We start from the raw sequence: 55,588 nt of genomic DNA on the forward strand, positions 1-55,588 counted from the left end.
CCCCCAGCGCTTTAGCGCCCCATCCCCCATGCTAAAATCACCCGCATTCCTTCCCTGCTGCGGGCCAAAAAAACATGGCAAGACCGGCGGCTTCGGCCGAACGCAACGAAGCTCAATCCGAAAGCCGGCGCAAGTACGATCCCGAGCAGACCAAGCGCAATATCCTCGAAGTGGCGACTGCCGAATTCTCGGCGATGGGTCTCGCCGGCGCGCGTGTAGACGCGATCGCCGAGCGCACCAATACCACCAAGCGCATGCTGTATTACTACTTCGGCAGCAAGGAAGGGCTGTACGAAGCGGTGCTCGACAAGGTCTACGGCGACATCCGCGCGCTCGAACTGGACCTGCACATCGACGAGCTGGGCCCCACGGAAGGCCTGCGGCGGCTCGTCGAATTCACCTTTGACTATCACGACCGCCACCGCGACTTCGTGCGCCTCGTGACCATCGAGAACATTCACGGCGCGAAGTACATCGAGCGCCTGAAGACTTTCCGCAGCCGAAACGCCAGCGCGATCCGCACGATCGAAGACCTGCTCGCGCGCGGCGTGGCGAGTGGCGCGTTCCGCGAAGACATCGATCCCATCGACCTGCACCTGCTCATCAGCTCGATGTGCTTTCACCGCGTGGGCAACCGCCACACGTTCGGCGCGGCGTTCGGGCGCGACCCCTCGCATCCGCGTCTGCGCACGCGCCATCGCGAGATGGTCGTCGACGCCACGCTGCGCTTCGTCAAGAAGTAAGACGGCCCAGTGCCCCGGCCGCCCCGGCCATTTCCCGCGCGCCTGCCGATGCGTGACGCATGCCGTGGCGCGCCCGCATCCCCGCACGGCGCCGCGCTATGCTGCCAAAACGCCCCGGCGAAGCCTGCAAATTCATCTCCAAAAGTCCGGCAAGCCCCGCCCTGCGTGGCTGTCAGCTAGCGTCGCTTGTCCCATAAAAGTACGCAAACGCATTACACTACGGCGGTCGAGGCCGCCGCGCGCGGCCTCCCCCTGCGCAGCCGCGCCCCGCCTCGCCGGCAGGGTCGGCGCGCCGGCCCACGCCACCGGAGAGTCTTTAGCGCAATGAGTACCGCCATGCCCCGTTCCGGCCAAGCCGGCCTGCCTCGACAGACTCAGGGTCGCTACACCCTCGGCACGCGTATCGTCCTCAGCTTTGGCTTGCTGTTCGTGCTGATGCTCGCAATGGCCGCGGTCTCGTGGAATCGCCTGCGCGCCATCGACAGCGAGGCGATGAGCCTCACGAGCGATTCGGTGCCGGGCCTGTTCTACGCGACCTCGCTGCGCGCGGCGGCCAACCAGACCTATGGACTCGTCGAGCGCGCGGCCTTCGTCGATGCCGACGCGGACAGCGTTGCCCGCGACCTGTCCAGCCTGCCCGCGGCCGTGGCGCAGGTGGAGGAGAACGCTCGGCACTACGAGCGCACGCTGTTTCGCAGCGACGACCGCGAGCGCTTCCAGCGCTTTCGCGACGCCTACGCGCGGTATCTGCCGATGGCGAAGGCGGTAGCGAGCCAGTTGCCCGCCTCGCGCCCGGCCGCGCAGGCCGCGTTCGCGCAGATCGGCCCGGCCTGGCAGGATGTGCTCGCCACGGCCAACGCGCTCGTCACCGAAAACCGTCAGCAGGCCGACGAGTCCGCGCAGACCATCCGCAGCTCGGTCACGGGCACGGAGATCACGCTCGCCACGGCGCTGGGCGTCGTGCTGCTCGCCGCGCTCGCCACGGGCTACGCGCTCTACCGCGCGATCACGGTGCCGATGGCGCGGCTCGTGGAGGTGCACGACTCCATGCGCACCGGCAACCTCTCGCAGCGCCTCGCGCTGAACCGCGGCGACGAATTCGGCGTGCTGGAGGACGGTTTCAACCGCATGAGCGACGAACTGGCCAGCCTCGTCGCCCAGGCGCAGAAGTCGTCCCTGCAGGTCACGACCTCGGTGGCCGAGGTGGCCGCGACGTCGAAGGAGCAGCAGGCCACCGCGAGCGAGACGGCGGCCACCACGACCGAGATCGGCGCGACCTCGCGCGAGATTTTCGCCACGGCGCGGGACCTCGTGCGCACCATGAGCGAGGTGGCGACGGTGGCCGAGCAGTCGGCCGGGCTCGCCAGCACGAGCCAGAGCGGCCTCACGCACATGGAAGACACGATGCGCAGCGTGATGGAAGCGGCGGGCTCGGTGAACGCCAAGCTCGCCATCCTCAACGAGAAGGCCGTGAGCATCAATCAGGTCGTGGCGACGATCACGAAGGTGGCCGACCAGACCAATCTGCTTTCGCTGAACGCGGCGATCGAAGCGGAGAAGGCGGGCGAGTACGGGCGCGGCTTCTCCGTGGTCGCGACCGAGATCCGCCGCCTCGCCGACCAGACGGCCGTGGCGACCTACGACATCGAACAGACCGTGAAAGAGATCCAGTCGGCGGTGTCGGCAGGCGTGATGGGCATGGACAAGTTCGCGGAAGAAGTGCGGCGCGGCATGCACGACGTGCAGGCCGTGGGTGCGCAGCTTTCGCAGATCATCGGTGCGGTGCAGACGCTCGCGCCGCGTTTCCAGGTTGTGAACGACGGCATGCAGGCGCAAGCCACGAGCGCCGAGCAGATCACCCAGGCGCTCACGCAGCTTTCCGAAGCCGCCCAGCAGACGGCGGAGTCGCTGCGCCAGTCGTCGCAGGCCATCGACAATCTCACGCTCGTCGCCAACGAACTGCGCACCGGCGTGTCGCGGTTCAGGATCGAGGCGTGACGCGGGAGCGGCGATGCTCTTCCTGGTGTTCGAACTGGACGGCGAGCGTTACGCGCTCGATGCCCGCGAGATCGCGCACGTGCTGCCGCTCGCGCCTGTGCGCGCGTTTCCGGGCACGCCCGCGTACATCGCCGGCGTGATCGACTACGAGGGCGCGCCCGTGCCCGTGGTCGATCTGCCGATGCTCGCGCTTGGGCGGCCCGCGCGCACGCTTATGTCCACGCGGCTCGTGCTCGTGTATGACGCTGGCGACGCCTCCGGCCCGGCTGCCGCTCATGCGCCGCCGCGCCGCCTCGCGCTGCTGCTCGAAAGCGCGACGCGCACGCAGTCGATTGCGCCCGAGCGCTTTGCCGAAGGCGGCATCGCCACGCCCGAGGCGCGCTGGCTTGGTCCCATCGCGCGCGACGAGCGGGGCTTCGTGCAGTGGGTGAAAGTCGCCCAACTGCTCGACGCGCGCGTGCGCGCGCTGCTCTTTCCCGATCCGCCCTCGTGGCAAGGCGCGCCATGAGACAGGCCGACCCGCACTTCGCCGCCTGGCTACTCGACGAAACCGGCATCGACGCCGAATCGCTGGGCGCCAACGCGCTCGCTCGCGCGGTGGGCGCGCGGGCTGCAGTGACCGTCGAGGTCCAGGCCGATCTGCATCCGGCCTTGACGCGCAAGGAGTGGATGAGCGGTGCCGCGCTGCCCGAATGGGCGCGCGAAGCGTACTGGCAGCGTCTCACGACCACGCCTGCCGAGCGCCAGGCGCTGATCGACGCGCTCGTGGTGCCGGAGACCTGGTTCTTTCGCGAGCGCGAGGCCTTCGCCGCGCTGGCGCGCCTTGGTGCGAAGCGGCTGGCCGCGCAGCCGGGCGAAGTGCTGCGCGTGCTGAGCGCGCCGTGCTCGACTGGCGAGGAGCCGTACTCGGCGGCCATGGCGCTGCTCGACGCGGGGCTGGCGCACGAGCAGTTCGCCATCGACGCGATCGACATCAGCGCCCAGTCCATTGTGGCGGCTGCGCGCGGCGTGTACGGCCGCAATGCGTTTCGCGGCGACGGCATCGGGTTTCGCGAGCGCTATTTCGAGGCGACGCCGGACGGATGGCGTATCGCCGCGACGGTGCGCCGCGCCGTGACCTTCGAACGCGCGAACCTGTTCGACTGGCTCGCACCGCACCCGGTGCGCTACGACTTCATTTTTTGCCGCAACGTGCTGATCTATTTCGACCGCGCCGCGCAGGACCGCGCAATCGACCTGCTACGTGCGCGCCTTACGGCGGGCGGCACGATCTTCGTCGGACCGGCGGAAACGGGGCTGATGATGCGGCATGAGATGGTGTCCGCCTATATTCCGCTCGCGTTCGGTTTTCGCACGCCGGAACCCGGCGCGACGGCGGATCATCATCCAGCGAGCCCGGCGGCCGCCGTGCCGCTCGCGCTTACGCCGCTACCGGTCATTGCCGCCACGGCAGCGGCGCCCGCATTCGGCAGCGCGCCGGTGTTCACGCCGCTGGACGCGCCCGTGGCCGCGGCAGCGCGCCGGCCCGCGCCGCCGCGGCTCGCGCTGCGACCCTTGCACGGTGCGCCGGCTCCGCGCGCGGCGGCCGTGGTGAACGCTCATGCGGCGGGCGGGGAGTCCACCGGTTCCACGCCCGAAGCCGCGCTCGCCGACGCGCGGCGCCTGGCCGACGCAGGCGCGCTCGACGAGGCCGAACGCCTTGCCGCGCAAGCGGCGCAGGCGTTGACGCATAACGCGGGCACCTGGTACCTGCTAGGCCTGATCGCGGATGCGCAGGGCCGCACAGCCGTTGCGCTCGCGCACTATCGCAAGGCCATCTATCTGGAGCCTTCGCACTATGAAGCGCTCACGCACCTGGCGGCGCTGCTCGAAGTGCAGGGCGATGCCGAAGGTGCACGCCGACTGATGCGCCGTGCTCAGCGCGCAGCGCAGGACGTCGCACAGCGCGGCGAACTGGACGCAGGAGGCCCGCATGCCTGAGCGTGAATTCGCGCAGGAGCACGCGCCGACGGCGCAGCCACCCGATCAGTGCTGGAAAACCATCGGCACGCTTGGCGACAACTCGTGCCCGCGCCTCGAAACGTGCGTGCGCTGCCTGAATTGCCCGGTTTTCGAAGAAGCGGCGGCGCGCATGCTCGACCGTCCCGCGCCGCTTGCGCCAGCCGCGCTTGCGCTCGAACGCGCGCCTGAGTCTGCGGGCACGCAGACGCGCCACGAAGGCTCGCTCGTGTTTCGCGTGGGCGGCGAGTGGCTCGCGCTCCCCGCTACCGCGCTGCGCCAGGTGGACGAGGCGCGCGCCATCCACACGCTGCCGCACCGGCGCAGCGCCGCCGTGCTGGGCGTCGTGAACGTGCGCGGCGTGCTCACACTCGCGGTGTCGCTGGCCGCGCTGCTGCGTATCGATGCCGCGGCGCCCGGTGCACCGTCGCGCGCCGCCACGCCGCGCCTGCTCGTAACGGAATGGGCGGGCGCGACGACGGCGTTTCCCGTCGATGCCGTGGAGGGTGTGGCGAGCTTCGGCGCCGACGCGCTCCTGCCTGCGCCCGCCACGCTCGCGCAATCGGCCGGCCGGCATGTGCGCGGCGTGACGCACTGGCGCGGGCGTTCGGTGGGCGTGCTCGATGCCGAGGTGCTATTCGATGCGCTTGCAAGGAGTCTGCGATGAGCGACGACGAACTGAGCCGCCGCTCGCTCCTCGACCTCTTCCATGAGGAGGCGGCGGCGCAAACGCGCACGCTTTCCGCCGGCCTGCTCGCGCTGGAGTCCGCGCCCGGGGATGCCTCCACGCTCGAAGCCTGCATGCGCGCGACGCACTCGCTCAAGGGTGCGGCGCGTATCGTCGGACTGCCGGAGGCGGTCGAGGTGGCGAGCGCGATGGAGGATAGCTTCGTGGCCGCGCAGCGCGGTGAGTTGCGCATCGACGCGGCGCGCATCGACGCACTGCTCGTCGGCATCGACTTGCTGATTGCGGCAGGCGATGCCGCGGCGCCGCCGCTTTCGCCCGAGGCGGTCGAGGCATTCGTCGCGCGCCTCGAGGGCGGGGCACAACCCGGCGCCGCCAGCGCCGCCGCGAGCGCACCTGAGACCGACGATCTCGCCGCGCTGGGGGCGTCACTGCGTCTGCCCGTGCCGGAGCGTGAGTCGGTGGCGTCCGGCGACGTCGAACCCGCGCCGTTGGCGCAACTCTCGCAACCCCGTTCGGCCGACGCCGAGCGCATGCTGCGCGTGCGCGCCGGCACGCTCGACCGCGTGCTCGGCTTCGCGGGCGAATCGCTCGTGGAGTCGCGCCGCATGCGGCCGTTCGCGGAGGGTCTCTTGCGCACGCGCCGCGCGCAGGGCGACGTGCTTGCGGCGCTGGGACAGTTCCAGGAACGCCACGGGGATGCGCTCGACGTCGACGCTCGCGCCGCGCTCGCAGCTATCCGCAATGCGATTGTGTCGCTGGATCGTCAGCTATCCGAACGATTCGACGACGTCGATCGCATCGATCGACGCGGCACGCAACTCGCGCAGCGCCTCTACGATGAGGCCCTGCAATGCCGCATGCGGCCGTTCGGCGATACGGCGCACACCTATCCGCGCGTGGTGCGCGACCTTGCGCGCTCGCTCGGCAAGCGCGTGCGCTTCGCGATTACCGGCGAGTCGACGCAAGTGGACCGCGACATCCTCGAAATGCTCGACGCGCCGCTCGGCCACCTGCTGCGCAATGCGCTAGACCACGGTATCGAGGACCCCGAAACAAGACGGCGGGCGGGCAAGCCCGAAGAGGCAAGCCTCACACTCGAAGCGCGCCATAGCGCCGGCAAACTGCTGATAGCCGTGGCCGATGACGGCGCGGGCATCGATCTGGACGCACTGCGCGGGAGTATCGTCGCTCGCTCGTTCGCGCAGCCCCAGGCCGTTGCCGCGATGTCCGACGCCGAGCTGTTCGACTTCCTGCTGCTGCCGGGCTTCTCGCTGCGCGATACCGTCACCGACGTGTCGGGCCGCGGTGTAGGCCTCGACGCCGTGCAGAACTTCGCGAAGGCCGTGCGCGGCACGGTGCGCATCGAGAGCGCGGCGGGGCAGGGCACGCGCTTCGTGCTGCAGTTGCCGCTCACGCTCTCGGTGGTGCGCAGCCTGATCGTCGAGGTCGCGGGCGAAGCCTATGCGTTTCCGCTCGCGCACGTGCGCCGCGCGCTCAGCGTGCCGCGCAGCGCGATCGAGATGCTCGAAGGTCAGCAGCACATTGCCTTCGAAGGGCGGCCCGTGGGACTCGTGACCGCGCGTCAGCTGCTCGGCGCGGGTGCCGAAGCCACGGCCACGGAAGACCTGAACGTTGTGCTGGTGGGCAGCGAGGCGGGTCTCTATGGCGTGGCCGTGGACCGCTTCGCGGGCGAGCGCACGCTTGCCGTGCAGCCGCTCGACGCGCGTCTGGGCAAGGTGCGCAACGTCTCGGCGGCGGCGCTGCTCGACGACGGCGAGGTCGCGCTGATCGTCGACGTGGAGGACATCGTGACGTCGGTTGGGCGTCTCGTGCGCGACGGGCAACTCGCGGGCGTGGCGCGCGGCGGTGCGCACAACGGGGCGCGCGCACGCAAGCGCGTTCTCGTTGTCGAGGACTCCTTGACGGTGCGGGAGCTGGAGCGCAAGCTGCTCGAAAAACGCGGCTACGACGTCACGGTGGCGGTGGACGGCATGGACGGCTGGAGCACCTTGCGCAACGGCCACTTCGACCTCGTCATTACCGACGTCGACATGCCGCGCATGGACGGCATCGAACTCGTCACGATGATCAAGGGCGACCCGATGCATCGCAACGTGCCGGTGATGATCGTCTCGTACAAGGATCGTGAAGACGACCGGCGGCGCGGCCTCGACGCAGGCGCCGACTACTATCTGACCAAGGGCAGCTTCCACGATGAAGCACTGCTCGACGCGGTGAACGACCTGATCGGAGAGGCGGCGGGATGAAAATCGGTATCGCCAACGACATGCCGCTAGCAGTCGAGGCGCTGCGTCAGGCCATCGCGACGCGGCCGGGCCATCGCGTGCTGTGGGTCGCCGCGAACGGCGAGGAAGCGGTGCAGTTCTGCGCGGCGCAGGTGCCCGACGTGATCCTCATGGATCTCGTGATGCCGAAGCTCGACGGCGTGGAGGCCACGCGGCAGATCATGGCGCGCTCGCCGTGCCCTATCCTGATCGTCACGAGCAGCGTGGGCGCGAACGCCTGGCGCGTGTACGAGGCGATGGGCGCGGGCGCGCTCGATGCCGTGGACACGCCCACGCTCGCCGGGCCCGATACGCGCCGCACCATGGACCTGCTGCTCGCGAAGATCGAGCAGATCGGGCGTGTTTCAGGCGCGCTCGATTTCGCCGCGCGCGCGCCGGCGTTCACGGCTTCGGGCATGCCGAATGCGCCGCTCCTCGCGATCGGCGCCTCGGCGGGCGGACCCAGCGCGCTCGCCACCGTGCTCGGTGCGCTGCCCGCCGGCTTCGGCGCGAGCATCGTGATCGTGCAGCACGTGGACCAGTCGTTCGCCGCGGGCATGGCCGCCTGGCTCGACGGCCAGACGCCGCTCACGGTGCGCATCGCGCTCGAAGGCGAGCCGCCCGAGCCCGGCTGCGTGCTGCTCGCCGCGACCAACGATCATCTGCGCATGACAGCGGGCGGCAAGCTGGCTTACACTCGCGAGCCGGCCGACACACCCTACCGTCCCTCCGTCGATACGTTCTTTCACAGCCTCGTCGAGCGCTGGATGGGCGAGGCGATCGGCGTGCTGCTCACGGGCATGGGGCGCGACGGCGCCATCGGCCTGAAGGCGATGCGCGCCAAAGGCTGGCACACCATCGCCCAGGACGAGGCGACGAGCGCCGTATACGGCATGCCCAAGGCGGCGGCGGCGCTCTCCGCCGCGCGCGCGATCCTGCCGCTTGGCGCCATTGCCCCCGAGCTAGTGAGCCGGGTGAAACCACCGCATCAACCTGCCGGCTAGACGCCAGCCATCACGAGACGCGACCGACATCATGACCGAGAAGTCCACTCTTCCAACCAGCGCAAACGTTGCCGACAGCACCGGGCCGGACGTCGGCCTCGACGCCGGTCTCGACCTCAGCGGCGCCGACGACGCTTCGCTCGCCGTCGCGCTGGATGCCGTGCGCAGCGCGCTGGAGCAACCGCTGCCCGCCGCCGACACGCCGATGATGGTGCTGCTGGTGGACGACCAGGCGATCGTGGCGGAGGCCGTGCGCCGGGCGCTCGCAAGCGAACGCGAGATCGACTTCCACTATTGCGCGCATCCCGACCAGGCCGTGCGCACCGCCGAGGAAGTGCGCCCGACCGTGATCCTGCAGGACCTCGTGATGCCGGGCACCGACGGCCTCACGCTCGTGCGCGCGTACCGCGCGAACGAGGCGACGCGCGACGTGCCGATCATCGTGCTCTCCACCAAGGAAGAACCCGCCATCAAGAGCGCGGCGTTCGCCTCGGGGGCCAACGATTACCTCGTCAAGCTGCCGGACAGCCTCGAGCTTATCGCGCGCGTCAAATATCATTCGCGATCCTACGTAAACATGCTTCAGCGCGACGAGGCATATCGCGCGCTGCGCCGCTCGCAGCAGGAACTGCTCCGCGCGAACCTCGAACTGCGCCGCCTCACGCATTCGGATGGCCTGACTGGCCTCTCGAACCGGCGCTATCTGGACGAGTTCCTGAGCGCCGAATGGAAACGGGCGGAGCGCGAGCGCACCGAAGTGTCGCTGCTGATGATCGACGTGGACTACTTCAAGCCCTATAACGACACCTACGGCCACGTGGCAGGCGACAACGTGTTGCGCTCGGTGGCGACGACGATCCGCCGCGAGATACGTCAGCCGCGCGACCTCGTGGCGCGTTTCGGCGGCGAAGAGTTCGCCGTGGTGCTGCCAGGCACGGGCAGCGCGGGCGCGCGGCTGCTCGCCGAGAAAATGCGCCGCGACGTGGCGGGGCTCGCGTTGCCGCACGTGGGCTCCGCCGTGAGTGAGCACCTCACGATCAGCATTGGCGTGGCGACGCTCACGCCCGCGCCGGGGCTCGCGGAAACGGCGCTGATCGAGGAAGCCGACGCCGCGCTTTACCGCGCGAAGCGCGACGGGCGTAATCGCGTGGCGTTTTTCACGCAGGTGTCAGGGCGGGCATAAAGGCGAAGCGCCTCAACCCGGCGTCCAGTCGTACATCAGGATTTTGGCGCGCGCGTCGTCCTCGACGAGCACCACGTAATCGCCGTTGTCGCGCTGCGCGGCGCTCATGCCCATATAGATGTCCACCCATCCGCTCGTGTTGCCCACGTCCGCACCGGGCGTCATCGAGCCGACGATCTGGCCGCTACGCGCGTCGTACACGTCGATCTTCTGCGTGTATAGCTCCGCGATGAATACATAGTTGCCGGCCACCGCGATCCCCACCGTCGTCACCTGGGGGCTGCTGCTCGTGCTCCAGGGCAACGACGCCTGCCACGTGAGCGTGGGCGAAGCGCTCGACCAGTTGTCATAACGCACGAGCACGGGTCCGGCTTCCTTCCAGTGCGACGCATCCCACGGAATGTTCGCGGTGAAGCCGGTGATGTACATCGTGTCGGTTTCGGCGACGTAGACGATCCGCGCGATGCGGTTGAACGGCGCAGGCATCGGGAACATCTTCGACGATGCATAGGTGTACTGGGGATTGCCGTGCGCGTCGAGCCCTTGCATCGGCATCTCGCGAATACCCGATAGAGGCGTGGCGAGCCACACGTTGCCGGGTGTGTCCACCCACCAGTAGCCGTCGCCGACAGTCGCGCCCGTCGAGGGGTTCGAGGTGATCTCGCTGGCGTCCACGTGGCCGTCGCCGTTCGCGTCGCGCCACATCCACTCGCCGTAGGTCGGTTGGCCGGCGGGCCAGTTGCCGGGCATCGGATTCTGGGCGAGCAGGCCAGAGGGAATCGCCACTTCGCCATCGGTCGCGGGCGAGAAGCGGTAGATGTTCAGGTAGTGCGCGTACTGGTCGAGCGTATAGAGGAACGGCTGGCCATTGAAGCGGCGCACCATGGGCGAGCCGCGCACGCCGCGCGTGGAGTGCAGCGCGGGATCGTCGGGATACGCGAAGCCGTTGAGCGTGAAGCCCGCATAGGTCCATTGCTTGCCGGGCGCCTGGCTGTAGTCGAGCGTGAAGCGCTTCGAGCCGGTGAAGACGTTCGCGGTGTTGGCGGGGTCGAAGGCGGCGGCATCGACGAAGGTCAGGCCATAGAGCCGCCAGCCCAGCGTGCGCGTGCCCAGCGCGTAACTTTCGAGCACCGCCCCCTGGCCGACGAGCGCGGTGCCGTACGGTCGCGGCCCCTGGCCGTTTTGCGCGACGTACAGGTTGCCCGCCTGGTCGTAGCCAATGCTGGTGATGCCGTTGAAGCGCCAGTCGCCGGGCGTGCCCTCCACGACGTGGAAGATGCCCTGGCGCGTGCCCAGTGTGCCCGCTGCCGTCATCTGGCCGCTGGACGTCCGTGCGTAGAGCAGAATCTGCTGCGAGGGGCCGTTGTCGGCAATCGAAAGCTGGCCAGAAGGCGCGAAGGCGAGGTCGGTGGGCACGGCGCCCGCGGGCAGAACGGGCGCATCGTTGAGCGCGGTGCCGTCCTTGCGGTAGTGACCGATGCTCGGGCCGTTCGCGTCCTGCATACCCTGGATCACCCAGAGCGTACCGTTAGTGGCCAGCGCAATGCGGCCCGGCGTGGGCACGGTGAAAGAGCGCAGTTGACGCATGGTTTGGGCGTCGTAGACCACAATACGGTTGTCCGCGGTATCGGAAACGTACAACTCGGCGTCGGTGGCGGCGAGGCCGCGCACGGCGCCGTCGCTGCCGCTCGGCGCGGCGAGCACACGCAGGAAGCTGTTTTTCGTCGCGTTCGCGCTGTTGCCAATGCCGCTCGCGACGGGCGCGCCCTGCGCCACGTTCGAGCGCAGCCGGCGCGTCACGCCGAACCACGTCTGGTTGGCGGGCGGATAGTCCGCGCCCACGAGCCCATTGCTCTGGTTGCCGATCGACATCGCGGCATACACATAGGTGCTGTTCGCCGCGATGGCGTCGCCGCCCGCATTGCCCCAGCCGTGCGTGTTGCCGGCCACGGCGAGCTTGTCGCCGCCGCGGTAGACGCCTATTTCGCTGCCGCTTTCGTCCCAGGGCGCGTTCGCGTAGACGGTGCCGTCGGGCGCGACGGCAATGGCCTCTACGTCTTGCTGCATCCACTTGCCGTCGCCGAAACCGAAGCTGTTGCCGATCCACGACGTGGTGTAGTTGAGCGTGCTTTGCGCAACGCAGGGTTGAATGGCGAGGCCTTGCAGCGCGAATGACAAGGCCATAAGGCGAGCAGCATTTTTCACTTGAATTCCCATCAATCACGAACCTGCCGCAGGGTGTGCGGCAGTTGGGCGTGATGCTCGCATGCGCATTTAAGGAAATAATTCAAATATTATTCAGTGCGGGTAATGTGGCGTTTTCTTATGCGGATGCGATGAATGGGCCGCCCGCATGGCGCAAAATCGCTCGATCCCCGCGCAAAACGGAAATTTCGCCGCCCGCAGGAATAATCCGCGCCTGCCGTGTGTTTGCCCCCGCATCGCCACCTATTCCGCATCGATCCACGACCATGAAGTTTCGCGGGCCGCTCGACGAGCCGCCGGTTTCCGAAGCCGATATCCAGGCCTATAGCGACGGTACGCTCGCCGGCGCGCGGGCGGCGCACGTGCGGCACTACCTCGCGGGCAAGCCCGGTGAATGGCATCGCATCCTGTTCTACCGGCGCCTGAACGCCCAGATCCGCGATGCATATCCGGCGCCGGCCGCGCAGACGGCGCAGTCGCGCACCGCCCCAGTTCGAAGCAGGCGGGTGTTGCGCTACGCTATCGCTATCGCGGCTGCCGTGGCGATGGCGGGCGCCGCATTGGCGTGGGTCGGTGTGACTGAACCGTCGCAGCAAGTGCTGAACAATGCCGCGGTCATGGCGCTGATGGAAGCCGAAAACGCGCAGCCAGAGGCGCTGGAAGCAGGCGCGGCGCGTGCGCCGTTCGATTTCGGCGCGGCGGGCCTGCGCTTTCTCGGCGGCGGCGAAGTGCGGGTTGGCCCGTTCGCGAGCGCGCTGCGCTATGTCTACGAGAACAGCCAGGGCGAGCGCGTGGTGCTGCTCGCGAGCCGCGCCTGGCTGGCCGGCGCGGCGCCCCAGTGGAGCGCACACCGCGCGGGTCCGCTGCGGCTCCTGATGTGGCGCGAGCGCGGCACGCGCTGGGTGCTCGCCGGCAACGCCCAGACGCGCGGCTTGATGCGCGCGGCGGACCTCGCGACGCTGGCCACGCCGCCGGCGCGGGAAGGCGAGGGATCGTGAACCCGCCCGACGATGCAAACCGCGCAATGACCCTTGCAGCAATCCAGGATGAATCATGGACATCCGTGACGAGCTGATAGAACACGTGCCGCGCCTGCGACGCTACGCGCGCGCGCTGATCAACAACCGTGAGCTTGCCGACGACCTCGTGCAGGACACGCTCGAGCGCGCAATCGCCCGCACGGAGTTGTTTCGTTCGGGCACCGACCTGCGCGCCTGGCTTTTCACGATCATGCACAACCTCTTCGTGAACCAGGTGCGCAAGTCGGCGGCACGCGGCGCGCACGTTTCCGTCGACGACGATAGCGTGCCCGAAACCGATTACGCGGTGCCCCCCACGCAGACGGGCGCGCTCGAAGTGCGCGATCTGGACTTTGCGTTGCAGCGCCTGCCGGTGGAGCAGCGCGAGGTGGTGCTTTTGGTAGGGCTGGAGGAAATGAGCTACGCCGATGTCGCATTGGCGCTCGACATACCGATCGGCACGGTCATGTCGCGTCTGTCGAGGGGACGTGAGCGCTTGCGGGCGCTCATGGCCGGTTCCGTCCCGCGTGCGAATCTGAAGGTGGTGCGATGAGCGAGCAACAAAATCCGGTCACGCAAGACGAGATCCACGCCTACGTGGACGGCACGCTTTCCGAGGCGCGCCGCGCCGATGTGGAGCGCGAGCTCGAGCGCAACCCCGAGCTTGCCGCGCGCGCGAGCGACTTCTTCGCGCTCAACAACCTGCTGCACGAGCGTTACGACCGCGTGCTCAACGAGCCGCTGCCCGCGCGCCTGCGCGTGGCCGCCTCTGAGCACGGGCCGCAAACGGTGGGAAGCGCGCGCCCGGCCGCGAACTGGCCGCGCTTCGCGGGCCTGGCGGCGGCGCTGGTGCTGGGCGTCGGAATCGGGTGGGGCATGCACTACGGCATGAGCGGCACGGGCGGCCCCGCAGGCGTGGCTGGCGGCGGCGAGCTGCGCGCGGTGAGCGTGGACAGCTCGATGCGCTTCGCGCAGCAGGCGGCGCTCGCGCATGTGGTCTACATGCCGACGGTGGCGCGGCCCGACACGATGAGCGACAGCCAGGAGCAGGACTTCGTGAAGTGGCTCGCCAACCGGCTCGGCACCAACGTGCGCGCGCCGATGCTCTCGAAGAGCGGCTTCGAGCTTTCGGGGGGGCGCTTGTTGCCCGCCGACGACGGCGGCGAAGTCGCACAATTCATGTATCACAACGCGCGAGGCGAGCGCGTGACACTGTGTATCTCGCATCGCAAGACGAGCGCCAACACCACCGCGTTCAAGCTTTATCAGGATGGGCCAGTGAATGTGTTCTATTGGGTGGACGGCGACTTCGGCTATGCGCTTTCGGGCGGCATCGACCGCAAAGCCTTGCTGCAGCTTGCGCATGATGTTTATGCGCAGTTGACGCCGCGGTGAGGGTTTGGGTTTTTTGGGGTTATCCTGGATTTTTGGCCTTTCCTTGCTTTCGCGTCGGTATGCAGGCAGACCGACGCGAAAACAAGGAAAGGCCAAAGCGCCAGGACCGCGCGCAGCGCCCATCACCTGATCTTCACAGCAACAAAGCTGCGCGCATTATTCCGCTGAATCAGCAGCGACATACTCTTAGTAGCCTTCGCTTCGAGCGCGATAGCTTCCTCCTGCGACTCGATCAGCGTGTCGTCGAGCGACAGCACGACGTCGCCGGCCCGTACGCCCGCGCTCGCGGCGGGTCCGGTGGAGGCTTCCACCATCAGACCAAGCGGCAGCCCGGTCGAGCGTTTTTCCTCGGCGCTCAGCTCGTGCGCAATCAGACCGAGGCGGTCGGCGGCATGGCGCGGGGCCTGCGTTCTCGCGGCGGTGGGCTGTGCGCTCGTGTCCGTCATCACCGTTTTGACGGCGTGCACGTCAGACGATGGCGCCTTGCTTGCCGCATCCCCGACGGCGGGCGCGACTGGCGCGTCGGTCCTTTCTGCCGCCTGTGCGGCTGTCGCCCCTGCGGCTCCCGCTGCTCCCGCTGCTCCTGTTGCCGCCGCAGGCGCATCCGCCGCCTTCGCCTCGAATGCCGTGTTCGAGAAGCCAGCCACCGCGGGCTGGCGGTTGCGGATCACCTTGAGCGAGGCCGGCGTGGCGGGCGGTACGGCAGCGAGCACGGCGGCGAGCGTCGCGGCCCGGTCGACGGGTTTGCTGCCCACCTGCACGATCACGTCGCCGGTCCGGATGCCCGCTTTGCCGATAGGCGAGGCGGGATCGACCGCGTCGACGAGCGCGCCGCCCGCGTGCGGCAAGCCGAGCGCCGCCGCGAGCCCGGGGCTCACGTCTTCGACTTGCATGCCGAAGGTGCGGATCGTGCCGCCATTGCCCGCGTTTGCCGCGTTCGCCGCATTGGCGCTGCCGGCGGGCGCCGCCTTGCGCTCCTGCAACTGGGCGCGAAACTGGTTGGCGGCGTCGATCGGAATCGCGAAGGTCAGGCCTCCGTAGCGGCCGCCGTCCGCGTAAATCTGCACGTCAATGCCGATGACCTCGCCCGCGCGATTGAAGATCGGGCCGCCGGAGTTGTCGGGGTTGACCGCCACGTCGGTCTGGAGGAACGGAAACGCCTGGCCGTCGGGCAGCGTGCGCGACGTCGCGCTGAGGATGCCCGTCGTCACGGTGTTCTGATAACTGTCCGGCGATCCGATCGACAGCACGGGCTCGCCGGCGTGCGCCTTCGCCGTCTCGGCGAGCTTCACGAACGGCAGGTCGTGGGCGTCGATCTGCAGCACGGCAACGTCGCTTTGCGGGTCGACGGCGACGACCTCCGCCTTGAATTCGCGCTTGTCCGTGAGCCGCACGGTCACCTGCTCGGCGTTGTCGACGACATGCGCCGTGGTCAGCACGACGCCATCGGGGCTGACGATGAATCCGGAGCCCGCGCCCGTCATCACGCGCGGCCCGCTGGCTTCGGCGTCGGACGCCGGCTTCGGCGCGCGCTTGAAGAATGCGAAGAAAGGATCGTCGGCATCGATGGCCTCCTGCTCGGCCGGCGAGGTCGGGTCGTCGGCGCCGCGCGCGATCACGTGCACGACGGCAGGGCCGTAGCGCTCGGCGAGCGAGAAGAAGTCGGGTGCCGCCATGGCCGCCGGCGCGGATGCCTCGGCGGCGGTCTTCGGCGCGGCTGCTTTGTCGCTTGCCGCCTTGTCGTTAGCGGCCTTATCGACGGCGGCTTTGTTGGCGGGCGGCTTGGCGGCGGGCGGAGGCGGCGTTGCGGCGTTCGCCTCGTAACAGAAAGCGCTGGCAAGCGCGAGGGCAAGCGCCGCCGCAGGGCGCGAAGTGCGGGCGAAGATCAGGCGGAGCACAGCACACCTCCCAGTGGTCATCGTGCTGGCGGGCGGCACGCGAACGCGGATAGCAAACGAGTGCCGACGTCCATAGTGTAGTCACGCCACAAGACAATTGGGGGGCAGGGTTTGTCCTGTAGCGCACGCAATTCTGCACGCAGGCGTCACGGTGCATGCCCGGCGCATGGAAGACGACGCGTTGCTGACGTTGCGGCTGGCCAGGACGCTGGGGGCGGGAGGGGCGGCGCCGAGAAAGCGCGTGAGACGCCCCGCTCGTTGCGAGCGGGGCGTTCGGCTGTAGCGCGGGCGGCTAGCGGGATCCGGCGATTGCTTTCAGCTACCCGAATACAGGTTGCAGAAGCTCACCGGCCCGACACACGTCGTGTGCGGTGCGCCGGCGTCACTTGTGCCCTGCATGGGCGCGCCCATGCCGCTGGGTTCCTGCTGTTGGTGTTGTGCCTTCATATGCGCGACTTGCTGCTCGGATATAGGGCTCACGTCGGGATACGAGCTATCGGTCACGAATTGCGAGCCGTTGGCCTGTGCTTCGATCAACTGTTCGCGCACCTGGGCACGCGTGAGTCCCTGCGCGGACGCAGTGGATACAGCGCCAATGCAAGCCGTCACGACGAGCACGGCGAAAAGCGGGCGGCGGATGATCATTTCGAACTCCTGATGAAATAGCATGGTTCGGCGACCGGCGGGAGCACGGTCGAATCAACGGAGACTGCAATGGGTATACCGCTGCGGGTGGGCTGCTATTCCCGTGGAGTTGTAACGGCGGGGTGATTTTCTACGTGAGCTGCACCTGGAGCCAATGCGGCAGACCCGCGCCGATCAGGCTGACCCCAACGAGCGCGAGCGCGCCGGCAAGGAGAAGAACGAGCGGACTGACCCGCGTTCTGAGCAGCACGCAAAGCGACACGACGGCAATTGCCTTCGCGGGAATGCCGCCGTTGAGCGACTTGAGCAGCACCCAGCCCGCCGCGAGCATCATGCCGGCCGCGATGGGGCGCAGGCCGCGCTCGAGCGCCAACTGCCATGCTGCGCCCTGATAGCGACCCCAGATATGCGTGACGCCATAGATGAGGATGCCGGTTGGCAGCAAGAGCGCGGCGGTCGCCACGAGCGCGCCCCAGAACCCGGCAACCTGCCAGCCGATCAACGTGACGAGCAGCGAACCCGGGCCCGGCGCCATGCGCGAAATCGCGAAGTCGGCGGCGAATTGCGAATGCGTCATCCACGGATGCACTTCCACGACCTGACGCTGGATCTCCGCGACGATCGCCTGGCCGCCTCCGATTGTCACGAGCGAAAGTGGCGCGAAAATGGCGGCTAGCTGACGGAGCAGGCGTGCATTCATCGCGCACCCCGGCGGATCGCCGCGTATTCGTAGAGCACGCTCACGGCGCCGCCTGTCACGACCACCCACACCAGCGACAAACGCAGAATGCCGATCGCAAGAAAGGTCGCTGCCATGAGCAGCAGCGGAAGCACTTGCCGCCGCACGCGCCGTGCGGTGACGACCCCCATCGACAGCGACAATCCCGTGGCCGCCGCCGCGGCGCCAGCGATCAGAATCTGCGTGAGCGGATGGAAGATGAGCGCGCCAACCACGCTGCCAATGACGACGATCAGACACGCGGGCGGCACGACGATGCCCGTTACGGCCACGGCGGCGCCACGCCAACCCAGCAGCCGATGCCCGATCCAGATCGCCATGTTCTTCACGTTGATACCGGGCAGCGCCTGCGAGATGGCGAGCCCGTCGAGAAAGTCCTCTTCGCTGATCCAGTGGCGATCCTGGACGAATTCGCGCAACAGCCAGCCGCTCAAACCGCCGCCAAAGCTCGTCAAGCCAATGCGGCTGAATATCAGAAAGAGTCCGAACAGCGTGGGGCGCGGCGAGGCGTTTGGCGTGGAAGCAGTCACAGGGATGACGGAAAGCGGGTGATGCCGAACAGTTCGGCTATCGTCGCGTGCGGCCTTTCTTTCCGGTTTCAGCGCGAGTGAGTCTGTCTTTTACCGGTATTCGAATGGGCAGCGCGGCAACGGTCGTCGAAATTATAGCGCCGCGACACTTGTGACGCGGCGCGGTCAGCGGCGCGCGGTCACGCAAAATTCAGCGCGAGGTCAGGGCCGCTATGATGGTCGGACTCGCAGCGGCTCGATCGCTGTAATTACGCTGTCCGCCGCGTGGCTCCTGGCGTGACGTGAACAAAACGCCTTGTCGCCATTGCTCATGCCCAGGAAAAAGACCAGCGTCTGGCTCAAAGGTCTCGAACTGCTCACCCGCATGAGCGCACCGCGACCGAAGAAAAAGACCGCCGCACGCAAAACGGCGCCCGCAAAGGCCGCGCCGGTCGCGAGGCCGGTAGCCAAACCGGCGAGGCGAGCTGGGAGGGCGCACGTGGGGCGTGCGCAACCGTTGGGCACGGCCGGCAGGTGGATCCGCTCCTATCATTCCGCGCCGCCCAGGGCCGGGCATCTCGTCAACCATCTCGCGTATGCGCTCTATTTGCCCGCCGGCGCGGCCACGGCCAATGGCACGCCGCTCGTGGTCATGCTGCACGGCTGCAAGCAGACGGCGGAGTCGTTCGCCGCGGGCACGCGGGTTTGCCGGCTGGCGGATCGCGCAGGCTTCGCCGTGCTGCTTCCCGAGCAGGCGAAAACGGCGCACGCACAGCGATGCTGGCACTGGCATGGCGATCATGCGCAGTCGGAGGCGCCAGCGGTCACCTCGCTCGTCGATGCTATCGTGCGCGAGCACGGATTCGATCGCGAGTGCGTCTACCTGGCGGGTATCTCGGCGGGAGCGGGTCTCGCGTCCGTGCTCGCCATGCGCTATCCGTGGCGCTTCGCCGCCGTGGGCCTGCACTCGGGGCCGGTTTTCGGTGCGGCCAGTTCCACGATGAGCGCGATGAACGTCATGCGCCACGGCAGCCGCGAAGACCCGGTGCATCTGGTCGATGCCGCTCTCGACGTCGCCGCCCATCCCGGTGTGCCGGCCTTCATCGTGCAAGGCGAAATCGACGCGGTCGTGGCCAGGCGCAACGCCGAGCAGCTCGGCATGCAGTTCGCGCGCGTCAACCGGCTGCTCGACACGCAGGGCGATTTGCGGGTTGGAGAGATCCGGACCTATAGCCGCGACGCGGTGGCGTACACCGACTATGTCAAGTCGGGCAGGCTCGTCGTGCGAGTGTGTGTCGTTCGAGGGCTCGGGCATGCATGGAGCGGCGGCGACCCGCGCGAAGCGTTTCATTCGGACCGAGGCCCCGACGCGATGGCGATGATGTGGCAGTTCTTCCGGCGGCAGCGCCGAAGTGCGGCAGGTGAAATGGCGTGAGTGGGGCGTTAGCCCTCGTTTGCGCGGCGCACTCTCGCTGGGAGCAGCATGGCCGCCGCGAAGCACAGAAGATGCAGCCCGCAGAGGGCCGCAAACGCCAGCAGGAATTGCCGCGGTTCGGCAGTGGAGGAACTCGGCACTGCCAGGGAAACGGCGATGGAGATGAGCGTGGTCGCGACCGGGCCGCCAATTCTCTGCGCGATATTCAACGCGGTGTTCGCCACCGGAAGCCGTGCTTTCGGCATCCGGGCATACGCGGCGGAAATCGAAGGAATACTAATGGTTCCTTGACCCACGCCCGCGATAAACAGGCTGGCCAACGCGAGGCCGGTGGAGAACGAGTTGCCGGTCATCCACAGGAACGGCAGCGTGGCGACTAGCGCCAGCAGCGCCCCGCCTGCCGCGAGCGCGCGGCAGCCCAGCCGCTCGGTGAGAAAGCCCATGCAGGCGAACGAAGCCATCATGCCCGCGCCCGTCGCCGCGAGAAGCCAGCCCGCATGCGCGGCGCTCAAGCCGCAGCCTGCTATGAGGTAGAGCGGAACGGCAAGCTGCCGTCCATACATGATGCCGTTGGCGAAGAATTGCGTGATGGCGGGAACCGCGAACATCCGGTCCGCAAAGAGGCGCACGTCGATGAGCGCCGACGTTGGCTGGCGTACCGAGTGCCACACGAATCCCGCGAGCAGCACGGCGCCGGCTAGCAGAAGCCCCGCGCCTTCGGCGTGCATGGCGCTCTGGAATCCATAGATGAGCGCGGCGAGCCCAGGCGAGATCAAGGCAAAGCCCGCGAAATCGAAGCGGCGCCTTTGCGGTTGACCGGCGTCGGGCGCGAGCAAGAGCGTGGCCAGCGTGACGCCGAGTATGCCGACAGGCACGTTGATCAAAAAGAGCCAGGGCCACGCCGCCCGCGCCAGCACGGAGCGCCATGGCCAGCAGGTAGCCGCTCATGATCCACTGCGTCGTGGCAACGGGCGAGTGGAGCGCATGGGCGATGGCCGAGAGGGAGACGTTGACGAGTGTCGAGTCCATCTGCGCCATGAACGAGCCGATGGAGACGACCACGGCGACCTTCCAGACGGACGGGGGAATCCGGCTGGCGGGACCGCTGCGCTCACGCGTCCCGCTCATCGTTCGGCCAGCCTTCTGATGATGTTGCCCGCCTTGAAGAGCATGGCGCGTTCGTCTTCGTCGAGCTCCGCGATGGCTTGCGACAGCCACAGTTGCTTCGCGTCGCGGGTCTTCTTGCGCAGTTGCTTGCCCTTTTGCGTCAGCTCGATGAGCAACTGACGGCCGTCGGTCGCGTGTGGCGTACGCGTGACGAGGGCCATTTCCTCGAGCGCCGCGACGGTGGCGCCCATCGACTGGGGCCGCATGCCTTCGGCGCGCGCGAGCGCGGCAATCGTGGCGGGTCCGTCGTTGGTCAGCCGCGACATGACGACGGACTCGGTCATCGAAAGGGCGCCCGCATGCGACTCGTTGCGGGTGCGCCGCACGAGCATGCCGATCGCCTGCATGAAGTCGATGACGGCGGGTTCAGCGGTTTTGGCAGACATGGCGATCCACGCGGATTCGGGTGGGGTACATCATCGAATGATGAAGATAAACAGCTAAACTTGCAAGTTTAGCTGTTTAAAATTTGAAGACCCGAGGAGAGGGATGCCAAACGGCTAACGTCAGGCGTGCGCCATTGAGGCGTATGCTTGCCGTCAAACGACGGCATTCAACCCCGATGGAGACACGCATGGCGGCACTTCAAATCGACGATGTCCCGGCCGCGATCCGGCAGGCCAAGAACATGTTGCGCGCGCAACTGCCGAACTATCGCGAAGTGTTCGAAGACGTCGCGCAGGCCATTGGCGAAGAAGCGCGGCACATTGCCCGGCTGCGCGAGGCGGGCGAGGCCGTGATTCCGGAAATCGCGTTCGCCGACATTGCGGCGCAGCGCGTGAGCGCCGAGGCGCTCGCGCTCGTGAAAGCGCGCGGCGCCTGTGTGATCCGTCGCGTCTTCGAACCGGAGCAGGCTGCGCGCTGGGATGCCGAAATTGCCGACTACGTGGCGCGCAACGATCTCGACGCGCGCGCCGCCCAGCGCGCGGCGCAGCGCAATGCCCTGCCGCCGGAAGCGAGCCGCCCGCTGATCTATGGCGTTTACTGGTCGAGGCCGCAGGTGCAGGCCCGCGAGTCCGCCGAACTCACGGCCGCGCGCGTCTTCCTCAACCGCCTGTGGCGCCACGAGAGCGAAGGGCGCGTGCATTTCGATCCTGATGTCGTGCCCGTATACGCCGACCGGCTGCGGCGTCGGCCGCCCGGGACGAGCGCGCCCGGCCTCGCAGCGCATTGCGATGGCGGCGCGGTCGAGCGCTGGGTCGACGAGAATTTCCGCCAGGTCTATCGCCACGTGTTCTCGGGCGACTGGCGGCGCTACGACCCATTCGACGGCGCGTACCGCACGCACGCGAGTGAGATTCCTTCGCGCGTGGCCTCTTCGATGTTCCGCACCTTCCAGGGTTGGACCGCGCTCACGCCGCAGGGCCCCGGCGACGGCACGCTGCAGATCGTGCCCATCGCCAATGCCATGGCGTACGTCCTCTTGCGCGCGCTGCAGGACGACGTGGCCGAGGACGACCTGTGTGGCGCGCAGCCGGGCCGTGGGCTGCCGATCCGCCCCGAGTGGCATGCGCCGCTGTGCGATGCGCTGACATCGATTCCTCAGATGCAGGCCGGCGACGCCGTGTTCTGGCACTGCGACGTGATTCACTCCGTGGAAGACGAGCACCGCGGCAGCGGCTACAGCAACGTGATGTACATTCCGGCCACACCGGGTTGCGCGAAAAACGACGCTTATTTGCAGCGCCAGTTGCCGAGCTTCCTCGAAGGCCGCAGCCCGCCCGACTTTCCCGCCGAGCATATCGAAGCCGATTTGTCGGATCGGGCGGGCGTGGCCGATCTCACGCCGCTCGGCCGCACCCAGCTCGGCTTGCGCGGCGTGGCATGACATACGCACATGACCCGCGCGTGTCGGTGCATCGATTCGCGTGCTTGCCTGTAAAAGCACGCGTATGGCATGCTGTGCGCCGATCAACCGGCCATGACGACCATGGATTTCGCTTCGTCCGTCGCAACATATGGCGCCGACCTGTCGGGCCTCATTTGCGGTTTTCGCTTCACGCCCGGCCAGCCTGGTCAGCCCGTCACGTGCGACGACGTCCTCGACGCGCTGCGCCGCACGCACGAGAGCGGCGAGCCGCAAGCCGCGCGCGACGACACGTTTTACTGGTTGCACTTCAATCTCGCCCACGCCGCGGCGCAACCGTGGATGCGCGCGCATCTCGACGTGCCCGACGCCTTCTTCGAGATGCTCGTGGAAGGCTCGCACTCCACGCGTATCGAACACGTGGACAACGGCCTGTTCGCTGTGGTCAACGACGTGATGTTCGATTTCGAACTCACGCCCTCGCAGATCGCGACGCTCTGGTCGTGCACGCACGAGCGCATTCTCGTCACGGCGCGCCTGAAGCCGCTGCGCTCCATCGACCGTCTGCGCGGCTATGTGCGCAACGGCGAGACGTTCCGCTCGCCGGCCGAGTTGCTCATCCACCTGATGCGCGACCAGGCCGACCTCATGGTGGAGATCGTGCGCCGCACGAGTGTCGACGTCGATCGCGCCGAGGACCAGTTTCTCGCCTCGCGCCGCTCTAAGAGCCGCCATGAACTCGCGGCCATGCGGCGCATCCTGGTGCGCCTGCAACGCATGCTCGCGCCGGAGCCGGGCTCGATTTTCCGTCTGCTCGCGCGCCCGCCGCGCTGGCTCCAGACACCCGACATGCAGGACCTGCGCGAGGCGACCGAGGAGTTCTCGCTCGTGCTGGGCGACATGGCCGGACTCGTCGAGCGCATCAAGCTCTTGCAGGAAGAAATTGCCGCGCGGCTCGAAGAGCAGAACAACCGCACGCTTTTCACGCTCACGCTCGTCACCGTGCTCGCGCTGCCTATCAACATCGTCGCGGGTTTCTTCGGCATGAACGTGGGCGGCATTCCGCTCGCGGAAAACCGCCACGGCTTCTGGCTCATGGTGGTGCTGGTCGCGACCTTCACGGCGCTGCTGGGATGGTGGGTGTTCCGGCGGCGCGGCGACACCTGAGGCTTTCGGGGGCGCGGCCGGCTTGCCGGGCGCGCGCTATATACTAGGCGCTCGAAATTCCTGTTTGAGCGCATGCCATGACCGTTCCCTCGTCGATGCCCGAGGCCGTGCCGCCCGTAAGCGAAGCCGCGTGCGCCGGGGTGCGGGAGCAGGGCGCCGACCCGAGCGGACCGTTGCGCTCGCACGATCTGCGTTTTCGCTCGTCGCCGGGCACGCCGCCGCGGATCCGTTGCTCGACGGCCTGTTGCGGCTCGTCGCGGCGCATTTCGGCGTGGCGGCAGCCTGCGTGGTGCCCGGCGCGGCACCCGCTGAGCGTGGGCTGGCTGCAGGCGTCGACGAAACGCTCTCCGAGGCGCTGCGCGCGCTTGCGCATGGCTCAGGCGCCAGCGGGGCGCGTGAGCCGCTCATCGTGCCCGATATCGCTGAAGATCCTGCCTGGCGCAACGTGCTCCCGCCACGGACGAATCTGCACTGCATGCCGAACTCGAAGCGTTGCGCGAGCACGAACGCCTGCTCGCGCATGCCATCGCGGGCAGCGGCAGGGGCATCTGGGACCGCGACGTGGTGACCGGCGAGATCCGCTATTCGGTGGGCTGGAAGGCGATACTCGGCTACGAGGAGCACGAGCTGACGAGCCGCATCGAAGACAGCTATCTGCGGCTGCATCCTGACGACCGCGACTATGTGAAGGCCGCGATGCAGGCGCATTTCGACGGCCGTACGCCCACTTACGAGGTCGAGCATCGCATTCGTTGCAAGGACGGCCTGTCCGTGGTCGTGCCGATCATGCGCAGCGCGCACCCGTGCGCGTCGCGGCTCATGACCTTGCCGCGGCTGCAGATCCACTTGTAGCGGATGGCGCGCAAAGCGTCGCACGGCGCATTCAGGAGCGCTTCGCGGCGCAGCCGCTTGGCGTAGAGGGCGATGTGGCGCTTACCGTGAGCATCGGCATCACGCTCATGAGTGCCGCCGACATGAGCGCCGAAGCCGCGCTCACGCGCAGTGACTTCGCGCTCTACCGCGCGAAAAAGGGCGGCCGTAACCGCATCGAATGCGCATGAAGTGCGCTCACGTTAGCTGACCTTCGCGTGCGCCGGGCATCGCGCGCGCCCGCCGCCAGCGCGTTGGTGTATGTTGGCGTCATACCGTAGCCGCCCCCCATGACGGCCCCGGTGCGGAGGACGCATTGCCCGAAGTCTCGCCCAACCCCGGCGCGGTCCGCTCGCGAGTCCCGCGTTTGCTCCTGCTGCTGATCGTGGCGCTGATTCCGATCCTGCTGTGTGTGGCGCTCGGGCGTTACGAGGCCGAGCGCATTGCGCAGCGCGAGGCGAGCCTCGCTTCCGCGGTTATCGTCGGGCAGGTGGTCTCGATCGTCGAGACGGCGCAGAGCGCGACGCGCCCGTTCGCGCCGCGTGCCGACGAAGCGTGCGACACGCTCTCGCCGGATCTCACGCGCAAGGCCGCCACCGTGCCCTATGTGCGTACGCTCAACATCCTTTACGACGGCCGCGTCGGCTGTTCGTCCGCGTTCTCGCAACAGGCCGTTCCCCATGGCGGCTGGCTCAATGGAAGCGTGCCGGCCTCGAAGGACGAATGGCTCATGATCGTCAACGACACGCCGATGGTGCGTAACCGCCCCTCGCTGCTGGTTGGCGTAGCGGGCGCAGCGGGGCGCGCGGTCGTGGCGGTGGTGGACGTGCAGTATCTGCTGGACTTGCTGCATGGCGCAGCGCCGCTCACGGTGTTTCGCCAGGCCGAGCTGAGGGTGGGCGAGGGCACCGTGTTGCGCGAAGCCATGGCGCTCGTGAACGTGCGCGGCGCACCGTTGCTGGCGGACGTGCAAAAGCACATGTCGGGCGCCACGATCGATTTGAAGATCTACGGGCGGCCCGAGCGCATTCTCGAAAACTGGCGCGGCCTGCTGCTGCGCTATCTGCCGTGGGCGGCTGCCTTCTCCGCGTGGCTCGTTTGGCTCGTGCGCCGTTTGCAGCAAAGCGGGCAGTCGCGCCGCGAACAACTGTTGCGGGCCATACGCGCGAACGAATTCCACGTCGAATACCAGCCGCTCTACACCGTGGAGACGGGGCGGTGCGCGGGCGTGGAGGCTTTGCTGCGCTGGGTGCGGCCAGGCACAGGCGCGATCCGTCCGGACGAGTTCATTCAGGTGGCCGAAGAAGAGAACGTGATCGTGCCGCTCACGCAGCATCTGCTGAAGCTCATCGAACGCGACGTCGCTGCGTGGGACGTCGCACCGGGCTTTCACCTTGGTGTGAACTTCGCGCCCGAGCATCTGTCGGGCGTACAGCTCGTGAGCGACGTGCAGGCGCTGCGCGCGGCTGTGGCGCCGCGCGGCGCAACGATCACGCTGGAGATCACCGAGCGCACGCTGGTGCGCAATACGGAGCAGGCGCGCAATAATCTGGTGACCTTGCGGCGCGAGGGTGTGAACGTCGCCATCGACGACTTTGGCATGGGCTACTGCTCGCTCTCGTATCTCGAGAAATTTCCATTCGATATCCTGAAGATCGATCGCGGCTTCGTGCTGACCATCGACCCGGAAGGTAGCAAGGCGGCCGTGCTCGACGCGATTATCGATCTCGCGCATAGCCTTGGCGCGCGGCTCGTGGCCGAGGGGGTGGAAACGCAGGTGCAACGCGACTATCTGTGCGCGCGCGGCGTCACGTATATCCAGGGCTTTTTCTACGCGAAGCCCATGCCGTCGGAGGCGTTCATGCGCTGGTATCGCGCGAACGGGGCGCATATGTCGCCCAATCCGCAGATGACGGCTGGCACATAGCGCGTTCGCGAAGCACGCCCGCGTATTCCTGCAGGCGTGATTTGCTTAGCGCGAAACATCGGTTCTGCAAACGCGTACGGCCCGGTAGCATCGACGCTTCGATGGCTGCGCCGTATGGGTGCATGCCCCATGCCAACACGGAAGCGCTGAAGATGACTCGCCCCACGCCGCTCAAGCCTTATACCCGCCGCCACTTCCTCGCCACGCTGGGCGCGACGCTCGCCAGCGCGGCGCTGCCCGCCACCGCGTTCGCGAAATATCAGCCCGACGAGTTCCGCATTGGCTACCAGAAGGCCGCGAGCACGCTCGTGCTCCTCAGGGCCAACGGTACGCTCGAAACGCGCCTGGCTCCGCTCGGCATCAAGGTGTCGTGGACCGAATTCCCGGCCGGCCCGCAATTGCTCGAAGGCCTGAACGTGGGCGCGATCGACTTTGGCTATGTGGGCGAAGCCCCGCCTGTTTTTGCCCAGGCCGCGGGCGCGGATTTCGTTTATACGGCGTATGAATTGCCCACGCCGCACGCAGAAGGCGTGGTGGTGGCGAAGAACTCGACGATCCGTGACGTGGCTGGACTAAAGGGCAAGAAGATCGGCCTGAATCGCGGCTCGGACGTGCACTGGTTTCTCGTCGCGCTGCTGCAAAAGCGTGGCCTTTCCATCGGCGACGTACACCCTGTGTATCTGGCACCCGCCGACGCGCGCGCGGCGCTGCAAAGCGGCGCCATCGACGCGTGGGCGATCTGGGACCCGTTCCTTGCGGCCGTCGAATCGCAGGACGGCGCACGCTTGCTTGCCGATGCAAGCGGCGTGGCAAGCCATCATCAGTTCTTCCTGAGCCAGCGCGAATTCGCACAAAACCGCAAGGATGCGTTGGCGATCGCGCTGGACGAACTCGGCAAGACGGGGCAATGGGTGCGCGCCAACACGGCGGCTGCGGCCGCGAAACTCTCACCGATCCAGGGCCTGGATGCGGCGACGATCCAGACCGGCCTTACGCATTACGCGCATGAATACCGGCCTATCGACGCCGCCGTGATCGCGCAGCAGCAGAAGATCGCGGACACGTTCTACGATCTGAAAATCATTCCGCGCCGCGTGGTCACGAAGGACGCCGTGCTCGCATAACCGCGCGAGCACGGGCGCCCCGTGCTCTTGCAACGCCAGGCGCTCAGTGCTGCGACGACCAGCCCTTGTAGCTGCCCACGTTGTCGCGCGTGACGAGCTGCGGCGTCATTTCGATCATCGGATTGGCGGGCTTCTTGCCGTTCATGATCTCGTAGCCCACCTGCACGGCGGTTTGCGCCATCTTCCACGGGTCCTGGCTTGCCGAGGCCTGCACCAGCGTATCGGATTTGAGCGCCGTTTCGATATCGGGCGCGCCGTCCACCGACGTAATCACGATGTTGCTGCGATGCAGTTGCTTCGCGGCAAGGTCGCTGCCAATGGCCTGCGGATCGTTGATGGCGAACACGCCGGCAATCTTCGGAAAGCGCGTAAGGTAGCCCTGCATCACGTTCATGCCGCCTTCGCGCGAGCCCTTGGCGTCCTGATCATCGGAGAGGATCTTGATGCCGGGCGTCTTGGCGAGCACCTGCTTGCAGCCGTTCACGCGGTCGATCACGGCCGAGACCTGGGGCCCGTTCTGGATGATCACGTTGCCGGTGTTGTTGATCTTCTTCGCGAGGTATTCGCACGAAATCGCGCCGGCCTTCACGTTGTCGGTCTGCACGGTGGCGTTGGCGCCCGCGGCGGCGACGTCCACGGCCATCACCACGATACCGGCCGCCTGGGCCTTCTTCACCGCCGGTTCGATCGCCTTCGGATCGGTTGCGTTCAGGAGGATCATGTCCACGTGCGCCGAAATGAAGTTGTCGATCTGGGTGAACTGCTTGTTGAGGTCGTAGTCGGCGGAAACGGCCGTGACCTTGGCGTTCGGGTTGATTTGCTTGGCCTTCGCTTCCGCACCCTGCACGATCGTCACAAAGTAAGGATTGCCGAGCGAACCGACGGTAATGCCGATCGACTTGAGCTGCTTGTCGGCGGCATGCGCGCCTTGCAGTGCAAAACCGAACGTGAGGGCGGCAGCGGCGAGAACGGCTTGCTTCTTGAACATGAGGTTGTCTCCTGAGGGGTCCTGTTTGGGTGCTTTCCCGGCGAGCGCAGCAGGACCGCCTGCGCTCGCGCTGGTTTCTGGCTAATGCTGTATGCGATGCCGCTTACGTGCGGGCCGAGCCACGCTGGCGGTAGCGGTCGAGCGCCACGGCGCCGACGATCACGAGGCCCTTGATGATGTACTGCCAGATGTCCGAGACGCCGAGCAGCACGAGGCCATTGGTCAGGACTGCGATGATGAGTGCGCCGATCAGCGTGCCGATGATCGAGCCCACGCCACCCACGAAGCTCGTGCCGCCCAGAATCACCGCGGCGATCGCGTCGAGTTCGTAGGACTGGCCCAGTTGCAGGCCGTTGGCTGCGTAGAGACGCGCCGCCGACATCACCGCGCCGAGACCCGCGAGCAGGCCTGACACGGCATAGACGAACATCTCGATGCCCCACACCTTGATGCCCGAGAGGCGCGCCGCTTCCGGGTTGCCGCCCACCGAGTAGATGCGCAGTCCGAGCACGGTACGGCGCAGCACGAACCACGAGCCGGCCACCACCACGAGCGCGATGATCACGAGCCAGGGCACGCCGAGCACCGTGCCGTTGCCGATGAACGCGAACGACAGCTGCGGGTTGAAGATCGTCGTGTCGTGACCCATGAGGCGCGCAATGCCGCGCACCGCCGTGAGCGAGCCGAGCGTGACGATGAACGGCGGCAGGCGCAGGAGCGCAATGAGCGCGCCGTTGATGAGGCCGAAGCCGAGGCCCACCGCGAGCGCCATGGGCACGCCGAGCCAGCCCCAGCCGACGATGTTCGAGCCGATCATGGCGGCCATGGCGGCGGCGGCCAGCACCGATCCCACCGAGAGGTCGATGCCGCCCGTGAGAATCACGAAGGTCATACCGGCGGCGAGCACGATGTTGATCGACGCCTGCTGCGTGACGATCGAAAGATTCTCCAGCGTGAAGAAGCCATCGGTGAGCAGACCGAAGCCGATACACAGGAGCACCAGAACCGGCAGCATGCCAGCGGTGCGCACGAGCGATTTCATGCGCTGGCGATGACCGTCGACCGCGACGCTGCGTGCGGGTTGAGCGCCTTGCGCGGGCTGTGTGGGCGAGGCCGCGACACCGTGCCGGGGAAGAATGCTTTTCATGTTGTACTCCTGAGGGACGTTTCTTGCGTATGCGGTGAAGGTCAAGCGGCTTCGTCGAGCGGTTGCTGCGAGCCTGTGGCGAGTTCGATGATCGCTTCCTGGGTGATCGGCCTGGCCGTATAGCCGCCCAGCTCGCCGGCGAACAGGCCTTCGCGCATGACGAGCACGCGGTCGGCCACGCCGATGATCTCGGGCAGCTCGCTCGAAATCACGATGATGCCCACGCCGGTCTTGGCGAGGTCGTTGATGATGCGGTAGATCTCGGACTTCGCGCCGATATCGACGCCGCGCGTGGGCTCGTCGAGAATCAGCACGCGCGGCTTCGTTTCCAGCAGGCGCGAAAGCAGTACCTTCTGCTGGTTGCCACCCGAGAGCGCGCCCACGTTCACGCGCGCGTTCGGCACGCGAATGGAGAGCGAGCGAATGGCTTCCTTCGCGCGCTCGCCGCCGCGCGCGAGGTCGAGCACGCCCATGCGCGCGTCGCGCCCGGCCACGGCGACGTTGATGTTGTCGCGCACGCTCATGTCGAGAAAGAGCCCCTGATGCTTGCGGTCTTCGGTCAGGTAGACGAGGCCCGCGCTGATCGCGTCGCGCGGCGTGTGGACGTTGAGCGTCTTGCCGTCGATGGCGATCTCGCCGCGCACGCGCGGCTCCGCGCCGAAGATGAGGCGCGCAAGCTCGGTGCGGCCTGCGCCCACGAGGCCCGCAATGCCGAGCACCTCCCCCGCGTGCAGGTCGAGGCTGCAGCCGCGTACGCGCTTGTCGTCGGCCACATCGCGCACGGTGAGCACGACCTTGCCCGGATCGTAAGGTGCGTGCGCCTTTTTGTAGAAGCCCGAAATATCGCGGCCCACCATCATGCTCACGAGGCTTTCGGCGTTGAGCGTGTCGCGCATGAGCGTGCCCACGTAGCTGCCATCGCGCAGCACGGAAACGCGGTCCGAAAGCTCGTACACCTCGGCCATGCGGTGGCTGATGTAGATAATCGCAAGCCCTTCGTCGCGCAACTGGTTGATGAGCTTGAAAAGGCGCTCCGTTTCGCGCGAGGAAAGCGGCGTGGTGGGCTCATCCATCACGATGATGCGCGCGTCGCTGTGTACGGCGCGTGCGATTTCCACGAGTTGACGCTCAGCGATGGAGAGCGAGCCGACCAGCGTGGTGGGTCCGAAGCTCGCGCCGAGGCGCTTGAGCACGTCTTCGCAGCCTCGCTCCATGGCGCGCCGGTCGACCGTGCCGAAGCGGCGACCGCCCTTGCGCAGTTCGCGGCCCGCATGAATGTTCTCCGCAACGGAAAGGTTGGGCGCGAGGCTCAGCTCCTGATAAATCACGGCCACGCCGAGCTCGCGCGACGCATGCGGTCCGTCGATCACGACCGGCTTGCCCTCGATGAGAATCTCGCCGCCGGGGTCGGCCTGGTAGGCGCCCGAGAGGATCTTCATCAACGTGGACTTGCCTGCGCCGTTCTCGCCCATGAGCGAGTGGACCTCGCCGGGGTAGACGGCGAGGCGCACGTTGTCGAGTGCGCGCACGCCGGGGAAGGTCTTGGTGATGCCCCGCATTTCCAGCAGCGGCGGCGTGGACTCAGAGGGCGACATGGCTCTCCTCCTGCGCTTGTGCGTAAGTTTGTGCGCCGGCGCCCATGAGGATGCCCGCGCGCGGCGAAAAGTTGAAGAACATGGGGAGCGTGGCCGCGCCGAGCGCCCCCGCATCGGGACCGAAAGTGCCGCGCACCAGGGCGGGCGTGCCGCGCGCCTCGGGCGCGGTGGCCGCAACCGCGAGGCGCAGACGCTGCATGAGCGTGTCGATGAGGCCCGCGTCCACGTCGGCGTCGAGCACCACGGCCGGCACATCGAGCACGCAGAACGCCGAGCGCAGCGAGGGGGCGAGCGCATCGACGCAGTCGTCGAGCCATTCCTGCACGCCGGGGTGGCCGCGCGCGATGCACGCTTCCAGATCGGCGCGGCTGTCGATCGTCTCGCCGCAATACTGCAGATGGCGGCGCAGCGAGATGAGCGACGCGCGCGAAAGCAGGATGTCCCACTGACCGGGCGGCTTGTGGGCCGAGGGCAGGCGGCTCGGCGGCACGGGCATCACCGCGAAATCGCCCGCGTTGCCGGTGAGGCCGCGCACGCAGTCGCCGTCGATGGCGATGCCGCCCCCGATTGCCGGGCCGAGAAACAGGTAGAGGAAGTCGTCGCGCTGGCGCCCGCAGCCGTAGAAGATCTCGGCGATGGCAGCAGCGTTACCGTCGTTTTCGCTGAACACAGGCAGCGCCGTGGCGCGGGCGAGTTCACCCGCGAAATCCACGTCGTTCCACACGCGGAAGGTGTCGGCAGGCAGGCCCAGTTCGCGCAGCCAGCTGCCGAGGTTGTACGGCTGCGCCACGCCAATGCCGGCCAGGCGGCTACGCTCTTCCGTCGTCAGTAACCCTAACAGTTCGGCGATGTCGCGCTGGACGATTTCCTGTGCGACCGAAGGTTGCGGCAGCAGCATGTCGCGCGAGCGGCGCTCGATCATCTGGCCCGCGAAATCCACGAGCACGGTTTCGATATTGGTCCGGTCGAGCCGCACGCCGATGGCGAACGCGCCGCGCGGCGAGAGGCGCAAGAGCGAGGCGGGCTGGCCGCGCTGGCCGTCGCGGCGGCCGCTCACCTCGATCAGGCCATTGGCCGTGAGCGACGTGATGATGGTGCCCACCGCGGTGCTCGTGAGATTCGCGAGACGCGCGAGATCGGCCTTCGACGCCTCGCCCGCGCGACGCAGCGCCTGCAGCAGCAGGCGTTCGTTGAAGCGGCGGACGTTGGCGGAATTGCTGCCCTGACCGACATGCGGACTTCTCACGTGTCTCCTCCGGTCTCATGCAAAGCTGAAGAGGGGATCGGCGCTGGATGAATTGCGTGGCCGACTAAATAAATCAAGTTGATTTATTTAATGCCAGAAATCGAGGGCTGTCAGCCTGGGGAAATCCCGTTAGGGGTAATGGGGCGTGATAAGCCGGGCGGGCGCGATGCGGGCCCCGATGCAAAAGCTTAGGAGACTTTTGCAGCGAAGGGGAAGAAGCGGGGAACGAGCAGTTGGCGTGCCCGCGCGCGTTCGTGTGGCGCGCGGGCCGCGGGAAAGAAGGAGGGGGACTGGGTGTTACGGCCGAGCTTCGCCCGCATCGCGGCAAGCGAACCACCGGCGCGCCGTGCGCGGCGGCTCTGCGCTTTCCATCACCTCACGCCACCAGCGCTCCCCGCGATGCGGCTCGGCCAGATCGAGCCGCTCGCCCATGCGCGGCGTGGCGAGCGTGACGCCGCGCGCGAGCGCGAGGCCGGTCACGCGCTCGAACGGATCTTGCCAGCGATGCATCGCAAGATCGAACGTGCCGTTGTGAATCGGCACGAGCCACTCGCCACGCAAATCCACGTGCGCCTGCACCGTTTCCTCGGGCTGCATGTGGACGTAGGGCCATTGCGGGTCGTACGCGCCCGTCTCGATGAACGTCGCGTCGAACGGGCCAAGCCGCTCCCCAATCGTGCGAAAGCCGTCGAAGTAGCCGGTGTCGCCGCTGAAGAACACGCGCAGGTCGGCGTCGGCGATCACCCACGAAGCCCACAGCGTGCTGTTGCCGTCGAACAGGCTGCGCCCCGAGAAATGCTGCGCGGGTGTGGCGGTGAACTCGACGCCCTCGACGTTCGCGCCTTGCCACCAGTCGAACTGGCGCACCTTCGCACCGTCGATGCCCCATTCGATCAACCGGTCGCCCACGCCAAGCGGCGTGAGAAACACGCCCGTCGTGGCGGCGAGCGCGAGCACGGTTTCGCGGTCGAGGTGATCGTAATGATCGTGCGAGAGGATCACGCCGCGCAACGGCGGCAGATCGGCAAGCGCGATGGGCGGCGCGTGAAAGCGCTTCGGCCCGAGGTTCTGAAACGGAGAAGCGCGCTCGGCGAATACTGGGTCGGTGAGCCAGAACTGGCCGCGCAGCTTGAAGAGCAGCGTGGAATGGCCGAGCCGGTAGACGCTACGGTCGGGCGCGGCCTCGAGCTGTTCGCGCGTGAGCGCGTGAACCGGCAGCGCGCCGGCGGGCATGGTGCCGCCCGGCTTGTGGAAGATCATGTTCCACATGATCTTCAGCGTCTTGCCGAACCCCTCGGCCGGACGCGGACGCACGTTGCGAAAGCGCTCGCCGTCGTGTTGCGGCGAGGTATGCGAAAGCTCGCGGCCGCGTTGTGCGGCGCTCAGGCCCAAGGTGCGGCTCAGCGATGCGAAAGGCGAGGTCATGTCGGCAGCTGCCTTGGAAACAGGAAGTAGACTGCACAGTGTAGTTTATTCTGGTGAAAAGTAAACTGCCTGGTGTAAGATTCTGAAATGGATTGCACCCCCTCCACCCCTCAGCGCCTGACCGACCGCAAGCGCGCCGCCATCGTCGCGGCGGCCATCGACGAATTTCTGGCCTCCGGCTTTGACGCCACGAGCATGGACCGTATTGCGGCGCGCGCGAGCGTCTCGAAACGCACGGTCTATAACCATTTCCCGAGCAAGGAGGCGCTGTTCGCGTCGATCCTGTGCCAGCTCTGGGACGCGAGCGCAACCGCCGACGCGCCGGGCTACCGCGCTGGCGAGCCGCTGCGTACGCAACTCGTCGAGTTGCTGCTGCGCAAGCTGCGCCTCTTGAACGACGAAGCGTTTTTCAAGCTCGCGCGCGTGGCGATTGCGGCGGGCATCCACTCGCCCGAGCGCGCGCGCGACATGGTGGCCCGCATTGGCGAGCGCGAAGAGGACCTCACGGTCTGGATGCGCGCCGCCGCCGCCGATGGCCGCCTGAAAACGAGCGATCCGGCATTCGCCTCGCAGCAACTGCACGGCGTCGTGAAGGCGTTCGCCTTCTGGCCGCAGGTCGCGATGGGCCAGCCCCCGCTCGACGAAGCGCAGCAGCGCCAGGTCGCCGAGTCGTCCGCCGATCTCTTCCTGGCGCGCTACGCGTGAGCGCCAGAAAGCGCGCCTGGTCCCGACGCGCAACGGTTTTTCTGGAATAGACTCTTGCCTTTCAGGATCGCAGGCTGACTGAGAGGACACGCTCATGCCATTCATGCTGCTCATCGCCGAGCCGCGCGGCCAGCGCGAGGCGCGCGCGCAACCCGAAGGCGAGGCGCTTTACGCGCGCATGGTCGAGTTCGCGGATGAACTCGCCGCCGAGGGCAAGCTGATCGACGCGCATGCGCTCACCGCCGACACTAACGGTGCACGGGTGCAGGTGCGCGAAGGCCGCACGAGCATCGTCGACGGCCCGTTCGCCGAGGCGAAGGAAATGATCGGCGGCTTTTTCCTCGTCGATTGCGCGACGCGCGACGAGGCGCTCGCCATCGCACGGCGCTGTCCCGCGGCGCAATGGGCGAGCGTTGACGTGCGCGAAACCGGTCCGTGTTTCCGCTGAGGCGGCGCCTCCCCAGGTAATTTCCCCAGGCACGTAAAAAATTTCGCTGTCCCTTGTCGATTTCCGTGCGCCCCGCGCGTCGTGTTCATGAGCGCACCCACGGGTGCCGCTTGCTTCGAACGACCCCGACCGTCACATTCAGGAGAAGACAATGCGATTCATGATCATGGTGCGCGCCAACGCGTTGACCGAAGCGGGCGAGCCGCCCGACGACGTGGAAATATTCGCGGAGATGGCCCGCTATCACGAGGAACTGGCGAAGGCCGGCGTGCTGCTCGATGCCTCGGGTCTGCAGCCGAGCTCGCGTGGCTTTCGCGTGCACTACACGAACGGCAAGCCCACGATAGTCGACGGTCCGTTTGCCGAGACGAAGGAGCTGATTGCCGGCTATACGCTGATCCAGGTCCGCTCACGCGACGAAGCGCTCGAATGGGCACGCCGGTTCCCGTCTCCCTTCGGCCGCGCCGAAGGCGAGGTCGAAGTGCGGCAGCTCTATGAACTCGACGAACTTCCGCAGTGCGAGGGCGTTGAGAGTTTTCGCCAGCTCCGGGAAGAACGTAAGGCATCCTGATCACTTGCTCGATCACCGTGAGATCCCAATCATGCATAAGCACATCTTCGTCAATCTGGGCGTGCGCGACCTCAAGCGCTCGATGGACTTCTTCGGCCAGCTCGGCTTCAAATTCGACCCGAAATTCACCAATGACCAGGCCGCCTGCATGGTACTGGGCGAGAACATCTACGCCATGCTGCTCACCACGGACTTCATGCGGGGCTTCACCGACAAGGCGCTCGTGGACGCCCGTGAAAGCACCGAAGTGCTGACCTGCCTCTCGTGCGTGTCGCGCGAGGAGGTGGACGGGCTCGTCGAAAAGGCGCTCGCGGCGGGCGGCAGCTCCAAGCGCCCGCCGATGGAGTGCGGCACCGACATGTACGGCCGCAGCTTCGAAGACCCCGACGGCCACATCTGGGAACTGATGTATATGTCGCCGGCGGCGGTGGAAAAGGGCGCGCACGGCTCGTGACGCAAGCGCGCGAGCCCGGGGACACCTTCACGGCAACGCGCCGCGCGGTCGAGACCGTGTGGCGTATCGAGTCGGCGAAGGTGATCGCCCACGCCGCGCGCATCGTGCGCGACGTGGGCGTGGCCGAGGAAATCGCGCAGGACGCGTTCGTCGCCGCGCTGGAAAGCTGGCCCGCGAGCGGCATTCCCGAAAACCCCGGAGCGTGGCTCATGACCGCCGCGAAACATCGCGCGCTCGACCGGCTGCGTCGCGCGGCCTCGCATGCCCGCGCGCACGAGGCGATGGGCGCGGACCTCGAAGCGCTCGAAGCACACTTCGCGCCCGACTTCGTGGACGCGCTCGACGCCGCGCGCGAGGACGAGATTGGCGACGATTTGCTGCGGCTCGTGTTCGTGGCGTGCCATCCCGTGCTGCCGAAGGAGGGACGCGCCGCGCTCACGCTGCGTCTGCTGGGCGGCCTCACCACGGCTGAGATCGCGCGCGCGTTCCTCGTGCCCGAGGCAACCGTCGCGCAGCGCATCGTGCGGGCCAAGCGCACGCTCGCGGCGGCGAAGGTCCCGTTCGAAGTGCCGCGCCTGGCCAACCTCGAGCCACGACTTGCTTCGGTGTTCGAAGTGATTTATCTGATCTTCAACGAGGGCTATGCGGCCACGGCGGGCCCGGACTGGACACGGCCCGCGCTATGTGAAGAAGCGCTGCGGCTTGGCCGCATGCTGGCGGAACTCGTTCCGCTCGAGGGCGAGGCGCACGGCCTGGTTGCGTTGATGGAACTGCAGGCTTCACGCTTGCCCGCGCGGGTGGACCGGGCAGGGCGCGCCGTGCTTCTCGCCGACCAGGACCGTAGCCGCTGGGACGCGCTATTGATTCGGCGCGGGCTTGCCGCGATCGCGCGCGGTGCGGCCTGCGCGGGTGCGCCGGGCCCGTACGCGCTGCAGGCGGCGCTTGCGGCTTGCCATGCACGCGCACCGAGCGCGGCGGCGACCGACTGGGCGCAGATCGTGTCGATCTACGACGCGCTGCTGAAACTCGACGCCTCACCCGTCGTGCGCCTGAATCGCGCTGTCGCGGTGGGCATGGCACAGGGGCCGCAAGCGGCGCTCGATCTCGTCGATGCGCTGTGCGCGGAACCCGCGCTGCGCCACTATCCGTGGCTGCCGGCCGCACGCGGCGATCTGCTTGAAAAGCTCGCACGCCATGCCGAAGCGCGCACGCAATTCGAGCGCGCGGCTGCGCTCACGCAAAACGCGCGCGACCGCGAAGTGTTGCTGGCGCGAGCCGAGGCGTGCGTGCCACGCACCTAGAGCGTCGATCGCCGTTGGATCACGCTTGCGTTTCTGCTCCCGCGAACCCGGCTTAGGCCGCATCGTCATGCAAAGCGCTTGCGCGCGAACATCGCAAGGTCGATGCGGCTTTCGCCTTGCGTGATCCGCTCGGCAAGCGCCTCGCCGATTGCGCTGGCGAACTTGAAACCATGCCCGGAAAAGCCGGTTGCGATGTGCACATTCGGGCAGGTGGGCACGCGGTCGATGATGAAATGCTCGTCCGGCGTCATGTCGTATTCGCAGGCGCGGCCCACGCGCAGCTCGCCCGCGCCCGGTAAATAGCGTTGCAGGAAGGCTTGCAGATCGCCGAGATCGGTCGGCTCGGCGCCGAACGGCGCGAGCGGAGCGTCCGCCGCAACGGGCTCGCCTGTGTCGTGGCGGCCTAGCTTGAGGCCGCTGCCGTCGAGATCGGGAAACCCGTAATAGCCGCCCACTTCCGAGGCGACGAAAAAGCCCCGGAAGCGCTCCGGCGCAAAGAGGCCGGGCTCGCCCTCGAACCACGCGAAACTCTTGCGCACGCGCGTGACCGGAACCTCGAGGCCCAGCGGCGCAAGCAGATCGCGAGTCGATTTGCCGGCGCACACGATCAGGTCGCGGGCGGTGAACTTTTCGTCCGTGTCGGTCCAGACGTTGACGCTTTCCCGCCCGTGGCACTCGATGCGCGTGACGCGCGTATTCGTGCCCAGCGTTGCGCCGAGCGCGGTCGCGAGCTGGCGGTAAGCGCTGATCGCGCGCTCGCAATAGAGCACGCCCGCCCCGGGTTCGAAGTTCGCGATCTGCTCTGGCCGCAGCCGCCACGCGGGCCAGCGTTTGCTGGCCGTGGCTGCGTCGAGCGTTTCCAGCGGGATGCCGTGGCTGGCGGCGCTCGCCTGCACCTCGCGCAGGAACGCGTCGTCGGGCGAGCCGATATTGACGACGCCCGTGCGCACGAAAAGGGCAGTTTGCGTTTGCTGCTCGAGGTCTTCCCAAAGCTGTTGGGCGCGCAAGGCGAGCGGTACGTACGCGGCGCCTTCGCCATAGGCGTGGCGAATGAGGCGTGTACCGCCGTGATGCGCACCCTGATCGTGAGGCGGATCGCCGGCGTCGAGCAGCAGCACCTTGTTGCCGAGGCGGCTCAGATAGTAGCCGGCCGCCATGCCCATCGAACCCGCACCGACGATGAGCGTGTCGAAATGTCGATTGCTTGCGTTTGTGTCCAGCATGTAATGCCCCGTGCGCGCCACGGCGCGCGAACGTGTGTGCCCTGTCCCGCAGTAAAGGGCATTCATTGTCGGCGCTTCGCCCGCGCCTGTCGAGCGAGGCCCGGCGCGCGCAGGGTCAGGCCCGAGCGCGCCGCTTGCGCGGCCCCGTGGACATACGGGTGACGAGCTCGGGCGGCGGCCCGAGCACCATGGGCGGCTGCTGGTCCGGTGCGTCGATCAGCCGGATCAGGCTGCGGATCGACAGCTCGGCCACGGCGTCGGTCTGGATCGCGACGGTGGTGAGGGCGGGGCGCATCTGATGGGCGAGTTGAATGTCGGTGATGCCGATCACGGACACATCGTCGGGCACGGCGCGGCCCGTGCTGATCAGCGCCTGAATCGCGCCAATCGCAAGCAGGTCGTTGGTCGCGAAGATCGCGCTCAGGCGCGGGTATTGCGCGAGCAATTGCTGGCACGCCGCGTAGCCGGAGTCGATCGAGTCGCGCACCTGCATCTGCGCCACGTTTGCGGGATCCACGCCGCCATCGCGCAAGGCCGTTCGGAATCCTTCCGAACGGGCATCCTGCAGGCCGCCGCAGCCGTCGCCGATCAGCATGGCGATATTTCGGTGTCCCAACTCAAGCAGATGCTGCGCCGCGAGCGCGCCCGCGCGCGCGAAGTCCACGGCCACGCATGGCAGCACGGGCGGATTCTCGGGGTGCTCCCACATCGCCAGCAGAATGGGGCCATTGTGCATGGCCGAGATGCACAGTTCGTTCATGGCGATGTCGGTGTTCATCACGAGCACGCCGTCCGCGAAGGTGCCCGCGATCTGGTTGAGGTAGGCGCGGCCAATCTGCGCGTCGTCGTCGGTGTTGCAGACCATGAGGAAGTGGCCCGCCTTGCGCGCGGCGCGCTCGGCCGCGAGCACGAACTCGGGATAGAACGGGTTGGAGATGTTCGATAGCATGAGCGCGAGCGTGGACGAGCGCCCCTGCGCGAGCGCGCGCGCATTGAGGTTGGGCCGGTAGCCCAACTCGGCGATGGCCTGCAGCACGCGCTCGGTCGTCTCGGGGCGAACCTTCTCGCGGTTGCGTAGCACGTTCGAAACGGTAGCCGCCGTGACGCGTGCGCGCCGCGCGACTTCTGACAAGGTGACCATGGAGGACCTTTCCCACATTCAGGGAAGATGATTCAAATGTTGCAATGCTGCGGCCGGGTTTGCTACTTTTCTCCCACAACATCAACGGAGACGACGAATGCGCGACTATGCCGGATTCGAATTTAAGCGGTTAAATGCCCGCTGCGCAAGGACTACGGGTTGTTTTTCGCAGAAAAATTTAAGCGCTTAAATTTCGAGGCGAGAACGTGGCGACGATTCAGCTCTCGGGCGTCGGCAAACGCTACGGCGATCACCCGCCGGTGGTGCGGCGCGTCGATCTCGACATCGGGCATCACGAATTTTGCGTGTTCCTCGGGCCTTCCGGCTGCGGCAAGTCTACGCTGCTGCGCATGATCGCGGGCCTGGAGGAATTGAGCGAAGGCGAACTGCGCATCGGTTCGCGCGTGATGACGGATGTCCCCGCCGCCGAGCGCGGCGTGGCGATGGTGTTCCAGAGCTACGCGCTCTTTCCGCACATGACGGTGTTCGACAACATCGCGTTTGGCCTGAAGATCGCGAAGGTGCCGAAAGCCGAGATCGAGCGGCGCGTGCGCGACGCCGCGCGCAGCCTGCAACTGGAGGCGCTGCTCGACCGGCATCCCAAGGCGCTTTCCGGCGGGCAGCGGCAGCGCGTCGCCATCGGCCGCGCTATCGTGCGCGAGCCCGGCGTGTTCCTGTTCGACGAGCCGCTTTCCAATCTCGACGCCGCGTTGCGCAGCCACACGCGTGTCGAGATCGCGCGCCTGCACCAGCGTTTCACCGATGCGAGCGTCGTGTATGTCACGCACGACCAGGTCGAGGCGATGACGCTCGCCGACCGCATCGTGTTGCTGCACGCGGGCGCCGACATGGAGCGCCACGGCAGCGTGGCGCAGAGCGGCGCGCCGCTGGATCTCTATCACCACCCGAAGTCGCGCTTCGTGGCCGGGTTCATCGGCTCGCCGCACATGAACTTCATCGACGCGATCGTCGATTCGGTGGATGAAGAGGGCGTGCGCGTCACACTCGAAGGCGGCGAGACGCTGTTCGCCTGTGTGGACGGCCGCGCATTGCAGCGCGGCCAGCCGGTCACGCTGGGCGTGCGGCCCGAGCATCTGCGGCTGACTGGCGACGATCAATCGATTGCGTGCGCAACGGTCATCGCCGAGCGCCTGGGCGAACATAGCTATCTGCATGCGGATCATGCGGGGGGCACACTTATCGCCAAGGCACCGGGAGATTCGCCCATTGGTGTGGGCGAACGCATCCGCGTGCATGTGCCGTCGCAGGCGTGCCATCTGTTCGACGCCGAAGGCGTAGCGTTGCGCAGGCTCGCGGCAGCGCAGCCGGCATTGGCCTGATTTCGTTATACCCCGCCGTAGAGCGGGCCACCAGGTCTGGCGGCGCGAACGCCGTCAGTCGACAAAGGCAGTCCAACAGCATGTTGGATGGATCGACATAGGAGACAAGAGATGTTTTCTAATCGTTTGAAAACGTTCGGCTCGCTGGCCCGCGCCTCGGCCGCCGTTGCGATCGTTGCGGCGACGGCGTTCACGAGCATGGCCGCCGACGCCGGGACGCTCACCGTCAACGTCTCGGCGCGCGCCAACCAGCGCTCGACATGGCAAGACGCCTTCGACCAGTTCAAGAAAGCCAATCCCGACGTCGACCTCAAGGTCTCCTATATAACGGAGGAAGCCTACAAGGTGCAGATGGGCGGCTGGCTCGCGACCGATCCGCCCGACGTGGTGTCGTGGCACGACGGCGAGCGCATGGCCTATTACGCTGAGCGCGGCCTGCTGGAAGACCTTTCGCCGGACTGGGCCAAGAACGGCTGGAACGAGCAGTACGCGTCGGTGAAGAGTGCGTCCACATGGAACGGCAAGCAGTATGCCGCGCCGCTGGGCTATGACGCCTATGGCTTCTTCTACCGCAAGGACCTGTTCGCCAAGGCGGGCATCAAGTCCGAGCCGAAGACCTTCGACGAATTGCTGGAAAGCTGCAAGAAGCTCAACGCCATCGGCGTGCAGCCCATTGCCGTGGCCGCGCGCGACAGCTGGACGCTCGCTGCCTGGTTCGACTACCTGGACCTGCGCATCAACGGCAACGAGTTCCATCAGCAGTTGATGGCCGGTCAGATTCCCTATACCGATCCGCGCGTGAAGAAGGTGTACACGACGTGGAAGACGCTGATGGACAACCATTGCTTCATGGAGAACGCGCTTTCCTACGACGTGGATTCGATCGCGCCGGTGCTCGTGAACGGCAAGGCGGCGATGATGCTGATGGGCACGTTCTTCTCGGCCAGCTTCCCGGCGAACATGAAGCAGGACGTGGGCTTCTTCCGCTTCCCGATCATCGACGCCAATGTGCCGACGGCCGAAGACGGTCCCGTGAACGTGCTGCTCATTCCGGCGAAGGCCAGGAACAAGGCCGACGCGCGCCGACTGCTCGCCTTCATGGAAACGCCCGCGATCAACGCCGAACTCGCGCACGGCTGGGGCCAACTGCCTTCGAACAACAAGGCGGCCGAGCCTGACGATCCCATTTCCAGGGTGGGCTTCCAGACGCTCGCGAGCACGCGTGGCGGCATTGCGCAGTTCTACGACCGCGACATGCAGAAGGAAATGGCCGACGAAGGCATGAAAGCCATGCAGCAGTTCTACAGCGACCCGTCGCAGCTCGATACGCTGCTCGCGCGCCTCGAAACGACGCGTCAGCGCATCTACCACAAGTAAAGCCGCGGTGCGGCCGGCGCATTACGCCGCCGGCCGCACTTTCTCCGATCACCGGCGAGACTTCACCATGTCCGATACCTTGGCGCGCCCCATTGGGGCGGCGCGGCCACGTCGCGTCTCTACTGTGCGGCGGCAACAGAATCGTGCCGCGCTATTTTTCCTGCTGCCGGGCTGCGCGCTCTTCACGCTGTGCGTGATCTACCCGATCTTCAGCAGCATTACGCTCAGCTTCTATAACTGGGACGGCATGACCGCGAAGACTTTCGTCGGCCTCGCCAATTACGTCGAACTGTTCCAGAACGACACGTTCTATACCGCGCTCAAGAACAATCTGCTGTGGCTCGTGCTGTTCCTGCTCGCGCCGCCGCTCGGTCTCGTGTTCGCGCTCTATCTGAACCAGCACGTGCGCGGCATACGTGCGGTGAAGTCGCTGTTCTTCGCGCCCTTCGTGCTCTCGGGCGTGGTGGTCGGCCTTGTGTTTTCGTGGTTCTACGATCCGACCTTCGGCTTGCTAAAGATGATCGTCGGGCACGGCATACCCGTGCTAGGCGACCCGAGGCTCGTGACGTTCGGCATTATCTTCGCCGCGCTCTGGCCGCAAACGCCTTTCTGCATGATCCTGTATCTCACGGGCCTCACGGGCATCAACCCTGAGATCGTGGAAGCCGCGCGCATGGAAGGCGCGAAAGGGTGGCGGCTCTTTTGGCACGTGGTGCTCCCGCAGCTTCGCCCGGCCACGTTCATGGCCATCGTGCTCACGGTGATCGGCGCGCTGCGCAGCTTCGACCTGATCGCCGTGATGAGCGGCGGCGGCCCGTTCGACAGCTCCACCGTACTCGCGTACTTCATGTACGACCAGGCGATTAAATACTACCGCGAAGGCTATTCGGCGGCGATTGCCGTCGTGCTGTTCGCCATCATGCTCGTTTATATCGTGTTCCACTTGCGCCGCATGCTGCGCGAAGAACGCTGAATTTCCTGTCGCTCTTTCGTCGATGTTCACGGAGTCGCTGCCCATGTATCCGCTTCCCGTCGATCGCTGGAAACCCGCGAATCGCGCGCTCTACAAGATCTCGTTGCCGATTGCGCTCGTCATCTGGCTGCTGCCCATGCTCGCCGTGCTCGTCACGTCGATTCGGTCTACCGAGGAATTGCAGCAGGGTGACTACTGGGGCTGGCCGAAGCACTTCGCGCTGCTTGAAAACTACGGCGCGGCGCTTACGCAAACGCCCATGCTTCATTACTTCGCGAACAGCGTGCTGATCGCGGTGCCTTCGGTGATCGGCGCCATCGCGCTGGCTTCGATGGCGGGCTTCGCGCTCTCCACGTATCGGTTTCGCGGCAACACGGCGGTCTTGTTCGCCTTCGTTGCAGGGAACTTCGTGCCGATCCAGATCCTCATGATCCCGGTGCGCGATATGGCGCTGCGCGTGGGGCTCTACAACACCGTGTGGGCGCTCATCATCTTTCACGTGTCGTTCCAGACCGGATTTTGCACGCTGTTCCTGCGCAATTTCATCAAGCAGCTGCCGTTCGAACTGATCGAGGCCGCGCGCGTTGAAGGCGCGAGCGAATGGGCCATTTACTGGCGCATCGTGATGCCGCTCGTACGGCCGGCGCTCGCCGCGCTCGGCATTCTCGTGTTTACGTTCGTCTGGAACGACTACTTCTGGGCGCTGTGTCTCACCCAGGGCGACGACGCCGCGCCGATCACGGTGGGCGTGGCAGCGCTCAAGGGGCAGTGGACCACGGCGTGGAACCTCGTGGCGGCGGGCTCGGTGCTTGCGGCGCTGCCTTCGGTGCTGATGTTCTTCGCCATGCAGAAACACTTTGTCGCGGGGCTTACCTTCGGCGCGAGCAAGGGCTGATCGAGCCCGACCGCAGCCGAAGGCCCTTTTTATCTAATTCGTATTACTGATGTTATTCCGAGGCGGATTGTCACTCATGCAAATCGGTGTCTGCTACTACCCCGAACAATGGCCGCGCACGATGTGGGCCGACGACGCGCGCCGCATGGCCGAACTCGGCATTACGCACGTGCGCATTGGCGAATTCGCCTGGAGCCGCATGGAGCCGCACGCGGGCGTGTATGAGTGGGCATGGCTCGACGACGCGATCGAAACGCTCGCGGCCCGTGGCCTGAAGATCGTGCTCGGCACGCCCACGGCCTCGCCGCCGAAGTGGCTCGTCGACGCGACGCCCGACATGCTCCCCGTGCGCGCCGACGGCACGCTCTGGAACTACGGCTCGCGGCGCCACTACGACATTGCGAGCGAGGCCTATCGCGCGCATTGCGTGCGCATTACGGAGGCGATGGCGCAGCGCTACGGCGCGCATCCGGCCGTGGTCGCATGGCAGACCGACAATGAGCTGGGCTGCCACGACACCGTGCCGAGCTGGTCGAGCGCCGCGCAGCGCCGCTTTCAGACGTGGCTTGCGAAGCGCTACGACACGATCGAGGCCCTCAACGAGGCATGGGGCAACGTGTTCTGGAGCATGGAGTACCCGTCGTTCGAAGCGGTGGGGCTGCCCGTGCGCACGCCGACCGACGCCAACCCGGCGCATCATCTGGACTTTCGCCGCTACATGTCGGACGAAGTCGCGAGCTTTCATCGCGAGCAGGCGGACGTGCTGCGCCGCCACGCGCCAAACGCCGACGTGTTGCACAACTTCATGGGCTTTTTCACGACCTTCGACCACTACCGGTTCGCAGCGGACAAGGCCATCGACGTAGCGACGTGGGACAGCTATCCAATCGCGCGCACCGAAGTGATCGGGTTGCCGGAAGCGCAAAAGGCTCGCTACGCACGCACCGCGCACCCCGACGTCTCGTCATTCGATCACGACCGCTACCGCACGATAGGCGGCGGACGCTTCTGGGTGATGGAGCAGCAGGCGGGGCCAGTAAACTGGGCGCCCTGGAACCCGGTGCCCGCGCCGGGCATGGTGCGCCTGTGGGCCTACGAAGCGTTCGCGCACGGCGCCGAACTCGTTTCGTACTTCCGCTGGCGGCAGTGCCCGTATGCGCAGGAGCAGATGCATTCGGGCCTCAATCTGCCGAATAACGAGCTGTCTCCCGGTGGCCGCGAGGTGGAGCAGGCCGCGCGCGAGATCGCGGCGAGCGACGCGTTGCGCACGCTCGCGCCGGCGGCGCGTGCACAGGTGGCGCTCGTATTCGACTACGAAACGCAGTGGATGTTCGAGATCCAGCGCCACGGCGCGAGCTTCGACTATCAAACGCTCGCGTTCGACTACTACAGCGCGCTGCGCGAACTCGGCCTCGATGTCGAAATCGTTTCGCGGCATGCGGATCTTTCGGTGTACCGGCTCGTGGTGGTGCCGTCGCTGGCCGTGATCGACGACGCCTTCGTCGATCAGATCGAGCGCAGCGACGGGCAATGGGTGTTCGGACCGCGCAGTGGCTCGAAGACCGCGCACTTCGCCATTCCCGGCGACCTGCCGCCCGGCGCCTTGCAGCGCGTGCTGCCCTTGCAGGTGCTCGAGGCCGAATCGCTGCGGCCCACGCTCTCGCCAGCCGTCACGATAGGCGGCGTGCAGGGCGAGGCATTGCATTGGCGCGATCATGTGCGCGCCAACGGCGCCACGCGCATTCAGGCGCAATTCGAAGACGGTTGGCCAGCGTTGCTCTCGCGTGGCCGCGTGCGCTACGCCGCTGCGTGGTTCACGCGCGAACTGCATCTCGCCATGCTCGATGAAGCCGCGCGCGGCGCGGGCCTCGACACGCAGCGCTTGCCGGAAGGCTTGCGCGTGAGCCGACGCGGGGGATTGTGCTTTGCCTTCAACTTTGGCGAGCAACGTGCGCAGGCGCCGGCCCCCGAAGGGGCGCAGTTCGTGCTGGGAGAGCGCGAGCTTGCGCGAGGCGACGTGTGCGCATGGCGTGAAGGCTCGCTGAGCCGCAGCTAACCCGAGAGCGTGTTCCGCGCCGCTCAACGCGCGCGCCGCGGAACACTTGCGCGTATCAGAACAGATGCCGTATGCCGATGCTCGCGCCCACCGTCGAGCCGGAGACCTCAAAGAGCGCGTTGTTGATCGACAAGCCCGTGTCCATGCGTCCATGGTTGTACACGTAGCCCACCTGGCCATAGAGCGTCGTGCGCTTGGAGAGGTAGAACTGCACGCCGCTCGACGCCAGGAGCGAGTGGTTGCTGCCGTCGTTGCCGTCGCGCGTGTACCAGACTCCGGCGTCGACGTCGAGGTAGGGCGTGATCATATAGCTGAGTCCGCCGGAGTAGACGCTGTTGTCGAATGACTGCGCAACCTTGTAAAGCGCATACGAGGCGGAGATCGTGAGCGAGTTCGGGAAGCGATAGCTCGCGCCGATCGTGCGGCCCACGAACTCGACGGTACTCGGCACCGGCGTGGAGGCCGCGGTGCCACCGGCGTTGCCGCTATAGAGCGCGCCTGTGATCGTGAAGCCTGCGATGTGGTAGCGCAGGCTCGCCGAATACTGGCGTCCCGCCTGGAAGTTGCCCGCCGCGCCGCCCATGGCGAACATGCCCATCGCCTGAATGCCGGCGATTTCCGGCGACGTATAGGTGAGCGCATTGCTGTTGAAGAGGCCGGTCACATACACGTTGTTCACGTAGCTCACGAGGCCGCTGCCGAAGTACGACATGCCGCGCGGGTCCGTCTGGTAGAGCGAGAGGAAGAACGGTGAGTACTGCAAGCCGGCCTTGACCGTGCCGTATGGGCTTTCCATGCCGACCCACGCCTGACGCCCGAAGAAATTGCCGTTGGAATTGCCGAACTGGCCGTTCGCAATGCTAATGCCGCTTTCGAGCGCGAATACCGCACGCATCCCGCCGCCCAGGTCCTCGGCGCCGCGCATGCCGAAGTTCGAGCCGGACATGCCACTGTCCGTAAACGAGAATTGGTGACCGGCGTTCTGGCCCGTCAGCGTGTTCATCGTATGGCTCGTGTAGAGGATCGACCCGTCGACGATGCCATACAGTGTGACGCTGCTCTGCGCGCTCGCGACACCCGCTGTGCCCATCAAACCGGCCGCCGCGAGGCAGCGGACCAGCCATTTCATGCCGAGGTTGTCGCGTTGTAACATTTCGTCATCCTTAGTGTTATTTATGGATTGGGATTGATGTGACAGGGTATTGCACACGCTTCAGGCAATGCTCCAGGCAAAGCCGCAGAAAAAGCTTCGGGCAAAAGGGGGCCGGGGTTCCTCGCGGAACCACACGAAACGGAATGCTGGAAGTGCTACGCGGAGTACTGTGCGTAGTCCTGCGGTCTGGCGCGGCGGCCGGGGTCCTCTCGCGTGCGCAGGAGCAGCGTGGACGAGCGCGTGGTCATCGTGGGCCTGCGGCAAGGCATGAGCCGGATTGAATGCGCGTTCACCGATCGCTTCTCCCCTGACGAGAGGTGTGCAACGTTGACGGAATGCTACGTTCGATGGAGGCTATTTTTGTACGACCGTGCGGAATCTGTCACCCTGGGAGAAACGATCACATTTGCGCATCGATTTGATGCATCCAGTGCATAACTCACCCCGCCGGATTCTCCTCATCCTGCGGTGGCGCGCTGCCCGCGGGCGCGCCCAGAATGCTGACCTGGAAAACCGGCGTGCCTGCAAGCGATTCGAGGTTGGGGTCTTCGGGGTAGGCGAGCAGCAGCGGGAAGATGACCGAGCCGCCAATCACGGCGCGGCGACTGTTGTCGGCGGGGCGCAGGCCCCACACGTCCTGATAGACAAGCGGCACCGTCTTGCCGTCGCGCTCGGTGTTGCCCAGGTAGAGCATCACGTGACCGCCTATATAGATGAGCGTGCGCATGGGCGCGCCCTGCTGCACGAGCCAGTCGAGGCGTTGGGCGGGCGTGGACGCCGAAAGATCGGTCATCGCCCCGGCGTTCATTTGCGTGGACGAGTGGCGCGGCAGCCATACGCCGAACGCCGCGAAAATGCTCTGCAGTTCGGCCGAGCAGTCGTTGTCGAAGTTCGTGTTGCCCCAGCCGTAGGGGCGGCCTATCAGTGCCTTCATCAACTGCGCGAGATGGCGCGGCGTGGCCACGAGCGGCGCGGGCACGATGGCGTTCGAATCGAGCGCGGCCGTGCGGATCGCCGCGCGGCCGTCTACGTCGCGGGCGGGCACGAGCACTTCGCCCGGCTTCGCGCCCGTCGCGGGCCGCAGCGGCAGCAGCGTGCCGGCGGGCGCTTCGAAGCGGAACACGCCGCCGTCGTCGCGCAGCGCGGCGGAGGCCGCGACCACGACGCCGAGCGACTGGTGCGCCGCCGCGCGCCACGTCGAAACGAAGGTTTCATCGACGCTCGCCACGCCGTCACTGTGCACCCAGCCCTGCACGTCTGGCGTCTGCACGTAGCGCCAGGCGCCGTCGGCGCTCGTGCCGAGCACGTAGAGCGGCGTGCCCGGCCGCACGGCGCTCACCTGCAGGTTGTCGAAGGGATAGCCTTCGCCCGCGATGCGACGTGAATAGAACGACGGGTCGATGGTGGGCAGTTCGCGCACGTACAGCGCCGTCGTGGCGATGGCGCGACGCGTGGCGTCGAAACCGCTGGCCTGTTCGAACTGGTTGACGTTGGCGTTGCGCTCGATGGCGCCGATCCACGCCTTCGTGTGCGGCCGGAAATTCATGCCGTAGCCAACGCGGCGCGGCGCTTTGTCCGTATTGTCGAAGTAGGCGAGGCGGCGCGTTTGCAGCGCGGCAATGTCGCTGCCGCCGTCGCGATACACGCGCTGCTCGACAAACGCTCGATTCCACGGCGACGGATCGTTCGGACCCGCACCAAAATAGCGCGCGACGAGCGCAGCGAATTGCGCGCGCTGGACTTCGGGCGAAAGGAAGGGCTTGTCGTAGTCGGCGCTAGCCGGATCGATCCAGTGATCGACGTTCTGGTCGTAATGCTCGATCGGGAAGAGCGTGACCGTATCGGACGGAAGCGCTTGCTCGGCCTGATTTTGCGAGGCCGGGCCGGTTGCGCATCCCGGCAGCACGCACGCGGCGGCTAGCGCCAGTGCGAGGAAGCGGGCGCGCGGAGCCCGGGCGAAAGCGGAAAGGCGGAAGCAAGAATCGAGGGCGGAGCGCATGGGCGAGCGGGCGGTTCGACAACCCGTGGATGATACAGGACGCGCCGCGCCCGCCGCCCTCGCTGTTGCCCGAAAATCAGACGATCATTGCTCGATCTGCCGGTTCCAGCGCGAATCCCACTGCGCGCGGTGCTCGTTGATCACGTCCCAGTCCATCACCGTCACCTTCTTCACGAGCTGATCGAGATTGCCCAGGCTCTTTTGCATGTCGGGCGGCATGGTTGCGTTCTGGTTGGTCGGAATCTGCTTGCCGGCTGCGGCCGCCTTGCTTTGCGCAGGCGCCGAAAGCAGGAACTGCGCGAGCTTTTGCGCGAGCTGCGGCTCCGGATTGTTTTTCACCACGCACAGGTCCACGAGCAGCAGCACGGCGCCTTCCTTCGGGTTGGCGTAGGCCACGGGCAGGCCCTTATCCTTCAGGTCGCCCACTGCCGTTGGCGTGAGCGGGAAGATGCCGGCCTCGCCGGTCTGGATCATCTCCGAGAGCTTGGCCGAATTCGGAATGTATTCAACGACGTTCGGCCCCACCGTACTCGCCCACTTCGTGAAGCCCGGCTCGACGTTGGTCTCGCTGCCACCCATCAAGCGGTTGATCGCGAGAAAGCCATGCAGCCCAAACGTGCTGCTCGAAGCCGACTGGAACACCACCTTGCCCCTGTATTTCGGATTGGCGAAATCGAGCCACGAAGTGGGCGGCGCCCAGCCTTTAACCGCGAACACCTTCGTGTTGTAGCCGATGCCCGTCATGCCGAGCTGCACGCCTGCGCCCACGTCGCCTTTCATGCGCGCGAACGGATACAGTTCCTTGAGCACCGGGGAATCGTCGAGCTTCTCGCACACGCCCATGCTCACGGCACGCGCCATCACGCCGTCGTCGAGAAAGGCGACATGCATCTGCGGGCTGTTGCGGTTGGCGAGAAGCTTCGCGAGCACGTCGGAGGAAGTGCCCGGCACGACCACCACCTTCACATTGTTGGCCTTCTCGAAGTCGGGCAGGACCTGGCTCGTGTAGGCCTTCTCCATCGGGCCGCCGTTCATGCCGATGTAGATCGTCTTCGTTTGCGACCAGGCGTAAGGCGAGATGCCGAAGGCGACGAGTGCGGCTAGCGAGGCCAGGGTGCGTGTGAGTTTCATCGTGGGGACTCCTTATTTGATTGGGAGGGCGGAATGAACGGAAGACTGCGTGAAGCGGCTGATAGCAAACGCTTCGACGGGCGTGCTCGTCGCGCCGTCAGTGACGAGTTCGGCGAGGACTTCGCCCACGCCAGGCGCCAGCAAGAAGCCGCCGCCGGAGAAGCCGAAGGCGTGCAGAAGGCGCGGCGTGGTGTTGCTGAAACCGATGATGGGGTTGCTGTCCGGCGTTTCGCCTTCCACGCCGCTCCACGTGCGGATGAGCAGCGCGTCGCGCAGGCCGGGTAGCAGCGCGCAGGCGTCGCGCATCACGGCGCGCGTGGTGGCGGTGGAAGGCTGCGCGTATTCACCGTCTCCGTGCCCGCGCCCGCCGCCGATCACGCAGTTGCCGCGCTCCACCTGGCGCGCGTAGACGCCGCCGCCATACACGCCCAGGTTGTGCTGGATAAAGCGCGGCAGCGGCTCGGTCACCCACATGTTCGGATAGATCGGCTTCATCGGCACGGTTTCGCCGAACGCGCCCGCCACCGTATTGGCCCAGGCGCCAGATGAGTTGATGAGCCAGTCGGCACTGATGCGCTCGTTGGCCGCGCGCATCTGGAAACGCCGGCCGTCGAAGCTCAGGTCGCTGAGCGCGGTCTGCTCCTGCACGTGCGCCCCCGCGCGCCGCGCCGCCGCTGCGAAGCCGGGCGAGACGAGACGGGGATTCGCCTGGCCGTCGCTCGCGCAGAGCGCACCGCCAATGGCGGCTTTGCCGAGCCAAGGGTAGCGGCGGCGAAACGCTTCGCCGCTCATGACCAGCGACTCCACGCCGAAATCGCGCGCCATGGCGGACCATGCGTGGAGCGCCTCGAGATCGCTGTCGCGGCGCGCCAGGCGCAAGTGCCCCGAAACGACAAATTCACCGTCGATGCCGATCAGTTCGGGCAAGCGGTTCCACACGCGCCGGGCGCGTACCGCAAGCGGCAGTTGCTCGGCGCTGCGGCCGTGGGTGCGCACGCCGCCGTAGTTCACGCCGCTCGCCTGCGCGCCACAAAAGCGCCGCTCGAACAAGCCGACGCTCACGCCCTTGCCCGCGAGCGCGAGCGCTGCCGATGCGCCGACGAGCCCGCCGCCCGCAATCACAACCTGGAAGTGGCGCGTGTCACTCATCGTGGGCTTCCTCTTCGATGACCTCCACGCCGTCGTCGAACAGCATCGGCGAAATCGGGATCGGTTTGATCGGCGCCTGGCTGCGCAAGCGGCCCACCTCGTGTAGTGGCTTGCCTGTCTCCGTGCTCAGCAGCGCCATCGCGGATTCGCCGCACATGCGCCCCTGGCAGCGCCCCATGCCGATGCGCGTGAGCGCCTTCAGGCGGTTGACTTCAGTGGCGAGACCGTCGCGTATGCAGCTACGCAGCGTGCCTGCATCGACTTCCTCGCAGCGGCAGATGGTCAGGTCGTCGGGCCAGCTGGCGGCGCAGTTGGCAGGCGGTGCGAACGCCTGCTCGATGCCCACGCGAAAGCGCGTAATGCGCTCGAGGCGCTTCTCGATCGTTGCCGCATCAGGCAAAGCGGCATCGTGCGGTGGCGCTTCCATGCCCATGTCTTCGAGCATCGCGAGTGCTGCGCGGCGGCCCGCGAGTTCGGCGGCATCGGCGCCTGCAATACCCGCGCCATCGCCGGCGAGATAGACGCCGGGCACGGAGCTGCGGCCTGCCGCATCGCGTTCGGGCAGCCAACAGCAGTTGAGGGCGTCGAAGGCGAAGCGGCAGCCCGCGAGATCGGCGAGCTGGGTTTCGGGCCGCAAGCCGTAGCCGAAGCCGACCGCATCGCAGGCAATGGCGTGCTCCTTGCCGTCGGCCGCGCGCCAGCGGACGTATTGCACCGCCTCGTCGCCTTCGAGGGCCGCGAGCGAAACGCCACGCTCCATGCGCACACCATGCGCCTTGAGCCACGCAACGTAATAAACGCCCTTGGCGAAGGTGCCCGGCTGGTTGAGCAGCCTCGGCACGGCGGCGGCCTGGCGCGCGAACGGGCTCGTGTCGAGCACGGCGGTCACTTGCGCGCCCGCTTTCGCATATTGATAAGCGACGAGGTAGAGCAGCGGCCCGGTGCCGGCGAACACGGTGCGCTGGCCAATTGTGCAGCCCTGCGCCTTCAGCGCGACCTGCGCGCCGCCGAGCGTATACACGCCTGGCAGCGTCCAGCCAGGCAGCGGCACGATACGGTCGGTCGCGCCGCTCGCGATGATCAGATGCGACCACGGCACGCTCGCTTCGCGGCCCTCGCGCAGGGTGTCGAGCCGGCCTGGCTCGCACGACCAGGCCAGCGTGTCGGGCCGATAGTCGATCTTCGGGAGCAGATCGGCCATGGCGCGATGGACTGCATCGGCTTTCTTCGCCTCGAAGCCGTAGAGCGCGGCTTTCGTGCGCGAGAAGCCCGCACCGGCAGCGGGCTGGCGATAGATCTGGCCGCCCCAGCGCGCGTTTTCGTCGATCACGGTGGGGCGCAGTCCCGCGGCCACGAGCGTTTGCGCGGCGCGAATGCCGGCCGGTCCCGCGCCGACGATGACGATGCGATCAGGCTTGGCGGTGCTCATTGCGCACCTCCATTGTTAGATTCGGTATCCGAACCGGTTCGCGTCAACACACGCATGCCTTCGCGCAGCGGCGTGGAGCAGGCGCGCAGGCGCGTGCCGTCTTCGCTGCGCACCCAGCAGTCCTGGCAAGCGCCGATCAGGCAGAAGCCCGCGCGGGGTTCTGTGCTGAACTCGCTGCGGCGCACGTGCCGCTGCTGCATGAGGATCGCGGTCAGCAGCGTATCGCCCGCGAGCGCCTTGAGTTCGACGCCGTCTAAAACGAAGGAAACACTCGCGCGCGCGGTCTCGGCAACGCGGACGAACTGGGCAAGGGGAAGCGGCGTGACGGTGCTCATGGGTGGTCGGTGGCGCGGCAGCAGGGATCGAAAGAGGCGGGTGGCGTTCAGTGCTGCCCGATCAGAATGCGGTTGAGCCCGTACACGCGGTCGAGCAGGAACATCGCGCCAGCCGTGATGAAAATGACGAGCGCGGAAACGGAAGCCATCATCGGGTCGATCGACTCGGTCGCGTACATGTACATGCGCACAGGCAGTGTGACGGTTTGCGGCGAAGTCACGAAGATCGACATCGTCAGTTCATCGAAGCTGTTGATGAACGCGAGCAGCCAGCCGCCCGTGATGCCGGGCAGGATCACCGGCAGCGTGACGCGGCGGAAGGTGGCCCACGCGTTCGCGCCGAGCGACGCGGCCGCATGCTCGATGCTGCGGTCGAGGCCGCTGACCGAGGCGAGCACGAGCCGCATGACGAACGGCGTGATGATGATCATGTGCGCGAGGATCAGCCACACGAACGAGCCGGTCGCGCCGATCAGCGCGAAGAAGCGCAGCAGCGCGATGCCCAGCACGAGCCCCGGAATCACGAGCGGCGAAAGCAGCAGCGCGTTGAGGAAGCCGCGGCCCGGAAAGCGCGCACGGCCGATCGCCAGGCCCGCGGGCAACGCGATGACGAGCGAGAGCGTGGCCGAGGCGAACGCGAGTTTGAGGCTGTTGAAGAACGCGGTGATGAAGTCGGGGTAGTCGAGAATCGCACGGAACCAGCGCAGCGAGAGGCCGTGCGTGGGGAGCGTCAAGGTTTCGTCGGGCGTGAAGGCCACGAGAATGACGATGACGAGCGGCGCCAGCACGAAAAGGACGACGAAACTATGGAATGTGAGGGCGAGCGGTCCGTTTTTGCGCATGATGTTTTGTCCTTAGCCCATGCTGCGCGCGTAGCGCCGTTCGAGCACGCGGTAGTAGGTAAGCATCACCACGAGATTGGCGACGAGCAGCAGCACGGCGATGGTCGCGCCGAGCGGCCAGTTCATCGAGCTGAGGAACTGGTCGTACACGGCGGTGGCCGCCACCTTCAGGCGCCTGCCGCCCAGCAGGCCCGGAATCGCAAAGGCGCTCGCCGAAAGGCCGAACACCATGAGGCTGCCCGAGAGAATGCCCGGCATGAGTTGCGGCAGCACGATACGGCGCATGGTGGTGAACGGTGAGGCCATCAGCGACAGCGCCGCGTTTTCGGTTTGCGGATCGAGCCTTTGCAGCGCGGTCCACACCGGAATCACCATGAACGGCAGCATCACATGCACGAGCGCAATGACGATGGCGAAGGTCGTGTATTCGAGCTTGAAGGGCCCCGCGCCGAACAGGCCGAAGAACTGGTTCACGAGACCGTTCATGTTGAGCAGCATGCTCCAGCCGAACGCGCGCACCACCACGGAAACCAGCAGCGGCGCGAGGATCACGAGCAGGAAGAGCGAGCGCCACGGGTCGCGCATGCGCGAGAGGATGTACGCCTCGGGAGTACCGATCACGACGCACAGCAGCGTGGTGAGCGCGGCGATGCCGAAGGTGCGCAGGAAGATCGTGTGAAAGTACGACGAACCCAGCACTTCTACGTAGTTATGCAGATCGAATGCGACGATGGGGCCGCTCATCGGATCGAAGCGGTAAAACGTGAGCGCGAAGGTCATGGCGAGCGGCACGAGCACGAGCGCGGCGAACAGCAGCAGTGCAGGCGCGCTCATGAGCCAGAGCGGCATATAAGCCTGC

General features: G+C 66.7%; 51 protein-coding genes and 1 pseudogene (1 of these 52 cut by a window edge). 29 read left to right on the forward strand and 23 right to left on the reverse strand.

The window, feature by feature from the left end:
• Nucleotides 1-74: 74 nt before the first annotated feature.
• The 8 genes from M3I54_RS30040 to M3I54_RS30075 all read left to right on the forward strand — a co-directional run bounded on the left by M3I54_RS30040 (nucleotide 75) and on the right by M3I54_RS30075 (nucleotide 9,899).
• Nucleotides 75-743 (forward strand): TetR/AcrR family transcriptional regulator, encoded by a 669-nt coding sequence (locus M3I54_RS30040; protein ID WP_254342426.1) that lies wholly within the window; start codon nucleotides 75-77, stop codon nucleotides 741-743.
• Between the two features lie 324 nt (nucleotides 744-1,067).
• Nucleotides 1,068-2,741 (forward strand): methyl-accepting chemotaxis protein, encoded by a 1,674-nt coding sequence (locus M3I54_RS30045; RefSeq protein WP_254342428.1) that lies wholly within the window; start codon nucleotides 1,068-1,070, stop codon nucleotides 2,739-2,741.
• A gap of 13 nt (nucleotides 2,742-2,754) precedes the next feature.
• The gene (locus M3I54_RS30050) at nucleotides 2,755-3,249 is read left to right on the forward strand and encodes a chemotaxis protein CheW (protein WP_254342430.1); all 495 of its coding nucleotides are present in this window, start codon (nucleotides 2,755-2,757) and stop codon (nucleotides 3,247-3,249) included.
• Nucleotides 3,246-4,721 carry a protein-glutamate O-methyltransferase CheR gene (locus M3I54_RS30055; RefSeq protein ID WP_254342432.1) on the forward strand — a complete coding sequence of 492 codons (1,476 nt, stop codon included), beginning with the start codon at nucleotides 3,246-3,248 and terminating at the stop codon, nucleotides 4,719-4,721. The genes M3I54_RS30050 and M3I54_RS30055 overlap by 4 nt, the downstream gene beginning before the upstream one ends.
• On the forward strand, nucleotides 4,714-5,406 hold the full coding sequence (locus M3I54_RS30060; protein WP_254342434.1) for a chemotaxis protein CheW: 693 nt from the start codon (nucleotides 4,714-4,716) through the stop codon (nucleotides 5,404-5,406). Before M3I54_RS30055 ends, M3I54_RS30060 begins: the two co-directional genes overlap by 8 nt.
• The gene (locus M3I54_RS30065) at nucleotides 5,403-7,694 is read left to right on the forward strand and encodes a hybrid sensor histidine kinase/response regulator (protein WP_254342436.1); all 2,292 of its coding nucleotides are present in this window, start codon (nucleotides 5,403-5,405) and stop codon (nucleotides 7,692-7,694) included. Before M3I54_RS30060 ends, M3I54_RS30065 begins: the two co-directional genes overlap by 4 nt.
• Entirely contained in the window at nucleotides 7,691-8,716 is a 1,026-nt protein-coding gene (locus tag M3I54_RS30070) for a chemotaxis response regulator protein-glutamate methylesterase (RefSeq protein WP_254342438.1), read from the forward strand. The genes M3I54_RS30065 and M3I54_RS30070 overlap by 4 nt, the downstream gene beginning before the upstream one ends.
• A gap of 205 nt (nucleotides 8,717-8,921) precedes the next feature.
• Nucleotides 8,922-9,899, forward strand: a complete 978-nt coding sequence (locus M3I54_RS30075; RefSeq protein WP_254342545.1) for a diguanylate cyclase — start codon at nucleotides 8,922-8,924, stop codon at nucleotides 9,897-9,899.
• Between the two features lie 12 nt (nucleotides 9,900-9,911).
• On the opposite strand, the gene M3I54_RS30080 is transcribed toward M3I54_RS30075, so the two are convergent.
• Nucleotides 9,912-12,083 (reverse strand): hypothetical protein, encoded by a 2,172-nt coding sequence (locus M3I54_RS30080; RefSeq protein WP_254342547.1) that lies wholly within the window; start codon nucleotides 12,081-12,083, stop codon nucleotides 9,912-9,914.
• A 287-nt stretch (nucleotides 12,084-12,370) separates the two neighbouring features.
• Between M3I54_RS30080 and M3I54_RS30085 the strand changes: the two genes are divergently transcribed.
• From M3I54_RS30085 to M3I54_RS30095, 3 genes are read left to right on the forward strand one after another with little or no spacing between them, the layout of a single operon-like run.
• Complete coding sequence (locus M3I54_RS30085) at nucleotides 12,371-13,102, forward strand: transcriptional regulator (RefSeq protein WP_254342440.1); 732 nt, start codon at nucleotides 12,371-12,373, stop codon at nucleotides 13,100-13,102.
• A 55-nt stretch (nucleotides 13,103-13,157) separates the two neighbouring features.
• Nucleotides 13,158-13,676, forward strand: coding sequence for a sigma-70 family RNA polymerase sigma factor (locus M3I54_RS30090; RefSeq protein ID WP_254342442.1), 519 nt, complete (start codon nucleotides 13,158-13,160; stop codon nucleotides 13,674-13,676).
• Nucleotides 13,673-14,518 (forward strand): anti-sigma factor, encoded by an 846-nt coding sequence (locus M3I54_RS30095; RefSeq protein WP_254342444.1) that lies wholly within the window; start codon nucleotides 13,673-13,675, stop codon nucleotides 14,516-14,518. Before M3I54_RS30090 ends, M3I54_RS30095 begins: the two co-directional genes overlap by 4 nt.
• 122 nt (nucleotides 14,519-14,640) lie before the next feature.
• On the opposite strand, the gene M3I54_RS30100 is transcribed toward M3I54_RS30095, so the two are convergent.
• The 4 genes from M3I54_RS30100 to M3I54_RS30115 form a co-directional block, all read right to left on the reverse strand.
• Nucleotides 14,641-16,416: a trypsin-like peptidase domain-containing protein gene (locus tag M3I54_RS30100; RefSeq protein ID WP_254342446.1), complete on the reverse strand. Its 1,776-nt coding sequence runs from the start codon at nucleotides 16,414-16,416 to the stop codon at nucleotides 14,641-14,643.
• Between the two features lie 315 nt (nucleotides 16,417-16,731).
• Nucleotides 16,732-17,061 carry a DUF4148 domain-containing protein gene (locus M3I54_RS30105; protein WP_254342454.1) on the reverse strand — a complete coding sequence of 110 codons (330 nt, stop codon included), beginning with the start codon at nucleotides 17,059-17,061 and terminating at the stop codon, nucleotides 16,732-16,734.
• A gap of 130 nt (nucleotides 17,062-17,191) precedes the next feature.
• Complete coding sequence (locus M3I54_RS30110; protein ID WP_254342456.1) at nucleotides 17,192-17,761, reverse strand: chromate transporter; 570 nt, start codon at nucleotides 17,759-17,761, stop codon at nucleotides 17,192-17,194.
• Nucleotides 17,758-18,330, reverse strand: coding sequence for a chromate transporter (locus tag M3I54_RS30115; protein ID WP_254342464.1), 573 nt, complete (start codon nucleotides 18,328-18,330; stop codon nucleotides 17,758-17,760). Before M3I54_RS30115 ends, M3I54_RS30110 begins: the two co-directional genes overlap by 4 nt.
• A 310-nt stretch (nucleotides 18,331-18,640) precedes the next feature.
• On the opposite strand from M3I54_RS30115, the gene M3I54_RS30120 reads away from it, so the two are divergent.
• On the forward strand, nucleotides 18,641-19,744 hold the full coding sequence (locus M3I54_RS30120; RefSeq protein WP_254342466.1) for a PHB depolymerase family esterase: 1,104 nt from the start codon (nucleotides 18,641-18,643) through the stop codon (nucleotides 19,742-19,744).
• A gap of 8 nt (nucleotides 19,745-19,752) precedes the next feature.
• Here M3I54_RS30120 and M3I54_RS30125 read toward each other — a convergent pair whose 3' ends face one another.
• Complete coding sequence (locus M3I54_RS30125; RefSeq protein WP_254342467.1) at nucleotides 19,753-20,661, reverse strand: MFS transporter; 909 nt, start codon at nucleotides 20,659-20,661, stop codon at nucleotides 19,753-19,755.
• Nucleotides 20,662-20,690: 29 nt separating this feature from the next.
• Between M3I54_RS30125 and M3I54_RS30130 the strand changes: the two genes are divergently transcribed.
• Nucleotides 20,691-20,891: a hypothetical protein gene (locus M3I54_RS30130; RefSeq protein ID WP_254342469.1), complete on the forward strand. Its 201-nt coding sequence runs from the start codon at nucleotides 20,691-20,693 to the stop codon at nucleotides 20,889-20,891.
• Here the strand turns inward: M3I54_RS30130 and M3I54_RS30135 are convergent.
• Complete coding sequence (locus M3I54_RS30135; RefSeq protein WP_254342477.1) at nucleotides 20,869-21,297, reverse strand: MarR family winged helix-turn-helix transcriptional regulator; 429 nt, start codon at nucleotides 21,295-21,297, stop codon at nucleotides 20,869-20,871. The genes M3I54_RS30130 and M3I54_RS30135 overlap by 23 nt on opposite strands.
• A gap of 188 nt (nucleotides 21,298-21,485) precedes the next feature.
• On the opposite strand from M3I54_RS30135, the gene M3I54_RS30140 reads away from it, so the two are divergent.
• Nucleotides 21,486-22,739, forward strand: a complete 1,254-nt coding sequence (locus M3I54_RS30140; protein ID WP_254342479.1) for a YbiU family protein — start codon at nucleotides 21,486-21,488, stop codon at nucleotides 22,737-22,739.
• A 69-nt stretch (nucleotides 22,740-22,808) separates the two neighbouring features.
• Complete coding sequence (locus M3I54_RS30145) at nucleotides 22,809-23,885, forward strand: transporter (RefSeq protein ID WP_375542237.1); 1,077 nt, start codon at nucleotides 22,809-22,811, stop codon at nucleotides 23,883-23,885.
• Nucleotides 23,886-23,928: 43 nt separating this feature from the next.
• Here M3I54_RS30145 and M3I54_RS45410 read toward each other — a convergent pair whose 3' ends face one another.
• The gene (locus M3I54_RS45410) at nucleotides 23,929-24,258 is read right to left on the reverse strand and encodes a hypothetical protein (protein WP_375542238.1); all 330 of its coding nucleotides are present in this window, start codon (nucleotides 24,256-24,258) and stop codon (nucleotides 23,929-23,931) included.
• 98 nt (nucleotides 24,259-24,356) lie between these two features.
• Between M3I54_RS45410 and M3I54_RS30155 the strand changes: the two are divergent.
• From M3I54_RS30155 to M3I54_RS30170, 4 genes and pseudogenes are all read left to right on the forward strand, one after another.
• Nucleotides 24,357-24,650 (forward strand): annotated as a pseudogene (locus M3I54_RS30155) (PAS domain-containing protein); the annotation flags it as partial.
• 38 nt (nucleotides 24,651-24,688) lie between these two features.
• Nucleotides 24,689-24,946, forward strand: a complete 258-nt coding sequence (locus tag M3I54_RS30160; RefSeq protein ID WP_375542239.1) for a diguanylate cyclase domain-containing protein — start codon at nucleotides 24,689-24,691, stop codon at nucleotides 24,944-24,946.
• Nucleotides 24,947-25,071: 125 nt separating this feature from the next.
• Nucleotides 25,072-26,682 carry a cyclic diguanylate phosphodiesterase gene (locus M3I54_RS30165; protein ID WP_254342483.1) on the forward strand — a complete coding sequence of 537 codons (1,611 nt, stop codon included), beginning with the start codon at nucleotides 25,072-25,074 and terminating at the stop codon, nucleotides 26,680-26,682.
• Nucleotides 26,683-26,834: 152 nt separating this feature from the next.
• Entirely contained in the window at nucleotides 26,835-27,806 is a 972-nt protein-coding gene (locus M3I54_RS30170; protein ID WP_254342485.1) for a sulfonate ABC transporter substrate-binding protein, read from the forward strand.
• A gap of 43 nt (nucleotides 27,807-27,849) precedes the next feature.
• Here the strand turns inward: M3I54_RS30170 and M3I54_RS30175 are convergent, their stop codons facing one another.
• The 5 genes from M3I54_RS30175 to M3I54_RS30195 form a co-directional block, all read right to left on the reverse strand.
• Nucleotides 27,850-28,794 carry an ABC transporter substrate-binding protein gene (locus tag M3I54_RS30175; protein ID WP_254342488.1) on the reverse strand — a complete coding sequence of 315 codons (945 nt, stop codon included), beginning with the start codon at nucleotides 28,792-28,794 and terminating at the stop codon, nucleotides 27,850-27,852.
• A 103-nt stretch (nucleotides 28,795-28,897) separates the two neighbouring features.
• Nucleotides 28,898-29,941, reverse strand: coding sequence for a ribose ABC transporter permease (locus M3I54_RS30180; RefSeq protein ID WP_028205362.1), 1,044 nt, complete (start codon nucleotides 29,939-29,941; stop codon nucleotides 28,898-28,900).
• 41 nt (nucleotides 29,942-29,982) lie between these two features.
• Nucleotides 29,983-31,536, reverse strand: a complete 1,554-nt coding sequence (locus tag M3I54_RS30185) for a sugar ABC transporter ATP-binding protein (protein ID WP_254342490.1) — start codon at nucleotides 31,534-31,536, stop codon at nucleotides 29,983-29,985.
• A complete protein-coding gene (locus tag M3I54_RS30190; RefSeq protein ID WP_254342492.1) occupies nucleotides 31,523-32,782 on the reverse strand; it encodes an ROK family transcriptional regulator in 1,260 nt (419 codons plus the stop codon). The genes M3I54_RS30185 and M3I54_RS30190 overlap by 14 nt, the downstream gene beginning before the upstream one ends.
• Nucleotides 32,783-33,079: 297 nt before the next feature.
• The gene (locus M3I54_RS30195) at nucleotides 33,080-34,207 is read right to left on the reverse strand and encodes an MBL fold metallo-hydrolase (protein WP_254342494.1); all 1,128 of its coding nucleotides are present in this window, start codon (nucleotides 34,205-34,207) and stop codon (nucleotides 33,080-33,082) included.
• Nucleotides 34,208-34,294: 87 nt separating this feature from the next.
• Here M3I54_RS30195 and M3I54_RS30200 point away from each other — a divergent pair, with 87 nt between their 5' ends.
• From M3I54_RS30200 to M3I54_RS30220, 5 genes are all read left to right on the forward strand, one after another.
• Nucleotides 34,295-34,912, forward strand: coding sequence for a TetR/AcrR family transcriptional regulator (locus M3I54_RS30200; protein WP_254342496.1), 618 nt, complete (start codon nucleotides 34,295-34,297; stop codon nucleotides 34,910-34,912).
• Between the two features lie 94 nt (nucleotides 34,913-35,006).
• Nucleotides 35,007-35,360, forward strand: coding sequence for a YciI family protein (locus M3I54_RS30205; protein ID WP_254342498.1), 354 nt, complete (start codon nucleotides 35,007-35,009; stop codon nucleotides 35,358-35,360).
• A gap of 151 nt (nucleotides 35,361-35,511) precedes the next feature.
• Entirely contained in the window at nucleotides 35,512-35,931 is a 420-nt protein-coding gene (locus M3I54_RS30210) for a YciI family protein (protein ID WP_254342500.1), read from the forward strand.
• 31 nt (nucleotides 35,932-35,962) lie between these two features.
• Nucleotides 35,963-36,385 (forward strand): VOC family protein, encoded by a 423-nt coding sequence (locus M3I54_RS30215; protein ID WP_254342502.1) that lies wholly within the window; start codon nucleotides 35,963-35,965, stop codon nucleotides 36,383-36,385.
• The gene (locus M3I54_RS30220) at nucleotides 36,382-37,686 is read left to right on the forward strand and encodes a sigma-70 family RNA polymerase sigma factor (RefSeq protein WP_254342505.1); all 1,305 of its coding nucleotides are present in this window, start codon (nucleotides 36,382-36,384) and stop codon (nucleotides 37,684-37,686) included. Before M3I54_RS30215 ends, M3I54_RS30220 begins: the two co-directional genes overlap by 4 nt.
• Before the next feature lie 65 nt (nucleotides 37,687-37,751).
• Here the strand turns inward: M3I54_RS30220 and solA are convergent, their stop codons facing one another.
• Both solA and M3I54_RS30230 read right to left on the reverse strand, forming a co-directional pair.
• Entirely contained in the window at nucleotides 37,752-38,909 is a 1,158-nt protein-coding gene (gene solA, locus M3I54_RS30225) for an N-methyl-L-tryptophan oxidase (RefSeq protein ID WP_254342507.1), read from the reverse strand.
• A gap of 115 nt (nucleotides 38,910-39,024) precedes the next feature.
• Nucleotides 39,025-40,050, reverse strand: a complete 1,026-nt coding sequence (locus tag M3I54_RS30230) for a LacI family DNA-binding transcriptional regulator (protein WP_254342508.1) — start codon at nucleotides 40,048-40,050, stop codon at nucleotides 39,025-39,027.
• Nucleotides 40,051-40,256: 206 nt separating this feature from the next.
• Between M3I54_RS30230 and M3I54_RS30235 the strand changes: the two genes are divergently transcribed.
• The 5 genes from M3I54_RS30235 to M3I54_RS30255 all read left to right on the forward strand — a co-directional run bounded on the left by M3I54_RS30235 (nucleotide 40,257) and on the right by M3I54_RS30255 (nucleotide 46,691).
• A complete protein-coding gene (locus M3I54_RS30235) occupies nucleotides 40,257-41,390 on the forward strand; it encodes a sn-glycerol-3-phosphate ABC transporter ATP-binding protein UgpC (protein WP_309249651.1) in 1,134 nt (377 codons plus the stop codon).
• Between the two features lie 111 nt (nucleotides 41,391-41,501).
• Nucleotides 41,502-42,767, forward strand: a complete 1,266-nt coding sequence (locus tag M3I54_RS30240) for an ABC transporter substrate-binding protein (protein ID WP_254342510.1) — start codon at nucleotides 41,502-41,504, stop codon at nucleotides 42,765-42,767.
• 67 nt (nucleotides 42,768-42,834) lie between these two features.
• Nucleotides 42,835-43,740, forward strand: coding sequence for a carbohydrate ABC transporter permease (locus M3I54_RS30245; RefSeq protein WP_254342512.1), 906 nt, complete (start codon nucleotides 42,835-42,837; stop codon nucleotides 43,738-43,740).
• A 43-nt stretch (nucleotides 43,741-43,783) separates the two neighbouring features.
• Nucleotides 43,784-44,635 (forward strand): carbohydrate ABC transporter permease, encoded by an 852-nt coding sequence (locus M3I54_RS30250; RefSeq protein ID WP_254342514.1) that lies wholly within the window; start codon nucleotides 43,784-43,786, stop codon nucleotides 44,633-44,635.
• Nucleotides 44,636-44,711: 76 nt separating this feature from the next.
• Nucleotides 44,712-46,691, forward strand: a complete 1,980-nt coding sequence (locus M3I54_RS30255; protein WP_254342516.1) for a beta-galactosidase — start codon at nucleotides 44,712-44,714, stop codon at nucleotides 46,689-46,691.
• A 55-nt stretch (nucleotides 46,692-46,746) separates the two neighbouring features.
• On the opposite strand, the gene M3I54_RS30260 is transcribed toward M3I54_RS30255, so the two are convergent.
• From M3I54_RS30260 to M3I54_RS30295, 8 genes are all read right to left on the reverse strand, one after another.
• A complete protein-coding gene (locus M3I54_RS30260) occupies nucleotides 46,747-47,844 on the reverse strand; it encodes a porin (protein WP_375542240.1) in 1,098 nt (365 codons plus the stop codon).
• 439 nt (nucleotides 47,845-48,283) lie between these two features.
• On the reverse strand, nucleotides 48,284-49,843 hold the full coding sequence (locus M3I54_RS30265) for an SH3 domain-containing C40 family peptidase (protein ID WP_254342518.1): 1,560 nt from the start codon (nucleotides 49,841-49,843) through the stop codon (nucleotides 48,284-48,286).
• An 84-nt stretch (nucleotides 49,844-49,927) separates the two neighbouring features.
• A complete protein-coding gene (locus M3I54_RS30270) occupies nucleotides 49,928-50,974 on the reverse strand; it encodes an ABC transporter substrate-binding protein (RefSeq protein ID WP_254342526.1) in 1,047 nt (348 codons plus the stop codon).
• 12 nt (nucleotides 50,975-50,986) lie between these two features.
• Entirely contained in the window at nucleotides 50,987-52,123 is a 1,137-nt protein-coding gene (locus tag M3I54_RS30275; protein ID WP_254342528.1) for an FAD-binding oxidoreductase, read from the reverse strand.
• Entirely contained in the window at nucleotides 52,116-53,552 is a 1,437-nt protein-coding gene (locus M3I54_RS30280; RefSeq protein ID WP_254342530.1) for an NAD(P)/FAD-dependent oxidoreductase, read from the reverse strand. Before M3I54_RS30280 ends, M3I54_RS30275 begins: the two co-directional genes overlap by 8 nt.
• A complete protein-coding gene (locus M3I54_RS30285) occupies nucleotides 53,549-53,887 on the reverse strand; it encodes a (2Fe-2S)-binding protein (protein ID WP_254342532.1) in 339 nt (112 codons plus the stop codon). The genes M3I54_RS30280 and M3I54_RS30285 overlap by 4 nt, the downstream gene beginning before the upstream one ends.
• Nucleotides 53,888-53,934: 47 nt before the next feature.
• Complete coding sequence (locus M3I54_RS30290; protein WP_254342534.1) at nucleotides 53,935-54,729, reverse strand: ABC transporter permease; 795 nt, start codon at nucleotides 54,727-54,729, stop codon at nucleotides 53,935-53,937.
• A 12-nt stretch (nucleotides 54,730-54,741) separates the two neighbouring features.
• Nucleotides 54,742-55,588: the 3' portion of an ABC transporter permease gene (locus M3I54_RS30295; RefSeq protein WP_254342535.1), read on the reverse strand. 59 nt of this gene lie beyond the right edge of the window; only the last 847 of its 906 coding nucleotides appear in the window; its start codon lies beyond the right edge, outside the window; its stop codon occupies nucleotides 54,742-54,744.

Source organism: Paraburkholderia sp. CNPSo 3274 (genome assembly GCF_024206475.1).
Classification (GTDB): domain Bacteria; phylum Pseudomonadota; class Gammaproteobacteria; order Burkholderiales; family Burkholderiaceae; genus Paraburkholderia.

Excerpts from the sequence above, each read along its gene's own strand:
- M3I54_RS30040 (WP_254342426.1), top strand. The coding sequence starts at position 75 with ATGGCAAGACCGGCGGCTTCGGCCGAACGCAACGAAGCTCAATCCGAA.
- M3I54_RS30045 (WP_254342428.1), top strand. The coding sequence starts at position 1,068 with ATGAGTACCGCCATGCCCCGTTCCGGCCAAGCCGGCCTGCCTCGACAG.
- M3I54_RS30050 (WP_254342430.1), top strand. The coding sequence starts at position 2,755 with ATGCTCTTCCTGGTGTTCGAACTGGACGGCGAGCGTTACGCGCTCGAT.
- M3I54_RS30055 (WP_254342432.1), top strand. The coding sequence starts at position 3,246 with ATGAGACAGGCCGACCCGCACTTCGCCGCCTGGCTACTCGACGAAACC.
- M3I54_RS30060 (WP_254342434.1), top strand. The coding sequence starts at position 4,714 with ATGCCTGAGCGTGAATTCGCGCAGGAGCACGCGCCGACGGCGCAGCCA.
- M3I54_RS30065 (WP_254342436.1), top strand. The coding sequence starts at position 5,403 with ATGAGCGACGACGAACTGAGCCGCCGCTCGCTCCTCGACCTCTTCCAT.
- M3I54_RS30070 (WP_254342438.1), top strand. The coding sequence starts at position 7,691 with ATGAAAATCGGTATCGCCAACGACATGCCGCTAGCAGTCGAGGCGCTG.
- M3I54_RS30075 (WP_254342545.1), top strand. The coding sequence starts at position 8,922 with ATGATGGTGCTGCTGGTGGACGACCAGGCGATCGTGGCGGAGGCCGTG.
- M3I54_RS30080 (WP_254342547.1), bottom strand. The coding sequence starts at position 12,083 with ATGGCCTTGTCATTCGCGCTGCAAGGCCTCGCCATTCAACCCTGCGTT.
- M3I54_RS30085 (WP_254342440.1), top strand. The coding sequence starts at position 12,371 with ATGAAGTTTCGCGGGCCGCTCGACGAGCCGCCGGTTTCCGAAGCCGAT.
- M3I54_RS30090 (WP_254342442.1), top strand. The coding sequence starts at position 13,158 with ATGGACATCCGTGACGAGCTGATAGAACACGTGCCGCGCCTGCGACGC.
- M3I54_RS30095 (WP_254342444.1), top strand. The coding sequence starts at position 13,673 with ATGAGCGAGCAACAAAATCCGGTCACGCAAGACGAGATCCACGCCTAC.
- M3I54_RS30105 (WP_254342454.1), bottom strand. The coding sequence starts at position 17,061 with ATGATCATCCGCCGCCCGCTTTTCGCCGTGCTCGTCGTGACGGCTTGC.
- M3I54_RS30110 (WP_254342456.1), bottom strand. The coding sequence starts at position 17,761 with ATGAATGCACGCCTGCTCCGTCAGCTAGCCGCCATTTTCGCGCCACTT.
- M3I54_RS30120 (WP_254342466.1), top strand. The coding sequence starts at position 18,641 with ATGCCCAGGAAAAAGACCAGCGTCTGGCTCAAAGGTCTCGAACTGCTC.
- M3I54_RS30130 (WP_254342469.1), top strand. The coding sequence starts at position 20,691 with ATGATCCACTGCGTCGTGGCAACGGGCGAGTGGAGCGCATGGGCGATG.
- M3I54_RS30135 (WP_254342477.1), bottom strand. The coding sequence starts at position 21,297 with ATGTCTGCCAAAACCGCTGAACCCGCCGTCATCGACTTCATGCAGGCG.
- M3I54_RS30140 (WP_254342479.1), top strand. The coding sequence starts at position 21,486 with ATGGCGGCACTTCAAATCGACGATGTCCCGGCCGCGATCCGGCAGGCC.
- M3I54_RS30145 (WP_375542237.1), top strand. The coding sequence starts at position 22,809 with ATGCTGTGCGCCGATCAACCGGCCATGACGACCATGGATTTCGCTTCG.
- M3I54_RS45410 (WP_375542238.1), bottom strand. The coding sequence starts at position 24,258 with ATGCGCAAGCGCGCGCAGCGCCTCGGAGAGCGTTTCGTCGACGCCTGC.
- M3I54_RS30170 (WP_254342485.1), top strand. The coding sequence starts at position 26,835 with ATGACTCGCCCCACGCCGCTCAAGCCTTATACCCGCCGCCACTTCCTC.
- M3I54_RS30175 (WP_254342488.1), bottom strand. The coding sequence starts at position 28,794 with ATGTTCAAGAAGCAAGCCGTTCTCGCCGCTGCCGCCCTCACGTTCGGT.
- M3I54_RS30180 (WP_028205362.1), bottom strand. The coding sequence starts at position 29,941 with ATGAAAAGCATTCTTCCCCGGCACGGTGTCGCGGCCTCGCCCACACAG.
- M3I54_RS30185 (WP_254342490.1), bottom strand. The coding sequence starts at position 31,536 with ATGTCGCCCTCTGAGTCCACGCCGCCGCTGCTGGAAATGCGGGGCATC.
- M3I54_RS30195 (WP_254342494.1), bottom strand. The coding sequence starts at position 34,207 with ATGACCTCGCCTTTCGCATCGCTGAGCCGCACCTTGGGCCTGAGCGCC.
- M3I54_RS30200 (WP_254342496.1), top strand. The coding sequence starts at position 34,295 with ATGGATTGCACCCCCTCCACCCCTCAGCGCCTGACCGACCGCAAGCGC.
- M3I54_RS30205 (WP_254342498.1), top strand. The coding sequence starts at position 35,007 with ATGCCATTCATGCTGCTCATCGCCGAGCCGCGCGGCCAGCGCGAGGCG.
- M3I54_RS30210 (WP_254342500.1), top strand. The coding sequence starts at position 35,512 with ATGCGATTCATGATCATGGTGCGCGCCAACGCGTTGACCGAAGCGGGC.
- M3I54_RS30215 (WP_254342502.1), top strand. The coding sequence starts at position 35,963 with ATGCATAAGCACATCTTCGTCAATCTGGGCGTGCGCGACCTCAAGCGC.
- solA (WP_254342507.1), bottom strand. The coding sequence starts at position 38,909 with ATGCTGGACACAAACGCAAGCAATCGACATTTCGACACGCTCATCGTC.
- M3I54_RS30230 (WP_254342508.1), bottom strand. The coding sequence starts at position 40,050 with ATGGTCACCTTGTCAGAAGTCGCGCGGCGCGCACGCGTCACGGCGGCT.
- M3I54_RS30240 (WP_254342510.1), top strand. The coding sequence starts at position 41,502 with ATGTTTTCTAATCGTTTGAAAACGTTCGGCTCGCTGGCCCGCGCCTCG.
- M3I54_RS30245 (WP_254342512.1), top strand. The coding sequence starts at position 42,835 with ATGTCCGATACCTTGGCGCGCCCCATTGGGGCGGCGCGGCCACGTCGC.
- M3I54_RS30250 (WP_254342514.1), top strand. The coding sequence starts at position 43,784 with ATGTATCCGCTTCCCGTCGATCGCTGGAAACCCGCGAATCGCGCGCTC.
- M3I54_RS30255 (WP_254342516.1), top strand. The coding sequence starts at position 44,712 with ATGCAAATCGGTGTCTGCTACTACCCCGAACAATGGCCGCGCACGATG.
- M3I54_RS30260 (WP_375542240.1), bottom strand. The coding sequence starts at position 47,844 with ATGTTACAACGCGACAACCTCGGCATGAAATGGCTGGTCCGCTGCCTC.
- M3I54_RS30265 (WP_254342518.1), bottom strand. The coding sequence starts at position 49,843 with ATGCGCTCCGCCCTCGATTCTTGCTTCCGCCTTTCCGCTTTCGCCCGG.
- M3I54_RS30270 (WP_254342526.1), bottom strand. The coding sequence starts at position 50,974 with ATGAAACTCACACGCACCCTGGCCTCGCTAGCCGCACTCGTCGCCTTC.
- M3I54_RS30275 (WP_254342528.1), bottom strand. The coding sequence starts at position 52,123 with ATGAGTGACACGCGCCACTTCCAGGTTGTGATTGCGGGCGGCGGGCTC.
- M3I54_RS30280 (WP_254342530.1), bottom strand. The coding sequence starts at position 53,552 with ATGAGCACCGCCAAGCCTGATCGCATCGTCATCGTCGGCGCGGGACCG.
- M3I54_RS30285 (WP_254342532.1), bottom strand. The coding sequence starts at position 53,887 with ATGAGCACCGTCACGCCGCTTCCCCTTGCCCAGTTCGTCCGCGTTGCC.
- M3I54_RS30290 (WP_254342534.1), bottom strand. The coding sequence starts at position 54,729 with ATGCGCAAAAACGGACCGCTCGCCCTCACATTCCATAGTTTCGTCGTC.